The sequence below is a fragment of the Amycolatopsis sp. 195334CR genome, assembly GCF_017309385.1.
In the GTDB taxonomy this organism is placed as follows: Bacteria; Actinomycetota; Actinomycetes; order Mycobacteriales; family Pseudonocardiaceae; genus Amycolatopsis.
Map to the genome: position 1 here is coordinate 1184047 of NZ_JAFJMJ010000001.1, position 57127 is coordinate 1241173.

At 69.7% G+C, this 57127-nt stretch carries 54 protein-coding genes and 1 pseudogene (2 of these 55 running past the window's edge); 24 read left to right on the forward strand and 31 right to left on the reverse strand.

Features of this window, described 5'->3' with window-relative positions:
• The 3 genes in view from JYK18_RS05795 to JYK18_RS05805 are tightly spaced (at most 41 nt apart) and all read right to left on the reverse strand, a layout consistent with a single transcriptional unit that may run on beyond the window.
• Window positions 1-1467: the 5' portion of a hydantoinase/oxoprolinase family protein gene (locus JYK18_RS05795; protein WP_206801118.1), read on the reverse strand. The gene continues 567 nt to the left of window position 1, outside the view; 1467 of the gene's 2034 nt are visible here — the first part of the coding sequence; its start codon is at window positions 1465-1467; its stop codon lies off the left edge, out of view.
• The gene (locus JYK18_RS05800) at window positions 1467-3119 is read right to left on the reverse strand and encodes a thiamine pyrophosphate-binding protein (RefSeq protein ID WP_206801119.1); all 1653 of its coding nucleotides are present in this window, start codon (window positions 3117-3119) and stop codon (window positions 1467-1469) included. The genes JYK18_RS05795 and JYK18_RS05800 overlap by 1 nt, the downstream gene beginning before the upstream one ends.
• 41 nt (window positions 3120-3160) lie before the next feature.
• On the reverse strand, window positions 3161-4318 hold the full coding sequence (locus JYK18_RS05805; protein ID WP_206801120.1) for an FAD-binding oxidoreductase: 1158 nt from the start codon (window positions 4316-4318) through the stop codon (window positions 3161-3163).
• Between the two features lie 109 nt (window positions 4319-4427).
• On the opposite strand from JYK18_RS05805, the gene JYK18_RS05810 reads away from it, so the two are divergent.
• The 6 genes from JYK18_RS05810 (at window position 4428) to pqqB (ending at window position 8995) form a co-directional block, all read left to right on the forward strand.
• Window positions 4428-5792 (forward strand): wax ester/triacylglycerol synthase family O-acyltransferase, encoded by a 1365-nt coding sequence (locus JYK18_RS05810; protein WP_206801121.1) that lies wholly within the window; start codon window positions 4428-4430, stop codon window positions 5790-5792.
• A gap of 170 nt (window positions 5793-5962) precedes the next feature.
• The gene (gene pqqA, locus JYK18_RS05815) at window positions 5963-6058 is read left to right on the forward strand and encodes a pyrroloquinoline quinone precursor peptide PqqA (RefSeq protein ID WP_113694224.1); all 96 of its coding nucleotides are present in this window, start codon (window positions 5963-5965) and stop codon (window positions 6056-6058) included.
• A 63-nt stretch (window positions 6059-6121) separates the two neighbouring features.
• Window positions 6122-6814, forward strand: a complete 693-nt coding sequence (pqqC, locus tag JYK18_RS05820; protein WP_206801122.1) for a pyrroloquinoline-quinone synthase PqqC — start codon at window positions 6122-6124, stop codon at window positions 6812-6814.
• Complete coding sequence (gene pqqD, locus JYK18_RS05825) at window positions 6811-7062, forward strand: pyrroloquinoline quinone biosynthesis peptide chaperone PqqD (protein WP_206801123.1); 252 nt, start codon at window positions 6811-6813, stop codon at window positions 7060-7062. Before pqqC ends, pqqD begins: the two co-directional genes overlap by 4 nt.
• A complete protein-coding gene (gene pqqE / locus JYK18_RS05830; RefSeq protein ID WP_206801124.1) occupies window positions 7053-8144 on the forward strand; it encodes a pyrroloquinoline quinone biosynthesis protein PqqE in 1092 nt (363 codons plus the stop codon). Before pqqD ends, pqqE begins: the two co-directional genes overlap by 10 nt.
• Window positions 8141-8995 carry a pyrroloquinoline quinone biosynthesis protein PqqB gene (gene pqqB, locus JYK18_RS05835; RefSeq protein WP_206801125.1) on the forward strand — a complete coding sequence of 285 codons (855 nt, stop codon included), beginning with the start codon at window positions 8141-8143 and terminating at the stop codon, window positions 8993-8995. Before pqqE ends, pqqB begins: the two co-directional genes overlap by 4 nt.
• Here pqqB and JYK18_RS05840 read toward each other — a convergent pair.
• Complete coding sequence (locus JYK18_RS05840) at window positions 8992-9966, reverse strand: aldo/keto reductase (RefSeq protein WP_206801126.1); 975 nt, start codon at window positions 9964-9966, stop codon at window positions 8992-8994. The genes pqqB and JYK18_RS05840 overlap by 4 nt on opposite strands.
• Window positions 9967-10060: 94 nt before the next feature.
• On the opposite strand from JYK18_RS05840, the gene JYK18_RS05845 reads away from it, so the two are divergent.
• Together JYK18_RS05845 and JYK18_RS05850 are read left to right on the forward strand one after the other, a co-directional pair.
• Window positions 10061-10579 carry a helix-turn-helix domain-containing protein gene (locus tag JYK18_RS05845; protein ID WP_206801127.1) on the forward strand — a complete coding sequence of 173 codons (519 nt, stop codon included), beginning with the start codon at window positions 10061-10063 and terminating at the stop codon, window positions 10577-10579.
• On the forward strand, window positions 10576-11835 hold the full coding sequence (locus tag JYK18_RS05850; protein WP_206801128.1) for an MFS transporter: 1260 nt from the start codon (window positions 10576-10578) through the stop codon (window positions 11833-11835). Before JYK18_RS05845 ends, JYK18_RS05850 begins: the two co-directional genes overlap by 4 nt.
• Window positions 11836-12375: 540 nt before the next feature.
• Here JYK18_RS05850 and JYK18_RS05855 read toward each other — a convergent pair.
• Entirely contained in the window at window positions 12376-13785 is a 1410-nt protein-coding gene (locus JYK18_RS05855; protein WP_206801129.1) for an amidase, read from the reverse strand.
• Between the two features lie 8 nt (window positions 13786-13793).
• Window positions 13794-14774 (reverse strand): D-2-hydroxyacid dehydrogenase, encoded by a 981-nt coding sequence (locus tag JYK18_RS05860; RefSeq protein WP_206801130.1) that lies wholly within the window; start codon window positions 14772-14774, stop codon window positions 13794-13796.
• A gap of 100 nt (window positions 14775-14874) precedes the next feature.
• Here JYK18_RS05860 and JYK18_RS05865 point away from each other — a divergent pair, with 100 nt between their 5' ends.
• The 4 genes from JYK18_RS05865 to JYK18_RS05880 all read left to right on the forward strand — a co-directional run bounded on the left by JYK18_RS05865 (window position 14875) and on the right by JYK18_RS05880 (window position 18616).
• On the forward strand, window positions 14875-15615 hold the full coding sequence (locus JYK18_RS05865; RefSeq protein WP_206801131.1) for an Asp/Glu/hydantoin racemase: 741 nt from the start codon (window positions 14875-14877) through the stop codon (window positions 15613-15615).
• Window positions 15616-15660: 45 nt separating this feature from the next.
• On the forward strand, window positions 15661-16392 hold the full coding sequence (locus tag JYK18_RS05870) for a maleate cis-trans isomerase (protein WP_206801132.1): 732 nt from the start codon (window positions 15661-15663) through the stop codon (window positions 16390-16392).
• Window position 16393: 1 nt separating this feature from the next.
• On the forward strand, window positions 16394-17062 hold the full coding sequence (locus JYK18_RS05875; protein WP_206801133.1) for a GntR family transcriptional regulator: 669 nt from the start codon (window positions 16394-16396) through the stop codon (window positions 17060-17062).
• A 69-nt stretch (window positions 17063-17131) separates the two neighbouring features.
• On the forward strand, window positions 17132-18616 hold the full coding sequence (locus JYK18_RS05880) for a nitrilase-related carbon-nitrogen hydrolase (RefSeq protein WP_206801134.1): 1485 nt from the start codon (window positions 17132-17134) through the stop codon (window positions 18614-18616).
• Window positions 18617-18703: 87 nt separating this feature from the next.
• On the opposite strand, the gene JYK18_RS05885 is transcribed toward JYK18_RS05880, so the two are convergent.
• Together JYK18_RS05885 and JYK18_RS05890 are read right to left on the reverse strand one after the other, a co-directional pair.
• Window positions 18704-19762: a tartrate dehydrogenase gene (locus tag JYK18_RS05885; RefSeq protein ID WP_206801135.1), complete on the reverse strand. Its 1059-nt coding sequence runs from the start codon at window positions 19760-19762 to the stop codon at window positions 18704-18706.
• Entirely contained in the window at window positions 19759-21222 is a 1464-nt protein-coding gene (locus tag JYK18_RS05890; protein ID WP_206801136.1) for an NAD-dependent succinate-semialdehyde dehydrogenase, read from the reverse strand. The genes JYK18_RS05885 and JYK18_RS05890 overlap by 4 nt, the downstream gene beginning before the upstream one ends.
• A gap of 102 nt (window positions 21223-21324) precedes the next feature.
• On the opposite strand from JYK18_RS05890, the gene JYK18_RS05895 reads away from it, so the two are divergent.
• From JYK18_RS05895 to JYK18_RS05915, 5 genes are all read left to right on the forward strand, one after another.
• Entirely contained in the window at window positions 21325-22581 is a 1257-nt protein-coding gene (locus tag JYK18_RS05895; protein ID WP_206801137.1) for an aspartate aminotransferase family protein, read from the forward strand.
• A gap of 13 nt (window positions 22582-22594) precedes the next feature.
• A complete protein-coding gene (locus tag JYK18_RS05900; RefSeq protein WP_206801138.1) occupies window positions 22595-23098 on the forward strand; it encodes a DUF3830 family protein in 504 nt (167 codons plus the stop codon).
• A gap of 558 nt (window positions 23099-23656) precedes the next feature.
• Complete coding sequence (locus JYK18_RS05905) at window positions 23657-25057, forward strand: FAD-binding oxidoreductase (RefSeq protein ID WP_206801139.1); 1401 nt, start codon at window positions 23657-23659, stop codon at window positions 25055-25057.
• 2 nt (window positions 25058-25059) lie between these two features.
• A complete protein-coding gene (locus tag JYK18_RS05910; protein WP_206804039.1) occupies window positions 25060-26613 on the forward strand; it encodes an acetolactate synthase large subunit in 1554 nt (517 codons plus the stop codon).
• 104 nt (window positions 26614-26717) lie between these two features.
• Window positions 26718-27449 carry a PP2C family serine/threonine-protein phosphatase gene (locus JYK18_RS05915; protein WP_242578972.1) on the forward strand — a complete coding sequence of 244 codons (732 nt, stop codon included), beginning with the start codon at window positions 26718-26720 and terminating at the stop codon, window positions 27447-27449.
• 82 nt (window positions 27450-27531) lie between these two features.
• On the opposite strand, the gene JYK18_RS05920 is transcribed toward JYK18_RS05915, so the two are convergent.
• The 5 genes from JYK18_RS05920 to JYK18_RS05940 all read right to left on the reverse strand — a co-directional run bounded on the left by JYK18_RS05920 (window position 27532) and on the right by JYK18_RS05940 (window position 34041).
• Window positions 27532-28419: a helix-turn-helix transcriptional regulator gene (locus JYK18_RS05920; protein ID WP_206801140.1), complete on the reverse strand. Its 888-nt coding sequence runs from the start codon at window positions 28417-28419 to the stop codon at window positions 27532-27534.
• 62 nt (window positions 28420-28481) lie between these two features.
• Window positions 28482-29282, reverse strand: coding sequence for an SDR family oxidoreductase (locus JYK18_RS05925; protein WP_206801141.1), 801 nt, complete (start codon window positions 29280-29282; stop codon window positions 28482-28484).
• Window positions 29283-29405: 123 nt separating this feature from the next.
• Window positions 29406-30536, reverse strand: coding sequence for an alpha/beta hydrolase (locus tag JYK18_RS05930; RefSeq protein WP_206801142.1), 1131 nt, complete (start codon window positions 30534-30536; stop codon window positions 29406-29408).
• Window positions 30537-30653: 117 nt separating this feature from the next.
• On the reverse strand, window positions 30654-32822 hold the full coding sequence (locus tag JYK18_RS05935) for a 3-hydroxyacyl-CoA dehydrogenase NAD-binding domain-containing protein (protein WP_206801143.1): 2169 nt from the start codon (window positions 32820-32822) through the stop codon (window positions 30654-30656).
• A 7-nt stretch (window positions 32823-32829) separates the two neighbouring features.
• Entirely contained in the window at window positions 32830-34041 is a 1212-nt protein-coding gene (locus JYK18_RS05940; protein WP_206801144.1) for an acetyl-CoA C-acetyltransferase, read from the reverse strand.
• A gap of 125 nt (window positions 34042-34166) precedes the next feature.
• On the opposite strand from JYK18_RS05940, the gene JYK18_RS05945 reads away from it, so the two are divergent.
• The 3 genes from JYK18_RS05945 to JYK18_RS05955 all read left to right on the forward strand — a co-directional run bounded on the left by JYK18_RS05945 (window position 34167) and on the right by JYK18_RS05955 (window position 38031).
• The gene (locus JYK18_RS05945) at window positions 34167-35363 is read left to right on the forward strand and encodes a TetR/AcrR family transcriptional regulator (RefSeq protein WP_206801145.1); all 1197 of its coding nucleotides are present in this window, start codon (window positions 34167-34169) and stop codon (window positions 35361-35363) included.
• Between the two features lie 130 nt (window positions 35364-35493).
• Complete coding sequence (locus JYK18_RS05950; protein ID WP_206804041.1) at window positions 35494-36789, forward strand: acyl-CoA dehydrogenase family protein; 1296 nt, start codon at window positions 35494-35496, stop codon at window positions 36787-36789.
• Window positions 36790-36816: 27 nt separating this feature from the next.
• Complete coding sequence (locus JYK18_RS05955; protein ID WP_206801146.1) at window positions 36817-38031, forward strand: acyl-CoA dehydrogenase family protein; 1215 nt, start codon at window positions 36817-36819, stop codon at window positions 38029-38031.
• Between the two features lie 16 nt (window positions 38032-38047).
• On the opposite strand, the gene JYK18_RS05960 is transcribed toward JYK18_RS05955, so the two are convergent.
• Window positions 38048-38608 (reverse strand): hypothetical protein, encoded by a 561-nt coding sequence (locus JYK18_RS05960; protein WP_206801147.1) that lies wholly within the window; start codon window positions 38606-38608, stop codon window positions 38048-38050.
• Between the two features lie 181 nt (window positions 38609-38789).
• Here JYK18_RS05960 and JYK18_RS05965 point away from each other — a divergent pair, with 181 nt between their 5' ends.
• A complete protein-coding gene (locus JYK18_RS05965; protein WP_206801148.1) occupies window positions 38790-39125 on the forward strand; it encodes a hypothetical protein in 336 nt (111 codons plus the stop codon).
• Between the two features lie 15 nt (window positions 39126-39140).
• Window positions 39141-39806 carry a YdcF family protein gene (locus tag JYK18_RS05970; protein ID WP_206801149.1) on the forward strand — a complete coding sequence of 222 codons (666 nt, stop codon included), beginning with the start codon at window positions 39141-39143 and terminating at the stop codon, window positions 39804-39806.
• Here JYK18_RS05970 and JYK18_RS05975 read toward each other — a convergent pair whose 3' ends face one another.
• The 15 genes and pseudogenes from JYK18_RS05975 to JYK18_RS06040 all read right to left on the reverse strand — a co-directional run bounded on the left by JYK18_RS05975 (window position 39807) and on the right by JYK18_RS06040 (window position 54206).
• Window positions 39807-40097 (reverse strand): type II toxin-antitoxin system RelE/ParE family toxin, encoded by a 291-nt coding sequence (locus JYK18_RS05975; protein ID WP_206801150.1) that lies wholly within the window; start codon window positions 40095-40097, stop codon window positions 39807-39809. It lies immediately after the preceding gene.
• Window positions 40098-40364, reverse strand: coding sequence for a type II toxin-antitoxin system prevent-host-death family antitoxin (locus tag JYK18_RS05980; protein WP_206801151.1), 267 nt, complete (start codon window positions 40362-40364; stop codon window positions 40098-40100). It lies immediately after the preceding gene.
• 38 nt (window positions 40365-40402) lie between these two features.
• Window positions 40403-41455, reverse strand: coding sequence for an alpha/beta fold hydrolase (locus JYK18_RS05985; protein ID WP_206801152.1), 1053 nt, complete (start codon window positions 41453-41455; stop codon window positions 40403-40405).
• Window positions 41456-41490: 35 nt separating this feature from the next.
• Window positions 41491-42345 carry an SDR family oxidoreductase gene (locus JYK18_RS05990; RefSeq protein ID WP_206801153.1) on the reverse strand — a complete coding sequence of 285 codons (855 nt, stop codon included), beginning with the start codon at window positions 42343-42345 and terminating at the stop codon, window positions 41491-41493.
• Between the two features lie 49 nt (window positions 42346-42394).
• A complete protein-coding gene (locus tag JYK18_RS05995; RefSeq protein ID WP_307795793.1) occupies window positions 42395-42931 on the reverse strand; it encodes a GNAT family N-acetyltransferase in 537 nt (178 codons plus the stop codon).
• Window positions 42932-42952: 21 nt separating this feature from the next.
• Complete coding sequence (locus JYK18_RS06000) at window positions 42953-43357, reverse strand: hypothetical protein (protein ID WP_206801154.1); 405 nt, start codon at window positions 43355-43357, stop codon at window positions 42953-42955.
• Window positions 43358-43443: 86 nt separating this feature from the next.
• Window positions 43444-45072, reverse strand: a complete 1629-nt coding sequence (locus JYK18_RS06005) for an alpha/beta hydrolase (RefSeq protein WP_206801155.1) — start codon at window positions 45070-45072, stop codon at window positions 43444-43446.
• Window positions 45072-45371, reverse strand: coding sequence for a hypothetical protein (locus tag JYK18_RS06010; RefSeq protein WP_206801156.1), 300 nt, complete (start codon window positions 45369-45371; stop codon window positions 45072-45074). Before JYK18_RS06010 ends, JYK18_RS06005 begins: the two co-directional genes overlap by 1 nt.
• 193 nt (window positions 45372-45564) lie before the next feature.
• Window positions 45565-46719 (reverse strand): acyl-CoA dehydrogenase family protein, encoded by a 1155-nt coding sequence (locus JYK18_RS06015; protein ID WP_206801157.1) that lies wholly within the window; start codon window positions 46717-46719, stop codon window positions 45565-45567.
• Entirely contained in the window at window positions 46716-48698 is a 1983-nt protein-coding gene (locus JYK18_RS06020) for a biotin carboxylase N-terminal domain-containing protein (RefSeq protein WP_206801158.1), read from the reverse strand. Before JYK18_RS06020 ends, JYK18_RS06015 begins: the two co-directional genes overlap by 4 nt.
• Window positions 48699-48703: 5 nt before the next feature.
• The gene (locus JYK18_RS06025) at window positions 48704-50317 is read right to left on the reverse strand and encodes a carboxyl transferase domain-containing protein (RefSeq protein WP_206801159.1); all 1614 of its coding nucleotides are present in this window, start codon (window positions 50315-50317) and stop codon (window positions 48704-48706) included.
• Window positions 50318-50487: 170 nt separating this feature from the next.
• Window positions 50488-51213, reverse strand: coding sequence for a hypothetical protein (locus JYK18_RS06030; protein ID WP_242578975.1), 726 nt, complete (start codon window positions 51211-51213; stop codon window positions 50488-50490).
• 18 nt (window positions 51214-51231) lie between these two features.
• Window positions 51232-51678 (reverse strand): cellulose binding domain-containing protein, encoded by a 447-nt coding sequence (locus JYK18_RS46500; RefSeq protein WP_307795998.1) that lies wholly within the window; start codon window positions 51676-51678, stop codon window positions 51232-51234.
• Window positions 51679-51786: 108 nt separating this feature from the next.
• Window positions 51787-53121: pseudogene (locus tag JYK18_RS06035) on the reverse strand (endo-1,4-beta-xylanase); the annotation flags it as partial.
• 281 nt (window positions 53122-53402) lie between these two features.
• Window positions 53403-54206, reverse strand: a complete 804-nt coding sequence (locus JYK18_RS06040; RefSeq protein ID WP_206801161.1) for an SGNH/GDSL hydrolase family protein — start codon at window positions 54204-54206, stop codon at window positions 53403-53405.
• Between the two features lie 164 nt (window positions 54207-54370).
• On the opposite strand from JYK18_RS06040, the gene JYK18_RS06045 reads away from it, so the two are divergent.
• Window positions 54371-54958: a TetR/AcrR family transcriptional regulator gene (locus JYK18_RS06045; protein WP_206801162.1), complete on the forward strand. Its 588-nt coding sequence runs from the start codon at window positions 54371-54373 to the stop codon at window positions 54956-54958.
• Window positions 54959-55014: 56 nt separating this feature from the next.
• The gene (locus JYK18_RS06050) at window positions 55015-55503 is read left to right on the forward strand and encodes a hypothetical protein (RefSeq protein WP_206801163.1); all 489 of its coding nucleotides are present in this window, start codon (window positions 55015-55017) and stop codon (window positions 55501-55503) included.
• A gap of 68 nt (window positions 55504-55571) precedes the next feature.
• Here JYK18_RS06050 and JYK18_RS06055 read toward each other — a convergent pair whose 3' ends face one another.
• Both JYK18_RS06055 and JYK18_RS06060 read right to left on the reverse strand, forming a co-directional pair.
• Window positions 55572-56657, reverse strand: a complete 1086-nt coding sequence (locus tag JYK18_RS06055; RefSeq protein ID WP_206801164.1) for a homoserine O-acetyltransferase — start codon at window positions 56655-56657, stop codon at window positions 55572-55574.
• Window positions 56654-57127: the final stretch of a bifunctional o-acetylhomoserine/o-acetylserine sulfhydrylase gene (locus tag JYK18_RS06060; RefSeq protein WP_206801165.1), read on the reverse strand. It continues 825 nt past the right edge of the window; the window shows 474 of its 1299 coding nt (coding positions 826-1299); its start codon lies off the right edge, out of view — the gene reads right to left on this strand; the stop codon is at window positions 56654-56656. The genes JYK18_RS06055 and JYK18_RS06060 overlap by 4 nt, the downstream gene beginning before the upstream one ends.

The following is a 57127-nucleotide window of genomic DNA, read 5'->3' on the forward strand; positions in this document are numbered from 1 at the left end:
CGCGGTGAGGAAACCGACCGCGCTCATCACGCCCGCGGCCGGTGGTGCGACCACCTGCCGGGCACCCAGCGCCCGCGCCACACCGACGCCGTGCACCGGACCGGCGCCGCCGAAGGTGAACATCGGCAGCCGCGCGGGATCCTTGCCGCGTTCCACCGCGTGCACCCGTGCCGCGTTGGCCATGTCCTCGTTGACGTGCGCGTGGATGCCGTACGCCGCTTCGGCCAGCCCGACGCCCAGCGGTTCGGCGATCCGGCGCTGGATCACCTCGCGCGCGGCATCGAGGTCCAGCGTCATTTCCCCGCCGAGGAAGTAACCGGGGTCGAGATAACCGAGCACCAGGTCCGCGTCAGTGACCGTGGGATCGGTGCCACCGCGGCCGTAACACACGGGCCCCGGCTCGGAGCCCGCCGAATCCGGGCCCACGGTGAGCAGGCCGAGCGCGTCGATGCGGGCGATCGAACCACCACCGACGCCGATCTCGATCATGTCGGTCACCGGCACCTTCACCGGCAGTCCCGAACCGGGCAGCAGCCGGTACACCCTGTCCACTTCGAACTCGTGCGTGACCAGCGGCGCGCCGTCGGAGATCATGCACAACTTCGCCGTGGTACCGCCCATGTCGAAGGCCAGCAGATCGGTCTCCCCCGCCGCCGCGCCGAACGCCGAGGCGGCCAGCGCCCCACCGGCCGGGCCGGATTCGAGGATGCGGATGGGATACCGGGCGGCGGTGTCCACTGTGGCTATTCCACCGTTGGACAGCATGATGTGCGGTGCCGGTCCGATGCCCGCCCGGTGCACCCGCTGCTCCAGGTCACGCAGGTAGCGTTCGGTCAGGTCCTGCACGTACACGTTCGCCGCGGTGGTCGAGGCCCGTTCGAACTCGCGGATCTCCGGCACCACCTCCGACGACAACGCCACGCGCAGCCCCGGCGCCACCTCGGCCAGCACGGACCGCACGCGGCGTTCGTGCTCGGGATTGGTGAAGGAGTGCAGGAAGCAGACGGCCACCGCCTCGATGCCGCGCTCGGCCAGCTCGGTGCCGAGCCGGGCGACGTACTCCTCGTCGAGCGGGGTCTGCACGCTGCCGTCAGCCAGGATGCGCTCCGGCACATCGAATCGGAGGTGCCGAGGCACCAGCGGTTCCGGCAGTTCGATCTGGAGGTCGTACAGCTCGTAGCGGTGTTCGCGGCGCATCTCCAGCACGTCGCGGAACCCGGCGGTGGCCAGCAGGGCCAGCTTCGAGCCCTTGCGCTCGATCAGCGCGTTGGTGACCAGCGTGGTGCCGTGCACCAGTTTGTCCACTTGGGACGGATCGGGGATGGCGCCGCGCAGCAGTTCGCCGACCGCGCGAGCGGGTTCGTCGTGGGTGGTCAGCGCCTTGCCGATGGCCACCACCCCGGAATCGTCGAGCACGCACAGATCGGTGAACGTGCCACCGATGTCGACGCCAACGCGCAGCGTCATCACCGCTCCTTCCGGTACCAGCGGGGCGAGGTGTTCAGCGGCGGGCGCATGGCGGCCTCGACCACCAGCACGTTCGGCTCATCGGCCTGGATGAACGCGCCCAGCTTCCGCCGGAAGGCGCGGCCGAAACCCTTGACCCGTTCGGACCGCACGCCGAACGACTTGGCCATCGCGACGAAGTCGGGGCCGACCAGGTCGACCCCGCGGTGCGGCAGGCCGCTGTGCTCCTGGTCGAACCGGAGCATGCCGTACCCGCCGTCCTCCACCACGACCACGGTGACCGGCAGGTTCTCCTGCACGGCGGTGGCCAGATCCCCGACGCCGTAGAGGAATCCGCCGTCGCCGGTGACGCAGACCGCGCGCCCGGCACCGGCCGCGGCGCTGCCGAGCGAGGCGGGGAAGCCGAAGCCGAGCGTGCCCCAGCCCATCGGGTAGGCGAGCGTGCGCGGCGCCGGGATGCGGTGGAAGCCGCCGATCCAGTAGCCGGCGATGCACATGTCCGCCACCAGGATCGCGTCCTCGGGCAGCACTTCCTCCAGCGTGCCCAGGAAGTCGGCGGCCTGCGGCTCGTCCTCGCGGATGCGGCGGCGCACGGCCGCGCTCATCCGGCGCAGGCGGGCGGTGAGCTTCTCCAGCCCCTCCTTGTGCGGGAGTTCGCCGAGCAGCGCGGTGACCACGGTGCGGGCGTCACCGACCAGGTTCAGGTCCGGCGGGTAGTTCTTCGCCGCGTCCGCCGCGTCGACGTTCACCGTGACCAGCGTCGGCGGCTGCGGCATCAGCCAGTTCTGCGTCATCAGCCCGTCGAAGTCGGTGCCGACGCCGAGCACCAGGTCGGCCTCGTCCCAGAGCGCGCCGACCTCCGGCGTGTGCACCGAGTTCGGGGCCAGGCAAGGGTGTTCGGGCGGGAGCAGGCCGCGCGCGGCGAAGGTGGTGAGCACCGGGGCGGCCAGCTTCTCGGCCAGTTCGCCGATGACCGCGCCCGCCCCGGCCCGCAGCGCACCGCCACCGGCCCAGATCAGCGGGCGCTCGGCGCGCTCGAACAACTCCCGCGCGCGCCCGAGGTCGAGCGGTTCGGGTACCGGCGTGTGCTCGGCCGGGTCGCGGGCGCGCTTGGCCGTGGCGGACAGGAAGTCGGTGGGAATGCCCAGGTAGACCGGGCCGCTCTGCGGTCGCAGCGCCAGCCGCGCCGCCGTGTGCGCGGCCCCGGCGATCTCCTCCGGCCCGTTGACGGTGTACTGCCCCTTGGTCAGCGGCGCGAACAACGCGGCCTGGTCGCTGGTCTCGTGCAGCACCCCGCGCACCGTGCCGGGCCGCCGGAGCGCGGACGAGATGTCGGTGGCGATGACCAGCACCGGGGAGCCGGAGGCCTGCGCCTCGCCGACCGCGGCGAGCGTGTTCGCCGCCCCCGGTCCGGTGGTCACGATCGCGACGCCGAGCTTGCCGGTCGCCCGGGCGTACCCGTCGGCGGCGTACGCGGCGGTCTGCTCGTGGCGGACGCCGAGCAGCTGGATCCCGGTGTCCGCGAGGGCTTCCCAGATCGGCAGGTTGTGCACCCCCGGCAAGCCGAAGGCCACCTCCACGCCGAGTTCACCCAGTGCGTCGGCGAGCTGGTCGGCCCCGGACTTCGGCTTGGCATGGCTGACTACCGGCACCGGCACAGCCTACGAGATCGTTCAACGATTGAACACCCCGGTCAGACGATGTTGTGCTCCGCCTTGGTGGTGGTGCCGTTCGCGAACCGGCGCACGTCCAACTCGGAGACGTCGATCTCCGGCTCCCGGCCCAGGTAGAGGTCCCGCATCACCGCGCCCACCGCCGGTCCCATCTGGAAGCCGTGCCCGGAAAACCCGGTGGCGTAGAGGAACCGCGCCACCCCGGCCGCCTCGCCGACCACCTGGTTCCGGTCCGGCGTCATCTCGTACAACCCCGCCCACGCCGTGCGGATGCCCGCGTCGAGCACCGACGGCGCCCGCCGCGCGGCGGCCTCGGCCAGTGCGGGCAGCCACTCCCCCGGCTCGTACCGCGAGTCGAACCCCACGTCGCCCGGCCCGCCCGGTAGGGAGATCGCCAGTCCGTCGCCCTCGGGGTGGAAGTAGAAGGCCGACGGCATTTCCACGGTCAGCGGTACCGATTCGCGCCGTCCCGGGATAGGGCCGGTGAACACCACCTGCCGCCGTTCCGGGGTGACCGGCAGCGGACACCCGGCCAGTTCCCCGATCCGCGCCGACCAGGCCCCGGCCGCGCACAGCACCACCTCGGTCCGGACCACTCCGACGGAGGTCCGGACCGCGCGGATCTGCTCACCGTCGCGGTCGATGCCCGTCACTTCGACGCCGGTGCACAGGGTCGCGCCCAGGCCCCGGGCCGCCCGCGCGTACCCCTGCACGACCGCGTCCGGGGTGGCGCGCCCGTCGTCGGGCGACCAGACCGCGGCGTGCACCCCATCGATCGAGATCAGCGGGTTGTGCTGCCGGGCTTCGACTGGTTCGACCACCCGGCTCGGCACACCGAGCGAGTTCTGCAGTGCCACCCCGTGCTCGAACCGCGGCAAGTCGGCCGGGTCGGTGATCAGGTACAGGTAACCGTCGCGGCGGAAGTCGATCTCCTGCCCGAACCGCGCCGGGAACCGCTCGAACTCGGCGAGCCCGCGCAGCCCCAGTTCGATGTTGACCCGGCTGGTGAACGACGAGCGCACCCCGCCCGCCGCCTTCGCCGTCGAACCGGCGCCCAGCGCGCCCCGCTCCAGCAACAGCACGTCCACCCCGGCCTCGGCCAGGTGGAACGCGCAGCTCACGCCGATCACGCCACCACCGACGATGACCACGCCGGCCTGATCGGGCAGGTTCGCCATGACCACAGGGTAATTGGCGCTTCAAGGGCTTTCCTCAGTCCGAACCGTGCGTAGACTCAGCCCTCCGGTGGAACCCAGGATCACCGCTGCTCGACGAAGGGGGCCGGAAATGCCGTTGATGCCCGTTACCGACTCGATGTTCCTGATGGTGGAGTCCCGCGAGCATCCGATGCACGTCGGCGGCCTCCAACTGTTCCGCAAGCCCGCGGACGCCGGCCCGGACTACCTCACCGAAATCCGCCGCAGGCTGCTCGACCGGTCCGAGGTCCGCCGTGCCTTCCGCCGCCGCCCCGCCCGCCCGGTGAACACCATGGGCTACGCCGCCTGGGCCGAGGACGTCGAACTCGAACTGGACTACCACTTCCGGCATTCCGCGCTGCCCCAGCCGGGCCGCATCCGCGAGCTGCTCGAGCTGACCGGCCGCTGGCACAGCACGCTGCTCGACCGGCACCGTCCACTGTGGGAGGCCCACCTGGTGGAGGGCCTGCAGGACGACCGGTTCGCGATGTACAGCAAGGTGCACCATGCATTGATGGACGGCGTGTCCGCACTTCGCACGATGCAGGCGACGCTGAGCGACAGCCCGGACGAGCGCGATTCGCCGCCGCCGTGGAGCGGGCCGAAGGTCAAGGGCGGGCGCACCCGCCGCGACCCGGTCTCGCTGGTCACCGGCGCGCGGAAGTCGCTCGGCCAGCTGGCGAAGCTGCCGCAGGCCGCGGTGAAGGTGGCCGGGGAGGCCTTCCGCGAGCACAGCCTGACCCTGCCCACCCAGGCCCCGAAGACCATGCTCAACGTGCCGATCGGCGGTGCCAGGCGGTTCGCCGCGCAGTCCTGGTCGCTCGACCGCGTGCGCCGGGTGGCCACCGCGGCCGGGGTCTCGCGCAACGACGTGGTGCTGGCGATGTGCTCCGGCGCCCTGCGCGACTACCTGATCGAGCAGCGGGCGCTGCCGGACACCGCGATGGTCGCGATGGTGCCGGTGTCCATGCGCAAGCGCGGCGAAACCGGCGAGGCCGGGGGCAACGCGGTCGGCGCGCTGCTGTGCAACCTGGCCACCGACCGCGGCGACCCGGCCGAGCGGCTCAAGCTGATCCACCAGTCCATGCGGGACGGCAAGCGGATCTTCTCCGACCTCACCCCGTTGCAGGCGCTGATCCTGTCCGGCATCAACGTGGCCCCGCTGGGCGCGTCCAGCATCCCCGGCTTCGTCAACAACACGCGCCCGCCGTTCAACCTGGTCATCTCGAACGTGCCGGGGCCGCGCCGGACGATGTACTGGAACGGTGCGCAGCTCGACGGGGTCTACCCGGCCTCGGTGCTGCTCGACGGGCAGGCCCTGAACATCACCCTGACCAGCAACGGCGACAACCTGGACTTCGGCATCACCGGCTGCCGCCGCAGCGTGCCGCACCTGCAGCGCATCCTGACCCACCTGGACACCGCGCTGGCCGAACTGGAGAGCGCCGTCGCCTGAGTCATCCGATCATTCTGTTCTCACCCTGGGTGACACCAGCGGGGCTTTACTACTCCATCAGCGGGACGATGGCTTGGGGCAAGTCAGAAATTAGCCGACTTCCCTAGATTTCGGTCGGGCGGCGCTTCTAGGGTCGTCTTGCCCGGTCGTCAGTGATCCGAGGAGTCAGCATGATCGAAACCGCTACCGAGGTCTGGACCACTCCGGACTTCGTCGAGTACGAGACCCCGATGGAAGTCACGGCCTACGCGGCCCGGATGGAATAACACGGGCGGGCGGGGGCCCGCGCGGTCCCCGCTCCTCGTCCCCGACGACCAGGAGGGTCCGCCATGAGCGCGCCGCTGGGCCACGACGAGTTCGCCGCCGCCCTGCGTGGACTGTCCCACCGCTACTGGGGCACGCACCCGTTCCACCACCGGATGCACGCCGGTGAACTGTCCGAACGCGAACTGCGGGTCTGGGCCGCGAACCGCTGGTACTACCAGCGCATGATCCCGCAGAAGGACGCCGCGATCATCAGCAACTGCCCGTTGCCCGAGGTGCGGCGGCAGTGGCTCCCCCGGCTCGTCTACCACGACGGAGCCGCGCCGGGTGAGGGCGGGATCGAGCGCTGGCTGCGGTTGTGCGAGGCGGTCGGCCTCAGCCGCGAGGAGGTCCTCGACGAGCGGCACGTCGCGCCGGGGGTCCGGTTCGCGGTGGACGCCTATGTCACCTTCGCCAGGACAAGGCCGTGGGTCGAAGCCGTCGCCTCGGGGCTCACCGAGATGTTCTCCGGTCATCTGATGAAACGCCGCGTGGCCGACATGCTGGCGAACTACGACTGGATCAACCGCACCGACCTGGCCTACTTCACCAACCGCATCGACGCCGTCTCCGGGGAGGGACAGGCCACTGTGGACCTCGTGCTGCGGCACTGCGTGACACGGGAGCAGCAGGACGCCGCGATCGCCGCGCTCTCCTTCAAGTGCGACGTGCTGTGGTCCCTTTTGGACGCCATCGAGCGCGCGGCGGCGAAGGAATGATCCCCCGGCTGCGCCGCGGTGTCCGGCTGACCTACGACAAGGTCCGCGAAACGCACGTGCTGTTGTACCCGGAAGGTGTGCTGGTGCCGAACAAAACCGCCGCCGCCGTGCTCGAGCTGTGCGACGGCGAGACCAGCGTCGCCGACATCACCGCGGCGCTGGGCAAGCAGTACCGCGGGGTGCGGGAGGCGGACGTCAACGGCGTGCTGTCCCGGCTGGCGGAACGGCGGGTCGTCGAATGGACGTGAAACCCGCCGAGCCACCGCTGGGCATGCTGGCCGAGCTGACCCACCGCTGCCCGTTGCACTGCTCGTACTGCTCGAACCCGATCGAGCTGATCACCAGGGACGGTGAACTCGGCACCGACCAGTGGCTTTCCGTGCTGTCGCAGGCGCGCGAACTCGGTGTGCTGCAGGTGCACATGTCCGGCGGCGAGCCGCTGGCCAGGCCGGATCTGCCGGAACTGGTCTCGCACGCCAGTGACCTCGGCTGCTACGTGAACCTGGTGACCAGCGGCCTCGGCCTCACGGCCAAGCGGCTCGACGACCTGGCCGACCGCGGGCTCGCGCACATCCAGCTGTCCGTGCAGGGCGCGGACGCCGAGCGCGCGGACCGGCTGGCCGGCACCAGGGCGCACGAGCACAAGATCGCCGCGGCCGCGCTGATCAACGAATCCGGGCTGCCGCTGAGCGTGAACGTGGTGCTGCACAAGCAGAACCACGACCAGCTCGCCGGAATCATCGCGCTCGCCGAGCGCATGGGCGCCGACCGGCTCGAACTGGCGAACACGCAGTACTACGGCTGGGCGCTGAAGAACCGCACGGCGTTGATGCCGACCAGGGCGCAGCTGGCCGCCGCCGAGCCGATCGTGCGTGCCGCCACCGAACGCCTGCGCGGCACGATGGAGATCATCTACGTGGTCGCCGACTACTACGAGCCCTATCCGAAGCCGTGCATGTACGGCTGGGGTGCGCGGCAGCTGACCGTGGCCCCGAACGGTGACGTGCTGCCGTGCCCGGCGGCGACCGCGATCAGCACGCTCGACCTGGACAACGTGACCCGGAAGTCCCTGCACGACATCTGGTACGGCTCGACCTCGTTCAACGCCTACCGCGGTGAGGACTGGATGAGCGAGACCTGCCGTTCCTGCGACCGGCGCGGCACCGACCACGGCGGCTGCCGCTGCCAGGCGTTCCTGCTGACCGGGGACGCGGCGGCCACCGATCCGGTCTGCTCGCGTTCGCCGGATCGTGAGATCGTCGACCTCATCCTGAGCGCGCCACCACCCGCGGTGGAACCGGAGCTGGTCCTGCGGCGGGTGGCGCGATGAAGGTACTGCTGCTCGGGACGGCCGCCGGAGGTGGTTTCCCGCAATGGAACTGCGCCTGCGCACTGTGCACTTCGGACGCTCCACACCGGACTCAGGACTGCGTGGCGGTCAGCGCGGACGGCCGCGGCTGGTACCTGCTCAACGCCTCACCGGACATCCGCGCGCAGATCCTGGCGTCTCCGGTGCTGCGCGCCGGTCCGGGTCCGCGCGAAACGCCGTTGCGCGGCGCGCTGGTCACCGATGCCGAACTGGACCACACGCTCGGCCTGGTCATGTTGCGGGAGGCGCCCGCTTTTGGTGTGTGGGGACCGGATGCCGCCCTGCACGCGATGCGGGACGCACTGCCGGTCGGCCAGTACGGGGACTGGACCTTCACCGCGGTGGAGCCGGAGATCGGCGGTCTTCGCGTGCGCGTCCTGCCGGTCAGCGACAAGAAGCCGAAGTACGCCCGCGACTCCACTTCGGACGGTCCTTGGGTGGTCGCCTACCGGATCGAGGACCCGGCGACCGGCGGCGTGTTCGTCTACGCGCCCTGCCTGGCGACCTGGCCGTCCGGCTTCGACGAGTTCACCGAGGGCGCGGATTACGTGTTGCTGGACGGCACCTTCTACAGCGCCGACGAGATGTCCGGGGCGACGCGCGCCATCGGTTCCCAAGCACAGCGCGCCATGGGGCACGTCCCGATCTCCGGCGCGGACGGCAGCCTCGCCCGGCTGCGCCCGGGGCCGCGGTGGGCCTACACCCACCTCAACAACACGAACCCGGTGCTCGACCCGGATTCCGCCGAGCACAAGGAGGTGCTGGCCGCCGGCGCCGAAGTCCCCCTGGATGGCACCATGTTGGACCTCTAGGCGACACCCTCCGGATTTGCACCCCCGACCTGGATGGCGTCGGCGGTGCGGCGTTCGATCTCGGCCAGGTCCTCGGCGGTCAGGTCGACGTCGGCGGCGGCCAGGCTCTCGGAGATGTTCTTCGGCTTCCGCGCGCCGACGATCGCCACGTGCACGCCGGGTTGTGCGAGCACCCAGGCGATCGCCAGCTGGCTGACCGAAAGGTCCTTGGTGGCGGCGAACTCCTTGAGCCGGTCCACCACTTCCAGGTTGCGCCGCAGGCTTTCGCCGCGGAACGCGGACGACTGCGAGCGCCAGTCGTCGCTGTCGAAGGTGCTGTCGGGCGTGAGCGCTCCGGTGAGCAGGCCGCTGCCCAGCGCGCTGTAGGCGAGCACGCCGATGTTGTGCTCCCGCGCGTAGGGCATCGGGTCCTGCTCGATCGCCCGGCGAAACAGGTGGTACGGCGGCTGGAGCGTCTCCACCGGCCGCGTGGCGTCGAAGGCGGCCAGTTGGCGGGTGTCGTAATTGGACACTCCGGCGTGGCGGATCTTCCCCTCGTCCACGAGTTCCTGCAGTGCGCTCGCGGTCTCCTCGGCGGGGGTGTCCTTATCTGGCCAGTGCACCTGGTAGAGGTCGATGTGGTCGAGACCGAGGTGGCGCAGGCTCTCCTCGACCCCGCTGCGCAGCGACTTGCGCCCGGCGTCGCGCGAGCGCTCCTCGCCGGGGTAGATGCCACCCTTGGTGGCGATCACCAGGCTGTCGCGGTCACGCTTCAGCTCGTCGCGCAACGCCTTGCCCAGCAACGCCTCCGACTTGCCGAAGCCGTAACCCTGTGCGGTGTCGAAGAAGTTGACGCCCAGCTCGCGCGCGTGCCGGATGGCCTCGGCCGCGGTGTCCTCGTCGAAGGCGCCCCAGTCCCCACCGAGCTGCCAGGTCCCGAAGGCGATCCGGGAGACCTCCAGCCCGCTCCTGCCCAAAGTCGTCGTACGCATGCGACCAGCGAAACACAGGGGCGCGCGGGGCGCAGGACGCAACCCCCAAAGAACTGTTTGACAGCTCTTTGGGGGTTGCCCGATACTCGGGTCCATGCCGGAGAAGACCTCGCTGGTCGAGTTGCGCGTGCTCGCCCACCCGTTGCGGCTGCGCATCCTGTCGCTGCTCACCGGGGCCGCGATGAGCGCCGCCGAAGCCGCCCGTGAGCTGCGGGAAACGCAGGCGAACGTGAGCTACCACCTGCGGCGGCTGCACGAGGCCGGGCTGCTCGACGTCGTCGAGGAGGTCCGCATCCACGGCGGGCTGGCGAAGCGCTACCGGCACATCCCGCGGGACACCCCGCGCTGGGACCACGACGATCACGAGGGCGAGCAGTTGTTCGCTTCCGCGCTGGCCGGCGAACTGCGCCGTCGCACCACGCACCGCCTGCCGACCGGGCGTTCGGCCGTCACCGACGCCGAAGTCTGGCTCGACCCGGCCGACTGGGAGCGGGCGGTGCAACTGGCGAACGACCTCGGCGACCTGCTGCACAGCGCCGCCCTGCCGCCGCGCGCGGATGACGCTCGGCGGGTGAGCGCCACCATCGCGTTGTTCGAGATGGAGCGGTCATGAGCCTGCGGGAACCGTTGCAGCATCGCAGTTTCCGCTGGTTGCTAGCGGGGCGCACGGGGGCCGAACTGGCCAACGCGATCGCGCCGGTGGCGCTGGCGTTCGCGGTGCTCGACCTGACCGGTTCGGTGGTCGACCTCGGCCTGGTGGTCGGGGTGCGGTCGCTGGCGAACGTGATCCTGTTGCTGTTCGGCGGGGTGCTGGCGGACCGGTTGCCGCGCGCGTTGATCCTGCAGGGCACGGGCTTGGCCGCGGCGGTCACCCAGGGCCTGATCGCGGCGAGCGTGATCGGGGGCTTCGCGTCGATCCCGTTGTTGCTGGGGTTGAGCGCTTTGAACGGCGCGGTGAGCGCGATGTCGTTGCCCGCGGCGGCTTCGCTCACTCCGCAGACGGTGCCGGTCGCGTTGCTCACCCCGGCGAACGCACTGGCGCGCATGGGCGCGAACACCGGGCGCATCCTGGGCGCGGCTCTGGGCGGGATGCTCGCCGCCGGGATCGGCGCGGGCTGGGCGATCGCGGTGGACGCGGGGATCTTCCTGCTCTCGGCCGCGGGCTACCGGGGCGTGCGGATCGCGGCGCGGGTGCGTTCCTCGCCGTCGCACCCGCTGAAGGACCTGGTCGAGGGGTGGCGGGAGTTCACCGCGCGGTCGTGGGTGTGGATCGTGGTGGCGCAGTTCACCGTGGTGAACGCGGTGATCATGGGGAGCCACGCGGTGATCGGGCCGAAGGTGGCCGACGACACGGTGGGCCGGGCGGCGTGGGGCTTCATCCTGGCGGCGGAGACGCTGGGGGCTTTTGTCGGCGGGGTGCTGGCCGCGCGGTGGCAGCCGCGGCGGGCCCTGTTTATTGGGGTGGGGATGATCGCGGTGGAAGCGGTGCCTCTGGTGACGCTGGCTTCGGCGCCCTCGTTGATCCCGCTGCTGGCGACGATGTTCCTGGCGGGGGTTGCCATTGAGCAGTTCGTGGTGGCCTGGGATGTGTCGCTGCAGGAGAACATCCCCGAAGGCAAACTGGCGCGGGTTTACTCGTACGACATGCTGGGCTCCTTCATCGCCATGCCCATCGGTGAAATCGCGGCGGGCCCACTCGCCGACCGCTTCGGCGCGGAGGCGACATTGCATGCCGGAGCACTGCTCGTTCTCGTGAGCACCGCTCTCGCTTTGTGCAGCCGCCAGATTCGCTCTCTCACCCGCCGCTCTTTAAAGCCGGGCGATGTCACCGGCCCCCTCCCACCTACGGACCACACGCACACCCCTTGACCTGGCGCCCACCCGATGGACGAGGCACCCGCCCCCTTTGCCCGGGCACCGAGTCGGCGGTCGAGGCACGCGCCCCCCTCGATCGAGACGCCGAACCCCTTGGACGAAGCACTCGCCCCTTTGTTCAAGACACCGCGCCAGCGGACGAGGCACCCCACCCTCGATCGCGACTGCCGGACCGGTGGCCGCCCCCTTCGACCGCGGCAGCCGGGTCGGTGGTCGCCGCGACTCCCCCTCTCCCCTCGGACTGGGTGATCATTTCGAGAGCAGTGCTCTCGTTTGTGATCAAGGGTCTCGTTTCAGAGCGGTCGGCACACCGGGCAGCCGCCCGGCGAAGACAGGTCCGGCGAGAGCAGGTCCGGAGAGGACGGGCCCAGCGTCACGAATGCAACTTAAGAAGCACCGCGTCTCGAAAGCCACGTTCGTGACACCCCTGGAGAGCACGAAGCGAGAGCGGTGCTCACCAAAGCGAGCATCGCTCTCGCAACCCGAGCAACCCCGCAACCCGCAACCCTGCAACCCCCAGCAGCCCGCCCTAGCTCACCGCAGCGGAGCGGCGGCTCGATCCGTAGCCCAGGGCTTGACCTCTTCCACCAGCTTCGCCACCGCCAGCACCAAGTCATCCGAGTGCCGCGGCCCCACGATCTGCAACCCCACCGGCAACCCCGCGGCCGTGAACCCGATCGGCACGCTGATAGCCGGCTGCTGAGTCAAGTTGAACGGATAAGTGAACCGCGTCCACTCCGGCCAAGTCCGGTAAGCGCTCCCCGGCGGCACATCGTGCCCAGCCTCGAAGGGCGAGATCGGCATCATCGGCGTGATCAGCACATCGTGCCGCAGGTGGAACTCACCCATGTGAATCCCCAACGCCGCCCGTACCGCGCTCGCCTCCAGGTAGTCGCTCGCCGAGAAGGTGTGCCCGTGCTCCCAGACCCGCCGCAGCCCCTGGTCGATCAGCTCCTCCGAACCCGCCGGGAACGTGTCGAGCCACTTCGCCGCCCCCGTCGACCACAGCACATCGAAGGCATCCAACGGATCCGCGAACCCCGGGTCCGTCTCCTCGACCCGCAACCCCGCCTCGTTCAGCGCCGCCACCACCGACAGCGTGATCCGCGCGATCTCCGGATCCACGTCCACGTAACCCAGATTCGCCGAGTACGCCGCATTCACCCCGCGCACGTCCCGCCGCACGGCCTCCCGGTACGAACTCGCCGGCGGCGCCAGAGCCGAAGGATCACGGTGATCCGGCAGCGCGAGCACATCCAGCAACAACGCCACGTCGTCCACCGAACGCGCCATCGGACCCGCGTGCCCCAACGGCCCGAACGGACTCGCCGGGAACAACGGGATCCGCCCGTGCGTCGGCTTGAACCCGACGATTCCGCAGAACGAAGCCGGAATCCGCACCGACCCGCCACCATCGGTACCGACCGACAGCTCCCCCATGCCCGCCGCCACGGCCGCCGCGCTGCCACCGCTGGACCCACCCGCGGTCAGCGCGGGGTTCCACGGGTTGCGCGTGATGCCGTTCAACGTGTTGTCCGTGACGGCCTTCCAGCCCAGCTCCGGCGTGGTCGTCTTGCCGAGCAGCACCAGCCCGTGCTCACGCAGCCGCGCGGTGACCGGGCTGTCCACCTCCCACGGACCGGCCGGGTCGATGCACCGCGAACCCCGCTGCGTCGGCCAGCCCTGGCTGAGGAACATGTCCTTGATCGACGTCGGCACCCCGTCCAGCCAGCCGATCGGATGGCCCTCGCGCCACCGCTGCTCGGCCAGCTTCGCCTGCTCCAGCGCGGAGTCGGCGTCGACGAGGCAGTAGGCGTTGAGCTCGCCGTCCCGCTCGGCGATCGCGTCGAGTGAAGCTTGCGTCGCCTCCACCGGCGACAGCTCCCCGGACCCGTAGGCCGCGACGAGCTCACTGGCCGTCAGCAGGGTCCCCGACTCGTTCATGGTCCTCCTCAGTTGCTGCCTGACGGCACGTAGCCCAATCCCTTGTCCACGACATTACGAAGCGGCTGCCCGGTGCGCCACCGCTCGAAGTTCGCGGCGAACACCTCGACCAGCGTGTTCCGCCAGCCGATGAAGTCCCCGGACATGTGCGGTGAGATCAGCACGTTCTCCATGGTCCACAGTGGACTGTCCGAGGGCAGCGGCTCGGTGTCGAACACGTCGAGCGCGGCACCGGCCGGGCGGCCGTCGCGCAGCGCGGCGACCAGGTCGCCGGTCACCACCAGCTCGCCCCGGCCGACGTTGACGAACCGCGAACCTGGCTTCATCGCGGCGAAGGCGCGCGCGTCGAACATGCCCTTGGTCTGCTCGGTCAGCGGCGCCACCGCGATCACGTAGTCGTAGTCGCCGAGGTGCGTGGTCAGCTCGGCCGACGCGTGCACCACGCCGAAGTCGGGATCGGACTCGCGCGCCGTGCGCCCGGCACCGGCGACGGACAGCCCGGCGGCGCGCAGCAGGCGCGCGATCGACCGGCCGATCGGCCCGGTGCCGACCACCAGCGCCCGGCGGCCAGCGACCCGCTCGGTCTCGCGGTGCAGCCAGGTCCGCTCCTGCTGCAACCGCCGCGAGCGCGCGAAGTCCTTGGCGAAGGCGAGCACCACGCCCAGCACGTACTCGGCGATGGCGTCGTCGAAGACACCGCGCGAGTTTGTCAGCACCACGTCGCTGTCGCGCAGCCCGGGGAACAGCACCGGGTCGACGCCCGCGCTCGCGATGTGCAGCCAGCGCAACCGATCCGCGGCCGCCCACGCACCGGGGACGGCGGTGGACAGGAAGTCGTAGACGAACAGGATGTCAGCGCCGTGTAACGCCTTCTTTAAACCCGCCTCGTCGGTGTAACGCACCGACGCCACCTGCTCGATGCTGTCCATGTCCGGGGGGTGCTGGTCGCCGCACAGCACCGCCAACACCGGGGATTCCGTGCCGATCACCGTTGACACGGTATGAGCCGGTCGTATGATTGTCAACAATCCGAGGAGCCACCCCGGAGGCTCTCTGCATTCCTGAAGACGTCACCGCGGAGGCTAGGCCTTGGATTTCCAGTTGCCTGTGTTCGATGGCCCGCTCGCCCAGCGGGGCATCGGCGTGATCGCGCCGTTCGACCTCGCGCTCGAGCGCGAGTTGTGGCGCTGGGTGCCGATGGAGGTCTCCCTCCACCTGGCGCGCACCCCGTACGAGCCGGTCCCGGTGAGCATGGAGATGGCGCAACTCGTCAGTGACAGCAAGCACCTCGCGGCCGCCACCCGTGACGTGCTTCACGTGGAACCAGAGGTTGTCGCGTACCTCTGCACGTCGGGCAGCTTCGTCAACGGCATCGACTACGAGCGCTCGTTGTGCAAGGCGATCTGCGACGCCGGGGCGCCGGACGCGGTGACCACCTCGGGCGCGCTCGCCGAGGTGCTGCACCGCCTCGACCTGCACAAAGTCTCGGTGCTGACGCCGTACGACCAGGACCTGACCGGGAAGCTGCACGACTTCCTGGCCGAACTGGACGTGAAAACGGTGTCCAGTGACCACCTCGGACTCGGTGGCGGCATCTGGAAGGTGAGCTACCGGACCATCGCCGAGCGCATCCTCGCCGCCGACCACTCCGAGGCCGAAGCGGTGTTCGTCAGCTGCACCAACCTGCCGACCTTCGACCTGATCGAGCCGCTGGAGGCGGCGCTCGGCAAGCCGGTGCTGACCGCGAACCAGCTGACCATGTGGGCCTGCCTGATGCGGATGGGCCTGCCGCTCGTCGGTCCCGGGAAGTGGTTGCGTGACGTTTCGTAGCGTGGTTCGTTAGGATTGTTGACAATCTGCAGGAGGTGCTCAGGCTTGACCACGATCGGCTTCATCTACCCCGACCACGCGGCCGAGGACGACTACCCGCTCGCCGAGCGCCTCCTCGGGCCGGAGTTCCGGCTCCCGGTCGAGCACATCTACGGCACGGACCTGCACGCCGTGCCCGAGTTGCTCGACCTCGGCAGCCCCGAACGCCTCAAGGAAGGCGCCGGTCTGCTGGCGAAGCACGAACCGGACGCGGTGATCTGGGCGTGCACCAGCGGCAGCTTCGTCTACGGCTGGGAAGGCGCGCGCAAGCAGGCCGACCAGCTCGCCGAGGCCGCCGGAGTGCCGTCGACCAGCACCTCCTTCGCGTTCGTCGAGGCGGCCAGGGCGCTCGAGGTGCGGAAGGTGGCCGTCGCGGCCAGCTACCCCGACGACGTGGCGCGGCTGTTCGTCGAATTCCTGGCCGCGGGCGGGGTCGAGGTGCTCGCGATGTCCAGTGCGGACATCGACACCGCGGCCGAGGTCGGCGAGCTGAGCCCGGAGGTGGTGATCGAGCTGGCGGTCTCGCACGACCACCCGGAGGCCGACGCCGTGCTCGTGCCCGACACCGCGATGCGCACGCTCGGCGTGCTCGGCGCCATCGAAAACCGGCTCGGAAAGCCGGTTCTGACCGCGAACCAGGTGACCATCTGGGAGGGTCTCCGGCAGGCCGGCGTCTCGGTGGCGTCCGGCGAGCTGGGAGAACTGTTCACGAGAACGGTCCGGGAAAAGGGAAACTGACATGCCGCTGGCCGACATCGAACCGGTGAGCCGGGAGTCCACCGCGGGCATCATCGCGCGGCAGCTCCGCGACGCGATCATGACCGGCGCGCTGCCACCGGGCACGCAGCTGGGCGAGACGGAGCTGGCGTCGCGGTTCCAGGTCTCGCGGGGACCGCTGCGCGAGGCAATGCAGCGGCTGGTGTCCGAGGGGCTGCTGCGCAGCGAGCGGCACCGCGGGCTCTTCGTGATCGATCTCGAGCCGGACGACGTGTACGACATCTACGTCGCGCGGGCCGCGATCGAACGGGCGGCGGCGCTGCGGATCATGCGCGGTGACCGGGAGAAGGCCGCCGCCGCGCTGGACGAGATCGTGCGCGCGATGGCCGCGGCCGCCGACGAGGACGACCCGACCGCCCTGTCCGACGCCGATCTGCGCTTCCACGAGGTGCTGGTCGCCGAGTCCGGCAGCCGCAGGCTGATGCGGATGACGCAGACGCTGCTGATCGAGACGCGCATGTGCCTGTCCATGCTGCAGCAGACCTACCAGCGGGTCGAGGAACGGGTCGACGAGCACAACCAGCTGATCGACGCCATCCGCGCGGGTGACGAGGAGTCGGTGCTGAAGCAGCTGGAGGCGCACATGGAGGACGCCATCCAGCGGTTGCTGCCGGGGACCTCATTGCACTGACGAAAGTAAGGGGCGGGTGGCGACGGTCGGCCACTGCGCCGGCCCCACCCCGGTTTCTAACGTCGTCACGTGACCAAATCGAAGCTGCTCTGGTGGTCCGGCGTCGTCCTGCTGGCGCTGTCCGTGCACACCAACTGGGCCAGTCCCCTCGCCGCGTGGTTGTTCGCCGTTCCGCTGCTGTTGTTCACCGCGCCGCGCGGGCTGCCCAAGGTGCTCGGCGCGCTCGCGATCGGCACGACCGTCTGGCTCGCGGCGACCAGCCTGCTCTTCGTCCCGGCGGCGCTGCTCGCGTTCGGCGCGCTCACGGTGTTGCAGTGGCTCGCCTTCGTCGCGCACAAGCTGCTTTCCCCGCGCCTGCCCGGTTTTCTCGGCACGCTGGTCTTCCCGGCCACGCTCGCGGGCGCCGAGTACCTGTTCGCGCTGGTCATCCGCTTCGGTGACTACGGCGCGCTCGGCTCGACCCAGCACGCCAACCTCCCGCTGCTGCAACTCGCGTCGGTCACCGGCGTGTACGGGATCACCTTCCTCATGGGCTGGTTCGCTTCGACGGCCGTGTGGGCGTGGGAAACCCGCAACGCGCGCAGGTTCGTGGTGTACGGACTGGTGCTGGCGGCGGTGTTCGCCGCCGGGGCCGCGCGGCTCACCTTCTTCGCACCCACCGAGAAGTCCGTGCGCGTCGCCGCGGTGAGCCCGAGCCACACCGCCGACGAACGCTCCGGCGACGCGCTTTCCACAATGGACATCGAGTACTGGCGGGCGGCCGAGGTGGCGACCGCCGAGCCCGGTGCCATCCGCGCGGCCTTCGCGCCGGTCACCGACGACCTGCTCGAACAAACCCGCACCCAGGCGCGGGCGGGCGCGAAGATCGTGCTCTGGCCGGAAACCCACGCGCGGGTGCTGGAACGCGACCACCGCGAACTGCTCGACAGCGCGGCTGTGATCGCGCGGGAGACCGGTGCCTACGTCAACCTGGCCTACGCGATGTACACCGGCGAGGCGCCGAACATCCGCAACCTCAGCACCATGATCACCCCGGCCGGGGAGATCGCCTGGACCTACGACAAGAGCCGGCCGACCCCGATGGAGCCGATGACGCCCGGTCCCGGTGAGGTGCCCACTGTGGACACTCCGTACGGCAGGATCGCCGGCGTCATCTGCTACGACGCCGACTTCCCGCACCTCATGCGCCAGGCCGCGGACAAGGGCGCGGACCTGCTGCTGGTCCCGGCGAATGACTGGGCCGGGTTCTCCGAGCTGCACGCGGAGAAGGCCGTCTTCCGCGACATCGAGTACGGCTACTCGATGCTGCGCAACTCCTCACACGGCCTCTCCACGGCGACCGACGCGCAGGGCCGGGTGCTCGCGAGCACGGACTGGTTCCGCACGGACCAGCAAACCCTCGTCGCGAACCTGCCGCTGCAGCCGCGCACCAGCACGGTCTACAGCACCGTCGGGGACGTCTTCGCCTGGCTGTGCCTGGCGGGTGCGGCGGCCCTCGCCCTCACCGCCCTGCGCCGCTCCCCGGCAACCGAGGCAGCTCACGCCACACGATGAAGGTGGCTTTCCTGCGCAGCGCCAGGCGCAGTGAATGTGTGGCTTTCACAGCGGAATCCGCCGTGAAAGCCACATTCACTGCATCGCTCAGGTGAGGGCGTCCGCGATGGCGGTGCCCAGGTCGGTGGTGGTGGCGGTGCCGCCGAGGTCCGGCGTGGCCACCGAACCGTCGGCGAGCACCTTCTCCACCGCGGCGTTGATCGCCCGCGCCGCCCCGCCCTCGCCGAGGTGGTCGAGCATCATCGCGCCAGCGAGGACCTGGGCCACCGGGTTCGCGATGCCCTGCCCGGCGATGTCCGGCGCGCTGCCGTGCACCGCCTCGAACATCGACGGGTGCTCCCCCGGCGGGTTGATGTTGCCCGACGGGGCCATGCCCAGCCCGCCGGTCACCGCCGCCGCGAGGTCGCTGAGGATGTCGCCGAACAGGTTCGACGCCACCACCACGTCCAGCCGGTCCGGGTGCTGCACCATCCGCGCCGCCAGTGCGTCCACATGGCACTGTTCACTGTGGACGTCCGGGTACTCGGCGGCGATCTCGGCGAAGATCTCGTCCCAGTACGGCATCGAGTGGATCAGCCCGTTCGACTTGGTCGCCGAGCACACCCGGCCGGTCCGGGTCTTCGCCAGTTCGAAGGCGTACCGGATGATCCGCTCCACGCCGACCCTGGTGAACACCGACTCCTGCAGCACGAACTCACCCGGCTGCCCGGTGTTGTGCCGCCCGCCGAGCTGGGAGTACTCACCCTCGGAGTTCTCCCGGACGATCACCATCTCCAGCTCGTCGGCCGAGCGCCCGGCCAGCGCCGAGGTGGTGCCGGGCAGCAACCGCACCGGCCGCAGGTTCACGTACTGCGCGAACGCCCGCCGCAGCGGGATCAGCAGGCCCCACAGCGAAACGTGGTCCGGCACCCCGGGAAAGCCCACCGCACCGAGGAAGATGCCGTCGTACGCGGAAAGCTGCTCGACCCCGTCCTCCGGCATCATCCGCCCGGTCTCGGTGAAGCGCTCGCAGCTCCAGTCGAACTCGGTCCAGTGCAGGGTGAACCCGTGCTGCCCGGCGGCCCGGTCGAGCACCTTGCGGGCCTCGACGGTGACGTCGACGCCGATCCCGTCGCCGGGAATGCTCGCGATCTTGTACTCGGTCACAGGCTCACCGCGATGTACTTGGTCTCCAGGAACTCGTCGATGCCGAACTTGCCGCCCTCGCGGCCCAGCCCGGAGGCCTTGATGCCGCCGAAGGGCGCGGCCGGGTTGGACACCAGGCCCTGGTTGAGCCCGACCATGCCGGACTCCAACTGCTCCGAAACCCGCAGCGCGCGCTTGATGTCGCTGGTGTAGAGGTAGCTGACCAGGCCGTACTCGGTGTCGTTGGCCGCGGCGAGCACCTCCTCTTCGGTGTCGAAGAGGTAGATCGGCGCCACCGGGCCGAAGATCTCCTCGGTCGCCATGTCCGCGTCCAGCGGCACCTCGGTCAGCACGGTCGCCTGGTAGAAGTTGCCCGGACCGTCCACAGTGGCCCCACCGGTGAGCACCTTGGCGCCGCGCTCGACGGCGTCGCGGACCAGGCCACCGACCTTGTCCACCGCGGCCTGGTCGATCAGCGGGCCGACCACCACGCCGTCCTCGGTGCCGCGGCCCATCGGCAGCGCGGCCATCTTCTCGGTCAGCCTGCGGCCGAACTCGGCGGCCACGCCCTTCTGCACGTAGATCCGGTTGGCCGCGGTGCACGCCTCCCCGATGTTGCGCATCTTCGCCATCATCGCGCCTTCGAGCGCGGCGTCCAGGTCGGCGTCGTCGAAGACGATGAACGGCGCGTTGCCGCCCAGCTCCATCGAGGTCCGCAGCACCTTGTCGGCGCACTGCTCCAGCAACTTCCGGCCGACCGCGGTGGACCCGGTGAAGGACAGCTTGCGCGCCCGGCCGTCGCGGATCAGCGGCTCCATCACGCCACCGGAGTCGCTGGTGGTCAGCACGTTGAGCACGCCTTCGGGCAGCCCGGCCTCGGCCAGGATCTCGGCCAGCGCCAGCATCGACAGCGGGGTCTGCGCGGCCGGCTTGATCACCATGGTGCAGCCGGCCGCGATCGCCGGGCCGATCTTGCGCGTGCCCATCGCCATCGGGAAGTTCCACGGGGTGATCAGCAACGACACCCCGACCGGCTGCTTGGCCACCAGGAACCGGCCGGATCCGTTGGGCGCCACCGAGTAGTCCCCGCCGATCCGGACCGCCTCCTCGGCGAACCACCGGAAGAACTCGGCCGCGTAGGCGATCTCGCCACGTGATTCGGCCAGCGGCTTGCCCATCTCCAACGTCATCAGCAGCGCGAGTTCGTCGGTGCGGTCCACCAGCGCCTGGTACGCGCGCCGCAGGATCTCGCCCCGCTCGCGCGGTGCCGTCTTCGCCCACTCGGCCTGCGCGGCCGCCGCCGCGTCGAGCGCCGCCATGCCGTCCGCCGGCGAGGCGTCGGCCACCTCGCACAGCGCCTCACCGGTGGACGGATCGAGCACCGGGAAGGTCCGGCCACCTTCCGCGGCGGTCCACTTCCCGCCGATGAAAAGTTCCTTCGCGACCGTGTCGACGACCCCGGCCTCGCTGATCTCGCCCATCACTACCGCTCCTGTCCGCATTCATTGCGCCCGGTCCGAGGGCCATGCTATGCATATTGTCAACAATCGACAAGAGACCCCGTCCGAAGGAGCACCGCTGCCATGGCCCAGCTCTCCCCCCTGCTCAAGCAGGCCACCCCGGTCGTCGTTGACCACGGCGAGGGCACCTATCTGTTCGACAGCGAAGGCAGGCGGCACCTGGACTTCACCGCCGGCATCGGCGTCACCAGCACCGGTCACTGCCACCCCAAGGTGGTCGCCGCCGCCCAGGAACAGATCGGCAAGCTGATCCACGGGCAGTACACCACCGTGATGCACAAGCCGCTGCTCGAACTGACCGAGCGCCTCGGCGGCGTACTGCCGTCCGGACTGGACTCCCTGTTCTTCGCCAACTCCGGCAGCGAGGCGGTCGAGGCGGCGCTGCGGCTGACCCGGCAGGCGACCGCGCGGCCGAACGTGATCGTGTTCCAGGGCGGGTTCCACGGCCGGACCGTCGCCGCCGCGTCGATGACCACCTCGGGCACCCGGTTCAGCGCGGGCTTCTCGCCGCTGATGTCCGGCGTGCACGTGGCCCCGTTCCCCTACGCCTACCACTACGGCTGGGACGAGAAGACCGCGACGAAGTTCGCGCTGCGCGAGCTGGACTACCTGTTCGCCACGGTCACCGCGCCGAACGAGGTCGCCGCGTTCTTCGTCGAGCCGGTCCTCGGTGAGGGCGGGTACGTGCCCGCGAACACCGAGTTCCTGGCCGGGCTGCGCGAGCGCGCCGACAAGCACGGCATCCTGCTGGTGCTCGACGAGGTGCAGACCGGCTTCGGCCGCACCGGCAAGTTCTGGGGCCACGACCACTTCGACGTGCGCCCGGACGTCGTGCTGATCGCGAAGGGCCTGGCCAGCGGCTTCCCGCTGTCGGGCATCGCCGCGTCGCAGGAACTGATGTCGAAGGCGTGGCCGGGTTCGCAGGGCGGGACCTACGGCGGCAACGCGGTTTCGTGCGCGGCCGCCTGCGCCACGCTCGACGTGATCAAGGAAGAGGGGCTCGTCGCCAACGCCGCCGAGCGCGGCACGCAGCTGCTCGACGGCGCTCGCTTGATCGGGGACAAGAACGCCGCGATCGGGGACGTGCGTGGGCTCGGGCTGCTGGTCGGCTCGGAGTTCACCACCGCGGACGGCGAGCCGGACACGGTCACCGCGCAGGCCGCGCAGAAGGCCGCCGCCGAGCGCGGACTGCTGCTGCTCACCTGCGGTGCCTACATGAACGTGGTCCGGATGATCCCGCCGCTGGTGGTCACCGCCGAGCAGATCGACGAGGCGCTGGGCATCTGGGCCGAGGTCGTCGACACCGTCACCAAGAACTGAGGGAGAGCCTTCGTTGGCCCGCTACATCACCATCACGCTGGACAAGCGCGGCGTGTCCTGCCGCGCCCGGCTGCTCGACGCCGAGGCACCGCGCACCTGCGAGGCCGTGTGGAACGCGCTGCCGCAGAGCGGTTCGGCCTACCACGCGAAGTACGCGCGCAACGAGGTCTACACGCTCGTGCCGCCGTTCGCCCAGCCCAAGCCGGGCCGGGAGAACCCGACCGTCACGCCGATCCCGGGTGACGTCGTGTACTTCGGCTTCGAGGCATGGGAGATCGGCAATCCCGCGTACGGCTACGACGAGGGCAGCGAAGCCCACAGCGACCAGGGCGCCACGGACCTCGCCATCTTCTACGGCCGCAACAACCTGCTGATCAACGGCGACGCCGGCTGGGTGCCCGGCAACGTGTTCGCCACGATCGAGGAGGGGCTGGCGGAGATGGCGGCGGCGTCGCAGGACCTGTGGCTCCGCGGCGTCGAGGGCGAGACGCTTTCCTTCGCCCGCGCGGAAAACTGAACCTGCCGGGTGGGCGCGAGCCGGGCTTGTGCCCACCCGATCAGGTGATCTCCTCGCTTTTACTTTGCGCGATAATTCGATCACCCGTCCGGGCCGCTTCACTCCACCAATGCCGCATTCAGGCGGCCATCACGCACAGTGAGCACAACTACCCCGGGTAGCGTCGCCCCGTTCGGCGACCCCGCCACGAAACCCGAAGGACTTACGTGTTTAGCCTGAGGGGTTGCTTGCCGAGCGGAAGCAACAGACCCGGTGACCGAGCGGCTTTTTGACATCGCGCCAATCCGGCTGCGAATCTCGGAATCGCTTTCGAAAGCAATTCACATTCGATGCGACCTTTTCCGAGGAGTTCCCACCCATGCAGATTTTCGCCGCCCACGCCCACCACGCCGACGACCTCATCACCAGCGCGCTGGCCTGCCTCGCGCACCTCGTCGGCTGGCTCGTCTGAGGCCAGCGAGAGAACGTGAAAGGTCTTCATAGCGGGATTCGTCCGGCCCGTACTACCCTGCGGTAACCAGGTCTCGGCGCAGAGGTGAGAGGACGGTCGACACCGCCATGAACGACAGCGGTTCCGGGGGTTTCGCACAGCGCCTCGCCGACATCGTCGGCCAGGCCAACCTGCTCACCGGCGACGCCGTGGGCGAGGACTACGCCCACGACGAGTGCCTCACCGTGGAGCCGGCGAAACCCGCCTACGTGGTCAAACCGGCGACCGCCGAAGAAACCGCGGAACTGCTCAAGGCCGCGGGCGAGCACCGGGTTCCGGTGACCGCCCGCGGCTCGGGCAGCGGCCTGTCCGGCGCGGCCAGGCCGCGGCCCGACGGCCTGCTCATCTCCTTCGAGCGGATGAACCAGGTGCTCGAAATCGACGCCGACAACCACGTCGCGGTGGTGCAACCCGGCGTCACGCTGGCCGAACTCGACGAGAAGACCGCCGCGGCCGGCCTGTCCTACACCGTCTACCCCGGTGAGCTGAGCGCGAGCGTCGGCGGCAACGTCGGCACCAACGCGGGCGGCATGCGCGCGGTGAAGTACGGCGTCACCCGGCACAACGTGCTGGGCCTGCAGGCCGCGCTGCCCAGCGGTGAGCTGATCCGCACCGGCGGCAAGACCACCAAGACCTCCACCGGCTACGACCTCACCCAGCTGATCATCGGCTCCGAGGGCACGCTCGCGCTGGCCACCGAGGTGACCGTCCGGCTGCACCCGCGCCTGGGCCACGGCGCCACCGCGCTCGCCCCGTTCGCCGATCTCGACCAGGTGATGCGCGCGGTGCCGAAGATCATCGCCAGCGGGCTCGACCCGCACATCCTGGAGTACATCGACAACCTGACCATGGCCGCGATCGTCTACAAGGAACAGTTGTCGCTCGGCGTGCCGGACGAGGTCAGGGACTCCTCGCAGGCGTACCTGGTGGTGTCGCTGGAAAACCGCGACAACGACCGGCTGCACGCCGACATGGAGCAGCTCGGCGAACTGCTGGCCGAACTGGGTGCCGCCGACGTCTACGTGCTGGAGGGACCGGCCGCCCGCAAGCTGATCGAGGCGCGGGAGAAGGCGTTCTGGACGGCGAAGTCGGTCGGCGCGGACGACGTGATCGACGTGGTCATCCCGCGCGCGGAGATGCCCGCCTTCCTGGCCAAGGTGCGGGAGCTGGCCACCGCCGCCGAGTCCGGCGCGGTCGGCTGCGGGCACGCCGGGGACGGCAACGTCCACTTGGGAATCTTCCAGAAGGACCCGGCGAAGCGGCGCGCGCTGCTGCATGAGATCTTCGCGGCGGGCATGGCCGCCGGCGGGTCGATCTCCGGCGAGCACGGCATCGGCCACGCCAAGAAGGAGCACTTCCTCGAACTGGAGGACCCGGCGAAGATCGAGCTGATGCGGCGGATCAAGCTGTCCTTCGACCCCCTGGGCATCCTCAACCCGGGCGTTCTCTTCGACCAGGAGTCACAGTGAGCATGAACGGCGCGCAGTCCCTCATCCGCACCCTCGTCGAGGCGGGGGTGGAAGTGTGCTTCGCCAATCCCGGCACCTCGGAGATGCACTTCGTGGCCGCGCTGGACTCGGTGCCGGAGATGCGCGGCGTGCTCGCGTTGTTCGAGGGCGCGGTGACCGGTGCCGCGGACGGCTACGCCCGCATCGCCGGCCGCCCGGCGGCGACCCTGCTGCACCTGGGCCCAGGCCTGGCCAACGGCATGGCGAACCTGCACAACGCGAAGCGCGCGCACACGCCGGTGGTCAACATCATCGGTGACCACGCGATCGACCACAAGAAGTACGACGCCCCGCTGGAATCCGACATCGAGGCGCTCACCGGCACGCTGAACGGCTGGTCGCGGCGTTCGGACCACACCGCCGACGTCGGCGCGGACGCGGCCGCCGCGGTCGCCGCCGCGCAGGACGCGCCGGGCCGGATCGCCAACCTGATCCTGCCCGCCGACGTTTCCTGGGGCGAGGGCGGGAAAACCTGCCCGCCGGTACCCGCGCGCGTGCCGAAGGAAGTGGACGAGACCACCGTCAAGCAGATCGCCGAAGTGCTGCGCACCGGGGAATCCGCGGCGCTGCTGATCGGTGGCGCGGCCTGCCGGGAGACCGGACTGCGGGCGGCGAGCCGGATCGCCGCGGCGACCGGGGCCAAGCCGTTCGCCGAGGTCTTCCCCGCCCGGATCGAACGCGGTGCCGGGCTGCCGACCATCGAGCGGCTCGGGTACCTGGCCGAGCACGTCGAGTACCAGTTGCAGGGCGTCAAGCACCTGATCGTGGCCGGGACCAAGGCGCCGGTCTCGTTCTTCGCCTACCCGGGCAAGGCCAGCGACCTGGTGCCCGAGGGCGCGCAGGTGCACACCCTGGCCGGGCTGGACGCGGACGTGGTCGGCGCCTTGCAGGACCTCGCCGACCTGGTCGCCGCGGACACCGAACCCGTGCTGCAGGAGGCACACCGGCCCGCGTTGCCGAGCGGTCCGCTGACCCCGCAGAACTGGGTCGAGGTGATCGGGGCCCTGCTGCCGGACAACGCGATCATCGCCGACGAGGCCAACACCTCCGGTGTGCTGCTGCCGGGCGCGACCGCCGGTGCGCCCCGGCACGACGTGCTGACGCTGACCGGTGGCGCGATCGGCCAGGGCATCCCGGTGGCCACCGGCGCGGCGATCGCGGCGCCCGACCGCCCGGTGATCAACCTGCAGTCCGACGGCAGCGCGTTGTACACGATCTCGGCGCTGTGGACGCAGGCGCGGGAGAAGTCCAACGTCACCACGGTGTTGTTGAACAACCGGGCCTACGCGATCCTGCGGATGGAGCTGCAGCGGGTCGGCGCGGACGGTTCCGGGCCGAAGGCGGCCGAGTTGCTCGACCTGTCGGGGCCGGACATGGACTTCGCGAAGATCGCCGAAGGCATGGGCGTCCCGGCTCGCCGGGCGACGACGGCCGAGGAGCTGGCGGACGCGTTCGCGTGGGCGCTGGCCGAGCCGGGTCCGCACCTGATCGACACGATCGTGCCCCCGCTGGTCTGATTTTCTCAGGGTCTTCTCATAAAGATCTTCGGTAACTGACGGTTTCGCCCGGTTCACTGGAGGTGTACCGGGCGGGACCCGGTCGTACCGTGAGGAGGCCGGCCATGATGACCACGCTCCAGTTGCCCGTCGGACACCGTCCGATGTCGGACTCGGTCAGCAAGCGCGGGCCGCGCTCCATCAACGCTGACGCGGTCGCCACCCACACCGACGCCGTCTCGGGCCGCACGGCTTTCGTGGTGGCCGACGGGGTGGGTGACCACCTGCTGGCCGCCCGCGCCGCCCGGTTGTCGGCCCGCGTCGCCGCGGAGGTTTCGTCCCGGGAGGGCGCCTTCGCCGGTTTGCTTGCGGCGCAACGGGAACTGCGGTCGCAGTTCGAGCAGGCGCAGGCGGACTGCGTGCTGATCGTGGCGGTGCTGCCGCCGCTGGACTCCCCGGTGGAGGCGCAGGCGGACATCGCCTGGGTCGGGGACTGCCGGCTGTACCGCTGGAACGGGCGGGTGTTGTCGCAGCTGACGGTGGACCACACGCTGGCGGAGTTCTGGCGTTCGCAGGACCTGGTGCCCTCGGCGCGCATGGAACACGTGGTGACCGACTCGGTCCGCACCGCGCGCGACTCGGACGTCGGGCGCGCCTACACCCCGGTGCGCGGCGGTCGCCTCCTGCTCTGCACCGACGGGGTGCACAAGACGCTGAACATGGTGGCGGTGAAGGAACTCCTGTCCGGTGCGGAAGACCCGCACTCGGCCGCCGGCAAACTGGTCGGCGCCGCCCACACCCTGGGCAGCGGGGACAACGCCACCGCCGTGGTGGTCGACCTACAACCCCTCCCGTAACCGTCGCCCATTTCCCAAAAAAGGGGCGCCCTCACCACCTCACCTGGCGGGACCGCTGACGCCGCCCACGCCGTGGTGTCTCTCAGCCGAGTGCTTGACTCCCGGTCGTCGGCTTCTCCTGGCTGGCCGCCCACGAGGCCAGCAGGGCCAGGCCGTCCGCAGCCGCCGTGCCGGTGGGTGCGGTGTAGACGTTCAGCAGCAGCCCGGGCTCGGCGGACATCTCCATTGACTCGACATCCAGGTCGAGCCGGCCCACTACCGGGTGGTGCAAGCGCTTGCGCCCCGACCGGTGCAGCCGCACGTCCTGAGAGGCCCACCGCTGCCGAAAAAGTTCACTGCGCGTCGACAGTTCACCGACCAGGGCGATCAGCTCCTCGTCGTGCGGGTTGCGCCCGGCTTCCATGCGCAGCTTCGCGGCCACATCGCGGGCGACCCGGTCGTAGTCGACGAAGAACGCTGTTGCCGCCTCGGGTTCCAGGTACACAAACCGCGCGGTGTTCAGCGGTCGTCGCGCGTCGGCCAGCATCGGTGAGTACAGCGCACGGGCGAGGTGGTTCGTGGCCAGCACGTCATAACGGCCATTGCAAAGCCAAGCCGGCGCACCGGTGATGGCGTCGAGCACCTGTTGAAGCGCCGGACGCACCCTCACGGCGGATCGCCGGGGACCGCTGGGCGCCTTGGATCGCCGCGCCAGGCGGAACAGGTGATCGCGCTCGGCCTCGTCGAGTTGCAGGGCGGAGGCCAACGCGTCGAGCACCCCGTCGGAGGCGCCGGCGAGGCTGCCGCGCTCCAAACGCACGTAGTAGTCGACCGACACCCCCGCCAGCAAAGCCACCTCTTCGCGACGCAGCCCTTTCACCCGGCGGTTGGCGCCACCATGTGCGGGCAGTCCGGCCCGCTCGGGCGCGATCCGCGCGCGACGCGAGCGCAGGAATTCCTTGATCTCGGTGCGCAGATCGATCGTGGTCACCCCTCCACCGTAGGCCCCGTCCGCGGGCGAAGGGAGGTTCTGCTGGTACCCCCAAGGAATACCTAGGTACCCGTTGCGGTCGTGGCGATGCCGCCGTCGACCGGGACGATGGCGCCCGTGAGGTAGGAGCCGGCCCGGCTGGCGAGGAACACGGCGACACCCGCCATGTCGTCGTCGCGGCCGAGCCGACGCAACGGCGCCTTCGCCGCGATCTGGTCGCCGATGGCATCGAGCGTGGACGCCATCATCTGCGAGGGGAACGGCCCTGGGGCCACCGCGTTCACCGTGACGTGCTGTGGGCCCAATTCCCTGGCCAGCACCCTGGTGAGTTGGTGGAGTGCCGCTTTGCTGGCGGCGTACGAGTAATTCGGCGCCTCGGCGACGTGAAGGGCGGCGATGCTGCCGATGTTGATGATCCGCGCGGGTTCATCGGCGGTGCCCGCTCGGCGCAATGCCGGAAGCAACGCCTGCACCAGCCAAAACGGTGACTTGAGGTTGAGGTCCAGCACCGCGTCCCACCCCTCATCCGGAAACGTCTCCAGCGGCTCGCGCCACATCGCTCCCGCATTGTTGACGAGGATGTCCAGACGCCCCGAGTCGCCCTTGACCAGATCGGCCAGGCGCTGACACTCGTCATGCCTGGACAGGTCAGCGGGAATCGCTTGAACGTCACCGAATTTGGACAGCAACCGCTGTGCCTCCTCGCACGCATCCGCCTTCCGCGAGCTGATGATGACGCGGGCACCCGCCTGCAGCAGGCCCCGCGCGATCATCAAGCCAATTCCCCTGGTGCCGCCGGTGACAAGTGCGTACTTCCCCCTCAAATCGAAAAGTTCCGAGTGAGTGAGCTGGTTCTCCGCCATGGGTCTTCCGTCTCCTTCTGTCGTGGAAACAGCGTGACCGTCAGCTTGAGCTCAGGGGAGCCCCTGGTGATACAGGTACTGCCAGGGCCTCCCGGCCGAGGACTCGAATACCGGAGCGGAGCCTCACGCACACCCAGAAGCCGGATCGCAGAACTTGACCTCCGGATACCGAGCCGAGGGCCCATCCATCAACCCCGCCGAACCCCCGCGGAAATGCTCATCCAAAAACGCCCGCACATACCGGCGCGTAAGCACCGAAGCCCGATCCCCCGGCACCTCGGCCCCGAAGTCCAACCCCAGCTGCCACCCCAGCAACCCCACATCCGTGAACGAAGCGTGCGTCATCCCCCTGACCACCAGCCACCGCTTCCACCCGGCCAACCGCGACCAGGCATCCGCCCACGTCCCAGCCTGCTCACTCGCCCCCGGCGTGTACTGCTCTTCCCGCCCCAGGAACAAGAACGGCCGGGAAAGCGGCCCGGCCAACGACACGTCCTGCCGTCCGTCGAGGTTCACCCCCGCCTTGATCCGGGGATCCGCCATCATCGAGGGAATACCGGCCGCCCCACCTGCCGAATGACCCGCCATCCCAATCCGCGCAGGATCCACGAATCGACCCCACCGCGACAACACCGAGTCGATCACAAAAGAAACATCAGCCGCCCGGCCGTCGTGCAGCTTCTTCCAGAACAAATGCGCCGTGTCCGGCGGACGCGTGATCTCACAGGCCACGCACTCCGCCACACGCCCGTCCGGGAAAGTAGTGGCCACGCTCTCATAGGTATGATCAAGCACCGCCACCACATAACCGTGACTCGCCAAATCCTCGGCCAACCCGCTCAACGTGGCCCGCGGTTTCGTGAAGCCCGGCGACAACACCACAAGCGGCCACCGGCCGACCGGCGGCGCGTCCACCACGGCGTGCGTCCGCGTGCGGCTCAGCACGTCGTACGGCAGAGACGAAATCCCCCCTTCCTTCAACAACAACTCCGACTCCAGCGGCGTCATGTACTGCTTGCGCTGCCCCACCGGTCGCGAACTCGGGTAGTACAGCGAAACCATCAGCTCACGCGGCCCCGCCTCCGGCACCCACGTGTCCGGCCGCGACGAATCCACCAGGTGCCACGTCGACGACCCCACCGGCAGCACCCCGGTCGGCGGCAACAACCGCGGCGAGGCCTCGGCAGCCACCGCCGGCGTCGCCGAAGCAGCCACCACCAGCGCCACCAACCCCCACACGAACGAACGTCTCATCCCGAAGCTCCCCTTCCGCTATTTAACTAGCTACCTAGCACTATAGACCCAGAGAACCCCCGCAACGCAAAAAGTGGCCCCGCCGGCGAACCGGCGGGGCCACTCCCGAACTCAGCCTTACTCGAAGATCTCGCCCTTCTCGGCCTTCGCCACCAGCGACTCCGGCGGCAGGAAGTGGTCGCCGTAGCGCTCGGCCAGCTCACGCGCCCGCGCCACGAAACCGGCCAGGCCACCCTCGTACTGGTTGATGTACTGGATGACGCCACCGGTCCACGCCGGGAAGCCGATGCCGAAGATGGACCCGATGTTCGCGTCCTGCACCGAGGTCAGCACGCCCTCGTCGAAGCACTTCACCGTCTCCAGCGCCTCGGCGAAGAGCATGCGCTCCTTGAGGTCCTCGAACGGCACCTCGCCGGAACCCGACTTGAACGCGTCGGCCAGCCCCGGCCACAGCCCGGTCCGCTTACCCTCTTCGTCGTACTCGTAGAAGCCCGCACCGGAGGACCGGCCCTTGCGGTCGAACTCCTCCACCATGCGGTCGATGACCGCCTCGGAGGCGTGTCCCTTCCACGTGCCGCCCTCGGCCTCGACCGCGGCCTTCGTCTCCAGCCGGATCTTGCGCGGCAGGGTCAGCGTCAGCTCGTCCATCAGCTGCAGCGGCGGCGCCGGGTACCCGGCCTGCGCACCCGCCTGCTCGATCGACGCGGGCGCGACGCCCTCACCCAGCGCGGCGACGGCCTCGTTGATGAACGTGCCGATCACCCGCGAGGTGAAGAAGCCGCGGCTGTCGTTGACCACGATCGGGGTCTTGCGGATCTGCAGCGTGTAGTCGAACACCTTGGCCAGCGTGGCCGGCGAGGTCTTCTCCCCGCAGATGATCTCGACCAGCGGCATCTTGTCCACCGGCGAGAAGAAGTGGATGCCGATGAAGTCCTCGGTCCGCTGCACGCCCTCGGCGAGCGAGGTGATCGGCAGGGTCGAGGTGTTGGAGCCCAGCACCGCGTCCGCGTTGACGATGCTCTCGATCTCGCCGAACACCTTGTGCTTCAGCTCGACGCTCTCGAACACGGCCTCGATCACGAAGTCGACCCCGGCGAAGTCGGCCGGGTCCGCGGTCGGCTTGATGCGCGCCAGCAGCTCGTCCGACTTCTCCTGCGTGGTCTTGCCGCGCGAGAGCGCCTTCTGCTCCAGCTTGACCGCGTAGCCCTTGCCCTTCTCGGCCGCTTCCTGCGAAACGTCCTTGAGCACCACGTCGATCCCGGCCTTCGCCGAGACGTACGCGATGGCCGCGCCCATCATCCCGGCGCCGAGCACGCCGACCTTCTTCGCGGTGTACTTCTCGAACCCCTCCGGCCGCGAACCGCCGGAGTTGATGTGCTGCAGGTCGAAGAAGAACGCCTTGGTCATGTTCTTCGCCACCTGACCGGTGGCCAGGTGCACGAAGTACCGGGTCTCGACCAGCTGCGCGGTGTCGAAGTCGACCTGCGCGCCCTCGATCGCGGCGGACAGGATGGCCCGCGGCGCCGGCATGTTCGCGCCCTTGATCTGCTTGCGCAGGTTGGCCGGGAACGCGGGCAGGTTCGCCGCGAACTTCGGGTTCGACGGCGTGCCGCCGGGGATCTTGTGGCCCTTGACGTCCCACGGCTGCACGGCCTCGGGATTGGCCTTGATCCACTCCTTGGCCTTCGGCAGCAGCTCGTCCACGCTGCCCACCAGCTCGTCCACCAGGCCCAGCTCCAGCGCCTTGGCCGGCTTGTGCCGCTGGCCCTGCAGCAGCACGTTCAGCAGCGCGCTCTGGATGCCGAGCAGGCGCACGGTCCGCACCACGCCGCCGCCACCGGGCAGCAGGCCGAGGGTGACCTCGGGCAGGCCGATCTGACTGCCCTTCACGTCGGCCGCGATGCGGTGGTGCGTGGACAGCGCCAGCTCCAGGCCACCGCCGAGGGCGGCCCCGTTGATCGCGGCCACGACCGGGCGGCCGAGCTGCTCGAGCCGGCGCATCTGGCCCTTCATCGCGCCGCTGCTCTCGGTGATCTCGACCGCGTTCTCCGGCTCCGCCTGGATCAGGTCGTTCAGGTCACCACCGGCGAAGAAGGTCTTCTTCGCCGAGGTGAGCACCACGCCGGTGATGTTGTCCTTCTCCGCTTCGAGGCGGTCGACGACAACCCCGAGCGACTCGCGGAAGTCGGCGTTCATCGTGTTCGCCGACTGCTTCGGGTCGTCCAGCGTGAGCACGACGATGCCGTCGGCGTCCTGCTCCCAGCGGATGGTCTTCGCTTCGGTCATCTCTTCCTCACACCCGCTCGATGATGGTCGCGACGCCCATGCCGCCGCCGATGCACAGGGTGACCAGCGCACGACGGGCCTGACGGCGCTCCAGCTCGTCCACCACGGTGCCGACCAGCATCGCGCCGGTGGCGCCCAGCGGGTGGCCCATCGCGATGGCGCCGCCGTTGACGTTGACCTTCTCCTCCGGCAGGTTCAGGTCCTTGATCCACTTGAGCACCACCGAGGCGAAGGCCTCGTTCAGCTCGAACAGGTCGATGTCGTCGACCGTGAGCCCGGCGGTGGCCAGCACCTTCTTGGTGGCCGGGGTGGGGCCGGTCAGCATGATCGTCGGCTCGGAGCCGACCGCGGCGGTGGCGACGATGCGCGCCCGCGGGGTCAGGCCGTACTGCTTGCCGATCTCCTCGCCGCCGACCAGCACGATCGCGGCGCCGTCGACGATGCCCGACGAGTTGCCGCCGGTGTGCACGTGGTCGATCTTCTCCACCGAGTGGTACTTCTGCAGCGCCACCGCGTCGAAGCCGCCCATGTCACCGATGGTGGTGAAGGCGGGCTTGAGCTTGGCCAAGCCCTCGATCGAGGTGCCGGGGCGGCGGTGCTCGTCGTGGTCGAGGATGGTCACGCCGTTGATGTCCTTGACCGGCACGACCGACTTCGAGAAGTACCCGCCGGACCAGGCCGCTTCGGCCTTCTCCTGCGAGCGGACGGCGAACGCGTCCACGTCTTCGCGCGAGAAGCCCTCGATGGTCGCGATCAGGTCGGCGCCGATGCCCTGCGGCACGATGTAGTTGTCGTACGCGGTGGACGGGTCCATGAACAGCGCCCCGCCGTCCGAGCCCATCGGTACCCGCGACATCGACTCCACACCGCCGCCGATCACCAGGCGGTCCCAGCCGGAGCGCACCTTCTGCGCGGCGATGTTGGTGGCCTCCAGGCCGGAGGCGCAGAAGCGGTTCAGCTGCACGCCCGCCACGGTCTCGGGCAGGCCGGCCACCAGCGCCGCGGTGCGGGCGATGTCACCGCCCTGCTCACCGACGGGCGAGACGACGCCGAGCACGATGTCGTCGATCACCGCGGGGTCGAGGTTCGGGTGGCGCACCTTCAGCTCGTCGATCAGGCCGACCACCAGGTCGACCGGCTTGGTGCCGTGGAGCGCACCGCCCTTGTTCTTGCCGCGAGGCGTGCGGAGCGCCTCGTAGATGTACGCCTCACTGCTCACAACTGGGTCCTCCCGGTACTGCGTGTACTGGTCAGTAGTGCTAATACTGACTAACTTATCCCCGACAAACCCCAGGGTGTCAATGGGTTGCGAGCCAATCGACACTCGCTAGAGAATGTTCACCTATGGAACCTACGCCCGCGCGTGGCAAACGGCCACGCGACCGCAAGAACCAGCTCGCCGGAGTGGCCGCCGAGCTGTTCCGCGCGCGGGGTTACCACGGGGTGGGCATCAACGACATCGCCGCCGCGGCCGGGGTCACCGGGCCCGCGCTGTACCGGCACTTCGCGGACAAGCAGGCGATCCTCGCGCACGTGGTGCTCTCCGGCATCGACGACATGGAGGCCGCGACCGCGCAGGCGGTCTCGGACAGCTCGGTGCCGGGTCCCGAGCAGATCGAGGCGTTGCTCACCTGCCTGGCCGGGCAGGCCGTGGAACGCCGGGAGATCGCCGCGCTCTGGCGTTGGGAGGGCAGGCACCTGCCCCGCGACGACCGGCGCGAGATCCGGCAGCGCTCGGGCGAGGTGCTCGCGTCGTGGGCGAAGTCACTCCAGCTGGTCCGCCCGGACCTGACGCCGGAGGACGCGGAACTGCTGTGCTGGGCGGGACTCAGCGTGTTCGGCAGCGTGTCCGTGCACCACACGAGCGTGGCGAAGCGCCGGTTCGCGCAACTGCTGGTCGAGCTGGCACGGCGCGTGCTGCACACCGAACTGCCCCCGGCACCGGAGACCGCGCCCGCGCCCGTCCCGCCGGGGATCGGGCAGCCGTCCCGCCGTGAGCAACTGCTCTCCGCCGCGACGGAGCTGTTCTCCCAGCGGGGTTTCCACGCGGTGAGCATGGAGGAGATCGGCGCCGCGGCCGGGATCACCGGGCCCAGCGTGTACCGGCACTTCGCCGGCAAGTCGGCACTGGTGGTGGCGATCTGCCGCCGGGCGGCGGACCGGCTGGCCCTCGGCGCCGAGCACGCCTTGCGCGGCAGCGCCCCGCCGGACGAACGCGAGGCGCTCCGCCGGCTCGCCGAGTCGTACGTGCGGACGCTGACCGGTTCGGCGGAGCTGAGCGTCGCCTTCTCCGGCGACCCGCTGAACCTGCCCGAGCAGGACCAGGCCGAACTGCTCCGGGTGCAGCGCGACTACGTGGCGCAGTGGGTGCAGCTGCTCTCGGCGGTCCACCCCTCGTTGAACGCGCGCGAAGCCAAGATCACCGTGCACGCCGCGCTCACCATCGCGAACGACCTCGCCCGCACGCGGCGGGTCAACGCCAGGCCGAATCTGCCCGCGGAGCTGCACATGATGATGATTTCGGTGCTCGACCTGGGCTGAACCTCGTTCCGGGGTGCCAATTCCGACCCCGTCACTGGCGTTCGCCACCGCCCCGGGTTAACCTACTCACGAGTAGGTAAGCGATGACGGGAGGGCGGCCATGGGCACGCCGGGGAAGAAGCGCGACGCCATGGGCCTTGGCCTCGCCGCGCTGACCAAGCTCGCGGGGGTCAAGGCGATCGACCGGGCCGGGCTGCGCAAGCCGATCGAGTCGCTGGTCTCGTCGGCGACCCGCGGCGGGTTCAAGGCCGCCGGTGCCGCCGGGCGCTCGTTCAAGGCGATCCAGCGGCGTGACGCACCCGAGCGGCTGTCGGCGGCGCCGGACAGCGGGCAGTTCGACCTCACCCCGTCCGAAGAGCAGCAGATGATCGTGGAGACGGTCCGCGAGTTCGCCGCCGAGCAGCTGCGGCCCGCGGCCGCCGAGGCCGACGCGAAGCTGACCACGCCGGACGGCCTGCTCACGCGCGCCGCCGAACTGGGCGTGACGCTGGTGGGCATTCCCGAGGAGCTGGGCGGCGTCGGCACCGAGCGCTCGGTGGTGACCGGGGCGCTGGTCGCCGAGGCGCTCGCGCACGGCGACCTCGGGCTGGCGGTCGCGGTGCTGGCCCCGTCCGCGGTGAGCACGGCGCTGGTTTCCTGGGGTGACGCCGAGCAGCAGGCCACCTATCTTCCGGCGTTCGTCGGGGAGAACGTGCCCGCCGCCGCGTTGGCCCTGCAGGAGCGCGCGCCGCTGTACGACCCGTTCAAGCCGGGCACCAAGGCCCGCCGCACCCCGCACGGGTACAAAGTGGACGGTGTGAAGTCGCTGGTCCCGCGCGCCGCGCAGGCCGAGCTCTTCGTGGTGTCGGCGGATCTCGAAGGCCGCGGGCCCGCGCTGTTCATCGTGGAATCTTCGAACGCGGGCGTGAGTATCGAGGGCGAGCCCGCGATGGGCCTGCGTGGCGCGGCCACCGGGAAGCTGCACCTGGACGGGGTCTCGCTGCCCGCGTCGGCGCTGCTCGGTGGTGGCAAGCCGGAGGTTTTCGCCGAACTGGTGCGGCTTTCGCGGCTCGGCTGGGCCGCGCTCGCGGCGGGTACGGCGAAGGCCGTGCTGGACTACGTGATCCCGTACGTCAACGAGCGGCAGGCGTTCGGCGAACCGGTCAGCCACCGGCAGGGCGTGGCGTTCCAGGTCGCCGACATCGGCATCGAGCTGGAGGGCCTGCGCCTGGTCACCCTGCGCGCGGCGGCGCGCGCCGAGCAGGGCAAGCCGTACGCGCGGGAGGTCGCGCTGGCGCGGAAACTGGCCGCGGACAAGGGCATGAAGATCGGCAGCGCCGGGGTGCAGCTGCTCGGCGGGCACGGCTTCGTCAAGGAGCACCCGGTCGAGCGGTGGTACCGCGACCTGCGGGCGGCCGGTGTTCTCGAAGGCTCGGTCCTTCTCTGATCTGCTTTGGCGGGAAAGGGTTTCACCATGATCAATCTTGAGGTCCCGGCCAAGGCGCGGGCACTGGTCAACCAGGCTTATCAGGCGGCGGCGGAGGTCTTCCGGCCCATCTCGCGGAAGTACGACCGCGCCGAGCACGCCTATCCGTCCGAATTGGACATGTTCGCGGCGCTGCTGGACGGGCTGAACTCCTCGGGCGAGGGCGGCGCGGGCGCGGCGGGCGTGCGGCGTGACGAGAAGGCGGACAAGAAAGCGTCCGGCAACCGCAACGGCGCGAACCTGAACGTCGCGCTGGGCACGATCGAGATGTGCTGGGGTGACGTCGGCCTGCTGCTGTCGATGCCGAGGCAGGGGCTGGGGAACGCGGCCATCGCGTCGGTGGCGAACGAGGAGCAGCTGGGCCGGTTCGCCAAGATCTGGGCGGCGATGGCGATCACCGAACCGGACTGCGGCTCGGACTCGGCGGCGATCAACACCACCGCCCGCCTGGACGGCGACGCCTACGTGCTCAACGGCGAGAAGATCTTCGTGACCTCGGGCGAGCGCGCCGACGCCGTGGTCGTCTGGGCCACTTTGGACAAGTCGAAGGGCCGCGCGGCGATCAAGAGCTTCGTGGTGGAGAAGGGCACGCCGGGGTTCGAGGTGGTGCGGCTGGAGCACAAGCTCGGCATCCGCGCGTCGGACACCGCGGTGCTGCGCTTCGACAACTGCCGCGTGCCGAAGGAAAACCTGCTGGGCACGCCGGAGATCGACACCAAGAAGGGGTTCGCGGGGGTCATGCAGACCTTCGACAACACCCGTCCGCTGGTGGCCGCGATGGCGGTCGGCGTCGCCAGGGCGGCGCTGGAGGAGACGGCCCGGATCCTGGCGGAAGCCGGCGTCACGGTCGACTACGACAAGCCGGCGCACCACCAGCACGCCGCCGCGGCCACGTACCTGGAGCTGGAGTCGGACTACGAGTCGGCTTACCTGCTGACGCTGGAATCGGCGTGGATGGCGGACAACCGGAAGCCGAACTCGTTGCAGGCGTCCATGGCCAAGGCGAAGGCGGGGCGGTCGGTCGTCGACATCACGCTGCGCTGCGTGGAACTGGCGGGGGCGCTGGGCTACACGGAAGAGTCCCTACTGGAAAAGTGGAGCCGCGACGCGAAGATCCTGGACATCTTCGAGGGGACGCAGCAGATCCAGCAACTGATCGTGGCGCGTCGCCTGCTGGGGAAGTCTTCGTCGGAACTGAAGTAACCGCGCGCGGGGCCGCTCACGAGGCAAGCAGGTCGAAGTGGAAGCCGCCGAGGAAGAGCACGAGGCTGACGATTCGGATGACCTGCACCAGCCGCTCGTGGTCGAACAACCACTCGACGACGAGCGGCCCCGCGATGAACACCAGCACGCCGGTGAAGTAGACCGCCGGCAGGAAGAGCACGATCAGCAGGACCTGCAGACCGGGGCGCTCCTGCAGGAGGGGGTTCTGGATCACGCTCACCGCGAGCAGGAGTACCGCGACCACCGACAGCGCGATGACGAAGCCGGCGAACCGGCCGTAACCTGAGCGGCCCTCGACCGGCTCTTCCCCGCTGGTGTTCTTCCGGTGGAACTGCGCCATGAGCCGGCGCGCGCTCGCCCCCGGGCGCTCGGTGACCCGCCGCATCCGCTCCGGGCCGATGATGTCCAGCACCAGCACCAGTCCCGACACGAACATCGCGATCTTGCCGATCCGGCCCCACCAGAGGATCTGCGTGCCCCAGAGCCGCATGTCCTTCAGCGCCGGGTTCTCCGCGTTCCATTGGCGCCAGGCCTCGACGAGGTCCACCGCGGTCACCCATCCACCCCCAGAATGTGTCGCCGTGAAAGCGTACTCAGCCCGGCAAGCCGTACCGACTTGAGTCGAGCCACCCGCTTTGGTGGCGTTTGTCGCGAAACCGGGTGGCGTCAACCCATCGAGGCGGCGTGGTCGCGCACTGTCGGAGGGCAGACCACTCTTGCCGAAAGGATGCTCTCCGATGCGCACTTTTCTCGCGCTCACCAGCGCGTTCGTCCTGTTGTTGACGGCGCCCGGCATGGCTTCCGCCGCTGAAGGCGCGTTCACCTACCGCTACTTCGACGAGAAGGGCGAGCTCCAGGTCGGCGCGTTGGTCGATCCGCCCAGTGGTGAGTGCATCGAAATCCCCGAGATCGCCGACTGGGACACCGACGCCTTCAGCCCGCGCAACCGCACCGACTCCCGAGCCGTGGTGTTCACCGATGACGAGTGCGAGAGCGAGGACTACTTCTCCCTCCGCGCCCACACCGGCCGCGGCTCGGACCGGCTCCTGCTGCGGTCGGTCGTATTCAGTTAGCGCTAACCTGGGGGTGTGACCGTCGACACCGCCACCATTCCCGAAGCCGTCCGCGCCGACGTCGAGGCGTTGTGGGAGTTCCTCCGGATCGACGACGAGATCGAACCGGTGGACGTGGCGATCGGGCTCGGCTGCCACGACCCGGGTGTCGCGGTGTACACGGCCGAGTTGTTCCTGCGCGGGGTGTGCCCACTGATCGTGTTCACCGGGGCCAACGCCCCCACCACGATCGGGCGGTTCCCGCGCGGGGAGGCGGTGCACTTCCGCGAGATCGCCGTCGAGCACGGGGTGGCGGAGCAGTCGATCCTGGTCGAACCCGCCGCCAAGCACACCGCGGACAACATCGACTTCAGCCGCGAACTGCTGCGCGAGCACGGCGTCCAGGTCGGCTCGGTGCTGATCACCTGCCGCCCGTACCACCAGCGCCGCGCCTACGCCACGGCCGCGAAGCGGTGGCCCGACGTGGAGATCCGCTGCTCCGCCGACCAGCGCCCGCTGCCCGCCTACACCGCCGGCATCGGGGACGCGACGCTGGTGATCGACATGCTGGTCGGCGAGGCGCAGCGCCTGACCCGGTACGCCGAACTGGGCCACACCATCACCCAGGAGGTACCCGCCGAGGTGACCACCGCCTACCAGCGGCTGGCGGCGGCCGGGTACACCTCGCGCCTGCTCCCGTGATCACCGCCCGAGCTGCCGCCTGACCGCCTCATAGACGTTGTCGCGCGTGCTGATGACGATGACCAGCACCACCAGCTTGCCGTCGTCGATCGTGTAGTAGATTCGGTAGCCACCAACACGAACCCGCATCACCCCGTCGCAACCGCTCAGCTTGCGGCAGCCGGACGGCCTCGGTTCGGTCGCGAGATCCTCGATCGCGTTTTCCAGGGCCTCCACATCCCGTGGCTGCCCCTTGCTCAGTTTGTCCAGGAACTTCTCGGCGCAGCCGGTGAGTTCGACCTCGTACGACACCTAGCCGGCCTGGCTCCTGGTGGTGCGTCGCCGGAACGGCACCCGCGTCTCGGAGCCGTCGGCGAGCGACGCGAGCACCTTGCTCACCTCTTCGGCGTCGACGAGTTCCTCGAGGTCTTCGAGGAGCTGCGCTTTCTCGGCTGAGACGACAGCCGCGGTGCGGCGCCCGTGCTTGGTCAGGTAGGTGGTCTCTCCCGCATAGCAGGCACGATTGATCAACTCGGGCAGCTCGGGGCGCGCCTCGGTCACACTCATCTCGGTGGACATGTACAAAATGTACATTTTTGCCAGACCCAGGGCAAGCCTCAGAGCTGTTCGGCGTGGAACTCGTCGATGTAGCGCCAGGTGGTGCCGCGTGCCTTCCGGCCGGTCAGCACGCCGAGGTGCCCGCCGGGCGCGGTCTCGAACCGCACGTCCGGGGCGTTGTCCAGCAGGCCGGTGAGCCGCTGGACCGCCGCGCGCGGGGCGATGGTGTCGTTCTCCCCGGCCACGATCAGCGTCGGCACCTTCACCCCGGACAGCGAGATGATCCGCCCGTTCAGGTCCACGCTGCCCTCGGCGAGGTCGTTCGCGCGGAAGAACCGGTGGTACAGCTGCCCGAACGTGCGCCCGGGGTAGGCCGCCATGTTGTCCATGAAGTGGTCGACCGCCTCGATCTGGGCGAGGTAGTCCCGGTCGTCCAGGTTCTTCAGTATCGCCAGCGGCTTGGTGATCTCCTTGTGCAGCCCGGTCGCCCGGAACACCCTGCTGACCAAATAGGACGGTGCGCCGCCGAGCACCCGGTAGAAGGGCGTGAGCAGGTGCCCGCCGGTCAGGTCCACCAGCGGCCGGAACGGGGCCACCAGCGGGATCGCGGTGAAGTCGAACGGCGAAGCCACCGTCACCACCGACTCGACCGGCAGCTCCGGCTGGTCGGCGGTGGTCAGCAGCGAGAAGATGCCGCCGAGGCACCAGGCGACCAGGTGCACGCCCTGCCCGCCGGAGTCCTCGCTCACCCGCCGGATCGCGCGCGGCAGGACCTCCTCGATCCAGTGCTCGATGCCGAGCCGCCGGTCGGAGAAGGCGACCGTGCCGTAGTCGACCAGATAGGTCCGCCGCCCGGCGTCGACCAGGTGCTCGGCGAGGCTGCACCCGCGACGCAGGTCGAAGCACAACGCGGGCGCGGCCAGCGGCGGCACCAGCAGCACCGGCGGTCCGTCCGGCGCCTGGCCGCCCGAGGTCAGCCGGTACACCGACCGGTTGGGGCCGTGGTCGATCAGCACCCTCGGCACCGGGCGCAGGTCGGCGACCCCGCCCTTGAGCACCTTGCCGAGCAGGTTGGAGGTCGCGGCGGCCAGCCGGGCCGGCGGTGCTGCCATCGAAAGATCTCCCCTGCTCAGACGGACTCCCTCATCTAACCATCCGAACCGACCGACGGAGCACTGCTCGCGGCACGGGATTCGTACTCGGCCCTGGCGTCGGCGTGCGCGGTGGCGAGCACCTTGTCCGCGCCGAGCGAGCGGGAGATCCACTCGCCCGCCCGCCGCGGCAGCAGGCGGGTGAACCGGCCGACCACATCGAGGGATTTCGGCACGTAGACGTCGAATTTCGGCCGCCGCAACGCCTCGGCGATGGCCGCCGCGACCTCCTCCGGGGACACCGACTTGATCATGCGTGCTTCCGGCAGGCCGCTGGCCAGTTCGGTCCGGACGATGGCGGGCATCACACAGGACACCTCGACGCCGGTGTCCCGCAGTTCGAGATGCACGGCCTCGGAGAGCCCGACCACGCCGTGCTTGGTGGCGCAGTAGGTGGCCGCGCCGGGGAAGCCCGCCTTGCCTGCCATGGAGGCGACGTTCACGATGTGCCCGGTGCCGCGCGGGCGCATCCGGCGGGCCGCCTCCCTGGTGCCGTGGATGACCGCGTGGAGGTTGATCTCCAGCTGCCGCCGGGTGGAGGCGTCGTCCTCTTCTTCGAGCGGGGCGAGCGGCATGATGCCGGCGTTGTTGATCAGCACGTCGATCGGCCCGAGGCGGCGTTCGACCTCGTCGAGGAACTCGGTGAAGTTCTTCGTGTCGGTGACGTCCAGCGGCAGGGCGAGCGCGTCCAGTTCGCCGGCGGTTTTCTCGGCCCTGACCTGGTCCAGGTCGCCGATGGCGACGCTGGCGCCGAGTCCGTGGAGCAGTTCGGCGGTCTTGGCGCCGATCCCCTGCGCACCGCCGGTGATCACCACGACCTTGCCGTGCAGTGAACGCGCTCGCCTGGCCATCATCGGGCTCCTTCACCGTTGAGAGAGCTTGTTGACGTTCTGCCAATCATCACCCCGGGAGGGGCTCGCGTCCATCCCCCACACGTTGTTCGAAGACCTGGCCGGGCCAGCCGTGGTAGTCGAAGGTGACGGTCTTGCGGAAGCCCTGGCGCTCGTAGTAGCGGACCAGGGTGCCGTCCCCGCCGGCGTAGCAGTCGACGCGCACGAGGTCGATGCCGCGGCTCTCGGCTTCGGCGAGTGCGTAACGGATGAGCTCGGCGCCGACGCTGCGACCGGTGAAGCCGCGGGCGGTGATGAGGAGGCCGAGGTAGATCTCGGGCTCGTCGACGGGCGGAACGTGCTCGGGCGGGCCGGGGTCGAGGATGATGGCGCCGGCGGGGATGGCGTCGATCTCGGCCATCACGAGGTTGCCGGCGGTGGCCATTTTGCGCACGCGCTCGACGCGCTTGGGCACCTGGGACCACGGCTCGGTACCCCATTGCTGCGTGTTGCCCCGCTCATTCATCCAGGCGACGGCGCCGTCGAACATTTCGAGCAGGTCTTCGGTGTCTTGCTCGCCCCCAGGGCGGAACTTCAGTTCACTCACAAGGCAGTGAGCGTACGTGGCCTATGTCGGTCGCCCGGAGGGCCAGACACAGGGTGACGACGCGAGCAGGTAGAGGTGGCCGGCGCTCGCCTCCAGCGTGAGCCGGACGGCGTCCTCGCGGTTCTCCACCCAGAGGAACTCGTGCGGCGGTTCGTTGTCGAGCACGCGGAAACCGTTGGCCTCCCACCACGCCTTCATCGTGTCGTAGTACTCCGGGATCCTGGCCGGTTCGATGCCGAGCACCTCGGTGCTCCGGCTCGCGATCACCCGGCCGGGCGGCCCCTGGTCGTCGGGATCGTCGCACGGATCCGCCTCGAAGCGCTGCCGCTCGTGCAGCTCGGCACCGGGCGGGAACTGCCGCAGGGCCGCCGCGAGGTGCTCGTCGACCCTCCGATTGGCCTCCTGCTGGGTGATCGTCGTGTCCACTCCACCGCTCCCTCCGGGGTCGCCACCACACGAGACGCAGCACGCCAGCACCACCGCGGCGATCAGTGACCGTCCCAGATGAAAGCTCATCCCGTGGTCACTCGCGTGTGGTTGCCCGCGATGATGTGCCCCATGTTCCGCAGGGCCTTGTTGCCCTCGCTCCAGTACTCACTGTGCGAATCGATGCTGAGCGGCCACGGCGACTGCGCGGGGCTGGAGTCGAAAACCCGTCCGCCGAATTCCGCGTCGGCCGGGTCTTCACCGTGGAAGGGCTGGTCGTTGACCGGGTCCTTGTCCGCCACGGTGGCCCACACGTGCTCAGGCGGCAGGTTGAGCTGCGACGCGTGGTCGACGGTCGCTCCCGGCCCGGCCACCGAGACCAGTTCATCGACCGGAAGACCACCCTCGCGTGCGGTGACCGCGGCGGTCACGAACCCGTAGCTGTGCCCGAGCAGGGTGTTGTGCGACGGCTCACCGACGTGCGCGGCGCGCAGTCCTTCCTGGAAGTCGCCGAGCGACTCCTTGGCACCGTGCGCGTACTTCTGCTCGATGGCATCGGGCACGGAATCGGGTGCGTCGTAGCCGAGCCAGGTGATCACCGAGGCCGAGCTGTCCGGCGCCGAGCGGAGCGCGGCGTCCTGCATCTTGTCCGCCCGGTTGAGATCGGCCTCGATCTCGGCCAGGCCGGACCCGGTGCCGGGTACGTAGGTGGCCACGTGCTGGGCCAGGTCGGGATTGCCCTTCGCGACGATGGCCTGGCCGTCCCCGCCGCCGTCGATGCCCAGCAGGTAGTGCCGGGACGACGGGTCGGCGCCCTCGGTCGACCCCAGCTTCTGGTCGACCTTGTCGAGCCCCGCGAGTTTGCCGTCGAGCTCCTCGCGCCGCCGCTCCAACTCGTGGAACTCGTCCATCTCCCGCGGGTCGCTCTCCTGGAGACCGTCCAGCTTCCGCTGCACTTCATCGCGTTCTCGCTGCAGGCCACCACGCTGCTCCGCGAGCACGACCCGGTTGGCCCGGTCGCGGACGTCCGCGGGCAGGCCATCCATCCGTCCGAGCGCGGCGGGCCGGTCGCGCAGCAGGATCGCCTGCCCGGCCGGGGACAGCGACGACCACCACGCCGCTTTCTGTGCCGGAGTGGCGTTCTCCGGGGGTTCGGGCAGGGTCAACCCGAGGTCGGCGGTGCCGGCGGCGGCCGCGGCGGCGACCGTGGCCTCGTCGCCGGTGGCGAACTCGCCGTGCCGGGCACGCCGCAACACCGACGCGAGGTCCTTGTCGATGTCGTCCGCCGTGCGCAGGGCCTGCGCCAGCGCGTCGGCCATCTGCTGCCGGACCCGCCCCCGGTCCTCCGGGTGCACTCCCGGCGGTGCGCCGGTGTCGACGACCTGCCCGGTCTCGTCCACCCCGAAGCCGTACCGGTGACCGAGTTCCTCCGCTGCGGCGATGGCTCGTTGCACCGGGGGAATGGCGTCGGCGGCCTGGAGCAGTGCTTTGGCGACCGCGCTGGAACCGGCGACCAACTCCTTGAGCTGCCGCATCAACGCGCCGTGCGCCGACAGCGCGTTGTCCGCCGAGGGACCTCCCCAGCCGGCCACCGGGTGCAGTTTGGCGAAATCGTCCCCGGAATGGACCAGCACCTGTTCCCGCTGCCGGACCGTGCCGCCGATTTCGTTCAACGCACCGGCATTCCACTGCTTGACCTCGGAAACGGTGGTCATCAGCCGGGGCCGCCGACCGGTAACTCCGCACCGGCGGCGCGATCGCCGTCGGCGTAGGAATCAGCGGCCTCGGCCAAGGCGACGGCGTGCCGCTCCGCACCGGTGCACCACGCCGTGAAGGCGGTGGACCAGGAATCGGCGAACGCGGTGGCCGCGCCAGGTGTCTCCCCGCCCGGTACCGCGGCGGCGATCTCGCGGAAAGGCGAGCCGCAATCACCTCCACCGCAGAGGTCGGCAACCACGTCCTGCCCGGCTTTTCCGGCTGCTCTCAACGCATCCGGCACGGTCTGGAACCCCACGTCAGCCCTCCCCAGGCAGCCAGGTCACCATTCGTAGCGAGCGAAGCACTCAAAGCGTACATCGACACCCTGTCAATGGGTAGTCGAATTGCTACGGAAAGCAACAAGATCGATGGCTGCCCAGGCCACTGAATGGTTCAAGCCGGCACTACCCACGATTACGTGAGTAATGCCGGCTCGTAATCCAATCGGGTCAGCGAAGGCCCAACTCGCGGGCGATGAGCATTCGCTGCACCTCGCTCGTTCCCTCCCCGATTTCCAGGATCTTCGCGTCGCGGTAGAAGCGGCCGACGGGGAATTCGTTCATGAAGCCGTACCCGCCGAAGATCTGGGTGGCGTCCCTCGAGTTGTCCATGGCGGCGTTCGACGACACCAGCTTCGCGATCGCCGCCTCCTTCTTGAACGGCTCGCCCCGCAGCATCTTCGAGGCCGCCGCGTAGTACGCCAGCCGGGCGGTGTGGGCCCGCATCTCCATGTCCGCGATCTTGAACTGGATCGCCTGGTACGTCCCGATCTTGTGCCCGAACGCCTCCCGCTCACCCACGTACCGCACGCATTCGTCCACGCAACCCTGCGCCAGGCCAACGCTCACCGCCGCGATCGCCACCCTGCCCTCGTCCAAAATGGACAGGAACTGCGCGTACCCGCGACCACGCGCCCCGAGCAGGTTCTCCTCCGGCACCCGGCAGTCGTCGAACGACAGCTCGTGCGTGTCCGACGCGTTCCAGCCCACCTTCGAATACTTCGGCGCCACGTTGAAGCCGGGCGTACCCGACGGCACCAGGATGGCCGAGATCTCCTTGCGGCCACCCTCCTTCTCGCCGGTCACCGCGGTCGCCGTGACCACGCTCGTGATGTTCGTGCCCGAGTTCGTGATGAACGACTTGCTGCCGTTGAGCACCCACTCCCCACCGTCCAGCTTCGCGGTGGTCCGCGTCGCGCCGGCGTCCGAGCCGCCGCCGGGCTCGGTCAGGCCGAACGCGCCCAGCGCCTCCCCCGCGCACAACGCGGGCAGCCAGCGCTCCTTCTGCTCCTGCGTCCCGAAGCGGTAGATCGGCATGGCCCCCAGCGAAACCCCGGCCTCCAGGGTGATCGCCACCGAGGAATCGACCCGCGCCAACTCCTCCAAAGCCAGGCACAGCGCGAAGTAGTCCCCGCCCATCCCGCCGAACTCCTCGGCGAACGGCAGCCCGAACAACCCCATCCGGCCCATCTGCGCGACGAGCTCGTACGGGAACTCCTCCCGTTCGTAGAACCCGCCGATCACCGGCGCCACCTCGCTGTGCGCGAAGTCCTCGACGGTCTTGCGCAGCGCCTCGTACTCTTCGTCCAGCCGGAAATCGATCATCGTCCGTCCTCCTGCGGGGTCACCACGGCAAGGGCTTCGTCCAGCGCGACCTGTTGGCCGGCCTGGACGCGCAGTTCCTCGACCACGCCGTCGATCGGCGCGGTGATCGTGTGTTCCATCTTCATCGCCTCGACCACCAGCAGCGGCGTGCCCGCGGTGACCACGTCCCCGCGCGCGACCTTCACCACCAGCACGGTGCCGGGCATCGGGCTGACCACCGGACCGGCCGAAGCCGCCTCACCGTGGGCCAGCTGCATGATCGGGCGTTCGCCGATCAGGACCGCGTGGCCGTCCCTGGCCAGCCACAGCCCGCCGTCGACCGGCGCGGTCTCGTACCGGTGGAACTCCCCGCGGTGGCGCAGTTCGAGCTGCCCGTCCCGCCGGGTCGCCGACACCGCCACGGGTTCGGCGTCGTCCACGGTCACCTTCGCCCGCGAGGGCGCGCCTTCGACGCGCACCAGCGCCTCGGTCTCGCCGGAGCGCAGGCGGAAGGTCACCCCGCCGCCACCGCCGATCCGCCACCCGGTCGGCACCGCCCACGGGTCCACAATGGACCCCGAAGGCCAGAGCGCGAGCAGCCGGTCCATCGCGGCGGCGACGAAGAACTCGGCGGGCACGTCGCCCGGGGTCAATGACGCCAGCCCGCGTTCGACCAGCCCGGTGTCCAGCTTTCCCGCGCGCACGTCGGCGTCGGCCAGCAAAGCCCGCAGGAAGCGCACGTTCGTGCCGACGCCGAGCATCGCGGTGTTCGCCAGCGCCAGGTCCAGTCGGTGCAACGCGGCCGCGCGGTCCGGCCCCCAGGCGATCACCTTCGCCAGCATCGGGTCGTAGCTCGACCCGACCTCGGTGCCCTCGCGCACGCCGGAGTCCACGCGGACGCCTTCGCCCGACGGCTCCACCACGCGCAGCACGGTGCCGCCGGTCGGGATGAAACCGCGCGCCGGATCCTCGGCGTAGACCCTGGCCTCCACCGCGTGCCCGGTCAGCCGGACGTCCTCCTGCCGCACGCCCAGCGGCTCACCGGCGGCCACCCGCACCTGCCACTCGACCAGGTCCAGCCCGGTGACCTGCTCGGTGACCGGGTGCTCCACCTGTAGCCGGGTGTTCATCTCCATGAAGAAGAACTCGTCGGCACTGACAGCCGACACGATGAACTCGACCGTGCCCGCGCCGGAGTAACCGACCGCACGCGCGGCCTCGACCGCCGACGCGCCCATGCGCTCACGGGTGGCCTCGTCCAGCAGCACCGACGGCGCCTCTTCGATGATCTTCTGGTGCCGCCGCTGCAGGCTGCATTCGCGCTCGCCCAGGTGGATCACGTTGCCGTGGCCGTCGGCGAGCACCTGGATCTCGATGTGCCGCGGGGTGGTGACGAACCGCTCCAGCAACAGCGTGTCGTCCCCGAAGGAAGCCTTGGCCTCGCGGCGCGCGGACTCCACCGCACTGTCCAGTTCGGACGGCTCCGAGACCAGGCGCATGCCCTTGCCCCCACCACCGGCGGACGGCTTGAGCAACAGCGGGTACCCGACTTCCGCCGCGGCGGCGGCGAAACCACCCGCCGGAATGTCCAAATCGGATGCACCAGGAACCACCGGCACGCCGGCCGCCGAGACCGTGCGCTTGGCCTGGATCTTGTCGCCCATCGCCTCGATCGCGCCGACCGGCGGACCGATGAACACCAGCCCGGCCTCGGCGCAGGCGGTGGCGAACGCGGCGTTCTCGGCGAGGAAGCCGTAACCCGGGTGCACGGCCTGCGCCCCGGTTTCCCTTGCCGCCGCGATGATCGCCGGGACGGACAGGTAGCTGCGCGTCGCCTCGGCGGGGCCGATCCGCACCGCGACGTCGGCTTCGAGCACGTGCCGCGCGTCCGCGTCGGCATCGCTGTAGACCGCGACCGAGCGAATGCCCATGCGGCGCAGCGTGCCGATCACCCGGACGGCGATCTCCCCGCGGTTGGCGACCAGAACCGTGTCGAACAAGGTGATCACATCCGGAAAACGCCGTAGGAAACATCTTCGAGCGGTGCGTTGGCCGCCGCCGACAGGGCGAGGCCGACCACCGTGCGGGTGTCCGCCGGGTCGATCACGCCGTCGTCCCAGAGCCGCGCGGTGGAGTAGTACGGGCTGCCCTGCTCCTCGTACTGCTCGCGGATCGGGTCCTTGAAGGCCTCTTCGTCCTCAGTGGACCATTCGCCACCGCGGCCCTCGATGGCGTCCCGGCGGACCGTGGACAGCACCGACGCCGCCTGCTCGCCGCCCATCACCGAAATGCGCGCGTTCGGCCACATCCACAGGAACCGCGGGGAATACGCCCGCCCGCACATCGAGTAGTTCCCGGCGCCGAACGAGCCGCCGATGATCACCGTCAGCTTCGGCACCCGCGCGCAGGCCACCGCGGTGACCATCTTCGCGCCGTGCTTGGCGATACCGCCCGCCTCGTACGCGCGGCCGACCATGAAGCCGGTGATGTTCTGCAGGAACAGCAACGGGATCGAACGCTTGTCGCACAGCTCGATGAAGTGCGCGCCCTTCATCGCCGACTCGGCGAACAGCACGCCGTTGTTGGCGATGATGCCGACCGGGTGGCCGTGCACGTGCGCGAACCCGGTGACCAGCGTGGTGCCGTACTCCTTCTTGAACTCCGCGAACCGGCTGCCGTCGACGATCCTGGCGATCACCTCGCGGACGTCGTACGGGGTGCGCGAGTCGGTCGGGACCACGCCGTAGAGTTGCTCCGGGTCGACCTTGGGCGGCTCGACCGGGCGCACGTCCCACGGGCGCGGGGCGCGCGGGCCGAGGGTGGACACGATCGAGCGCACGATGCGCAGCGCGTGCGCGTCGTCGGTGGCCAGGTGGTCGGTGACGCCGGACTGGCGGGCGTGCACGTCGCCGCCGCCCAGCTCCTCGGCGGTGACCACCTCGCCGGTCGCCGCCTTCACCAGCGGCGGGCCGCCGAGGAAGATGGTGCCCTGGTTCCGCACGATCACCGCTTCGTCGCTCATCGCGGGCACGTAGGCGCCGCCCGCGGTGCACGAGCCGAGCACGGCGGCGATCTGCGGGATGCCGCGCGCGGACATGGTGGCCTGGTTGTAGAAGATGCGGCCGAAGTGCTCGCGGTCCGGGAAGACCTCGTCCTGGCGCGGCAGGAAGGCGCCGCCGGAGTCGACCAGGTACAGGCACGGGAGGTTGTTGTGCAGCGCGACCTCTTGCGCGCGCAGGTGCTTCTTCACCGTCATCGGGTAGTAGGTGCCACCCTTGACCGTGGCGTCGTTGGCGACGATCACGCATTCGCGGCCGGACACCCGGCCGACGCCGGTGATGATGCCCGCGGCGGGTGCCTCGTCGTCGTAGAGGCCGGTGGCCGCCAGCGGGGACAGCTCGAGGAACGGGGAGCCGGGGTCGAGCAGCGCGTCCACGCGATCGCGGGGCAGCAGCTTGCCGCGTTCCACATGGCGGATACGAGCCTTCTCCGGGCCACCCAGCCGGGTCTGGCTCAGCCGCTTGCGCAGGTCCTCGGCCAGCTCGGCGTGACCGGTGGCGTATCGGGCGTAGTCCTCGCTCCGCGGCTCGGCGGAACTGCTCAGCACCGGGGTGTCCATGGCTCCTCGCGACAGGGTTAGCGGTCGTTAACACCAAGCTCGATGTTAGCGACCACTAACCTCACTGTCCAGCGCGTGGCCGCTCGCTGAACAGCTTCCAGTAGAAACCGTTCATCCGCGCGGCGGCGGGCGCGTGCCGGGTGATGATCGAACCGACTTCGGCGGGCACGTCACCCGGTAGGTGACCGTCGGCGCAGCGGCGCACGAACTCGTTGCGCTCGGGGACGCCCTCGATCCCGCAGACCGCCCTGACCAGCCAGTTGACCAGTCGCATGGCGGCGTACTCCGCGTCGTCGTCCGGCGTTGCGCCGGACGACGGTGACGATCTCGCCCAACTGCCGTTCGAGCGTGCCCGCCGTGCCCACCGGATCCTCAGCCAGCCAGTCGGTGAGCGCGTGCGGGACGTACTCGCTCACCAGCACGAGGCTCGACGACGCCCGCGCCAGCCCGTCGAAGCGGGCGCGCACCGCGGGCGAGCCACCCAGCTGGGCAACAGCCGCGTCGAGATCGGCGAACTCGTCGGCGAGCGGCGGCCGGCCGGGCAGCACGCGCCAGTGGTGGAGCAGCGGGAACGCGGCGGTCTCGCCCGCGAGCACGGCCTCGGTGACGGTCAGGTTCGCGGACAGCTCGCGCCAGGCGTTGAGGCCGGGGCTGCCGATGCCGTACTGGCACAGCATCGGCAGGTCGAACAGGTTCGCGGTGGAGTGCGGGTGCGCCAGTTCCAGGTCGGTCAGCGGGACGCGCTTGGCGAAGACCGGCTCCCCGTCGAGATCGAGGACGGCCGAACCACCACCCACACCGAAGCCGACGGCCCGCCCCGCGTCCAGCAGCGCGACGAGGTCGTCGTCACCAAGGGACGCGAGGCGGGCCGATACGCGGTCATGTCGGGAAAGCACTCCCGCGAGTATGGTGAATCAGGGCGTGCTGCAGCTGACCGACGGCGCCGCCCACTGGCCGTTGGCCATCACGGTGAAGCCGAACGTGGTGGTCCCGTTCGCCGCCAGGTTGCCGTTGCCGTTCGGCTTCATGGTCATCACGTTGCCGCTGCTGTCCCAGCTCGGCGAGCCGTTCCAGGTGGCCGACACCTTCTGCGGCGCGGTCACCGTGACGGTGGCCGTCCAGCTGCTGATCGCCGACGCGCCCGCGGTGATGGTCACCTGGCCGTTGAACCGGTCACCCCACTGCTGGGTCCGCTGGTAGGTCGCGGTGCAGGAGGCCGGGTTGCCGGGATTGCCCCCGTCCGAGGGCGCGACCGCCTGGCCGGTCGAAGGGGAGATCATGCCGGCGCACAGGTTCCGGCTGGCCAGCCCGGCGGCGATCTGCGGGATCGCGTTGATCGTCGACTGGTAGCCGTCGTGCATCAGGATCACGCCACCCGGCTGCAACTGGGCCGCGGCCTGCACGATCTGGCTGGTGCTCGCGCCGTTCCAGTCCTGCGAGTCGACGTTCCACAGCACCTCGGTCAGCCCCAGCTGCTGCTCGACCGACTTCAGCGTGCTGTTGGTCTCGCCGTACGGCGGGCGGAACAACTTCGGCGTCTCACCGGTCGCCTGCTGCAGCGCCTGCTGCGTCTGCGTCAGCTCGGAGGTCATCTCCTGCGCCGACAACTGGGTCAGGTGCGGGTGCGACCAGCTGTGGTTGCCGACCCACATCCCGGCGTCGCGCTGGCTCTTCGCCAGCGACGGGTTCTGCTGCACCTTGTTGCCGACGTTGAAGAAGGTGGCGCGCAAGTTCGCCGACTTCAGCGCGTTGATCAGCTGCGTGGTGGTGCCGCTGATCGGCCCGTCGTCGAAGGTCAGGCCGACGTACCCGGCCGAGCAGTTCGGGCCACCGGGGTTGCCACCGCCGCTGTTGAGCGCGCTGAGCACGGAATCGTACGCGGGCTTCTTGGTGCCGTTGCTGTAGTACAGCAGCGGGGTGTCGTTCGGCCGCCACGAGTCGGAGTCGCGGATGCCCCACACGGTGATGCCGTTGCAGCGGGCCACCGCGAGGCAGTCCTTCACCACGTTGGCGTAGGTGGTCGGCGAAGCGCCCTGGATGTCCAGCTCGGTGATCTGCACGTCGACCCCCAGCGCGGCGAAGCTGGACAGCGTGGTGCGGTAGTTCGACGGGTACGGCGAGCCGCTGTTGAGGTGGGACTGGAAGCCGACGCAGTCGATCGGCACGCCGCGGTTCTTGAAGTCCTGCACCATCTTGTAGACGGCCTGGGTCTTGGCGTGCGACCAGTCGTCGGTGTTGTAGTCGTTGTAGCAGAGCTTCGCACCGGGATCGGCCGCGCGCGCCGCCTTGAACGCGGCCTCGATCCAGTCGTTGCCGGTGCGCTGGAGGTTCGAGTTGCGGCGGGCGCCGCTGCTGCCGTCCTCGAAGGCCTCGTTCACCACGTCCCAGGCGACCACCTTGCCCTTGAAGTGGGTGGCGACCTGCGTGACGTGGTTGAGCATCGCCTGGCGCAGCGAGGAGCCCTCCATGCCCTGCATCCAGCCGGGCTGCTGCATGTGCCACGCCAGCGCGTGCCCGCGGACCTTCATGCCGCGGCTGAGCGCGTGGTTGACGATCTGGTCGGCCGAACCGTAGGAGAACTGCCCCTGGTTGGGTTCGGTGGCGTCCATCTTCATCTCGTTCTCGGGCGTGACGCTGTTGAACTCGCTGTTGAGGATCCCGGTGTAGGTGGAATCGCCGAGCTTGTGCGCCGCTACCGCGGTCCCGAAGTACCGGCCGCTCTCCGCGGCCGAGGCGCCCAGCGTGGTGCCTGCGCTCGCCACCGGGGGCAGCACCACGGCCAGCGCGCCGAGCAGGCCGGCCATCCCGGCCACCGCCGCGATCCGGGGCCCTCTTCGCCGAGGGGGCCTGCCGGCGTCGATGACAGCAGTTTCGGACATCACTTCCTCCAAGGGTTCCGAAAGTTTCGGTAAAAATCTTGAAGCTTTCGGAATGTTAGCTCAGACACACGTCCGACCAGGAAACGCAAACCCAGATGGAGCAAGGAAGGTCAAGCTCGAAATTTTCGATACCTGGACAACAAAAAGCCGGAGGGGTCAGTCGTGCAGGCGACTGACCCCTCCGGCGATCCGGTGAGCTGGACGACTCAGCCGGCAGCCGAGTTCAACGCGGCCAGGTAACCGAGCTTCTGCCCGTTCGCGGTCGGGTGGTACGACTCCTCGACCGGCCAGGTCAGGCTGTGCAGCCAGCGGTCGGCCGCGCAGATCTCGTGCCCGGTGAACACCCCGCGCACGTCGACGAAGGTGAAGCCGGCGCTCGAAGCCCGCGCGGAGGTGACCGAGGCGAGCGTGTCGGCACCGGAGTTGATCGCGGCCCGCTTGGTGTCGCTGAGGCCGACGTTGCAGGAGCCCGGCACCTTGTAGAAGCGCGGGTAGCCGAGCACGTACACCTTCGCGTTCGGCGCCTTCTGCTTGATCTTGGTGTAGACGCCGTTCAGCAGGCCCGGCAGCGTGCCGTTCACATAGGCCTTGGCCTCGGCAACCCGGTCGACGCAGGCCTGGTCGGAGCCGAGGGTGCAGTCGGTCATCACGTCGACGAACCCGGCGTCGTTGCCGCCGACCGAGACGGTGACGACGTTCGTGCCGGAGGTGACCTTGTCCAACTGGCTCAGCACGTCCGGCGTCCGCGCGCCGGAGCAGGCCAGGAAGTTCAGCGAAGCGCCGTTCGCACTGGCCCACAGCTTCGGATAGGCGTTCGCGCTGCGCTTGCAGGAACCCGAATCGCCGTAGCTGCCGGCGCCGAGCCCGGAGGAGTAGGAGTCGCCGAGCGCCGCGTAGCTGGTCGCGGCCGAGGCGGGAACGGTGAAGCCGAGCAGCGCGAGACCGGCGACGATGGCCACGGTCAGCGCTCTCAAAACGGGCAGGGTCGTTTTCTGGTCGGACGAGACCATCGTCACTCCTTCGTGAGCCCCCAACGTGAAAGAACAAGTACCACGTGGGAAAAACACGGGGAAGCACGCTTTTGTGACGTAACCCGAGTGGCCCAGCCCAAAAGTCGCGCGCCCGGTTTGCCCCGTTGTTAGCGATCGCTAACCTGCTGCTCTACGATGGGCTGATGCCAGCGCACCCGACCCCGCTCGTGCACGGCGAAAAGGCCAGCAGGCGCGAGCAGATCCTGGCCGCCGCCGCCGAGTTGTTCGCCAGGCACGGCTTCCACGGCGTGGGGATCGACGACATCGGCGCCGCCGTGGGCATCTCCGGCCCCGCGCTGTACCGCCACTTCCGCAGCAAGGACGCGATGCTCGGCGAGATGCTGGGCTCGATCAGCCGGTACCTGCTCGAGGGCGGCAAGGAGCTCGCCGAGCAGCGCACCGGGGCGCCCCTGCTCGACGCGCTGGTGAAGTTCCACGTGGACTTCGCGCTCACCCAGCCGGCGCTGATCACCGTCCAGGAGCGGAACCTGGCCAACCTCACCGACACCGACCGCAAACAGGTTCGCGCGCTCCAACGCCAGTACGTGGAACTGTGGGTGGCAGCGATCAGGGCAACCGTGCCCGAGGTCGGTGAAACCCACGCCCGGTCCTCGGCACACGCCGTGTTCGGCCTGATCAACTCGACCCCGCACAACCGCTATCTGGCTGACGAGGAACTGGCCGAGCTGCTCGAACGGCTGGCGCTGGGCGCACTCCGCGCCGCGCGGTGACAGACGCTCACCGGGGAGTGGTCCCCAATGCGGCCGTGCTGGTGTTTGATAGGCACGTGCAGCCCGACAGGAGCGACGACGAGCACCAGCGGCTCGTGGAAAAGGCGCAGCGCGCGCTGGTGGCGATGCGGTTCGGCGAGGACGCGGACGCGCTGGACCAGCTGGCGCCCGCGAGCGCCGGCATGCCCGAGACCCGGGAGCTGATGCTGCTGCTCTTCGGTGAGTGCAGCACGATGGTGGCCACCCTCGGGGACGGCGGTACCGCGCCGGTCAAGGTGCAGGTGTTCGACGAGGCCGGGGAAGAGGTCTCCATCGACCAGGCCGACCCGCCGGTCCGCACGGCCGTGCGGACCCTGCTCGCCGAGGTGCACGGGAACAGCGAAGCCGCGCAGGAGCAACTGGAGATCGCGCTGTCCAGCGCGGCCCCGGAGGAGGTCGACAGCCTGGTGCTGCAGGCACTGCGCTGGACGATCCGGCTGTCCACCGAGTGCCTTGACCGGGACCTCCCGGTCACCGACTGGATCTCCGACGCCCTGTCGGACTGACCACCCCCGTGCAGTGAATGTGGCTTTCACTGCATCAGGCGCAGTGAAAGCCACATTCACTGCACGGGCTAGGTCAGGAGCGGCTTGAGCAGCGCGGCGATCTGGGCGGTTTCGATCAGGAACGAGTCGTGCCCGTACGGGGAGTGGATCACCGCGGCCTCCCCCGCGCCCCGGATGCCCGCCGCCAGTTCCACCGACTGCGCGAGCGGGTAGAGCCGGTCGCTGTCCACCCCGGCGACCACCGTGCGCGCGGTGACCCGCGCGAGCGCCGCGGCGATGCCACCCCGGTCGCGTCCCACATCGTGCGAATTCATCGAGCGGGTCAGCACCACGTAGCTGCCCGCGTCGAAGCGCCGCACCAGCTTCACCGCGTGGTGGTCCAAATAGGACTCCACGGCGAACCGGCCGTCGCCCTGTCCGGTTCGTCCGAAACGTTGCGCCAGTTCGGGTTCGCTGCGGTAGGTCACGTGGGCGATCCGCCGGGCGATGCCGAGGCCGTGGTCGGGGCTCTCCCCGGTGCCGTAGTAGTCACCGCCGTGCCAGTGCGGATCGCCGGTGATCGCGTGCAGCTGCGGCGCGGCCCACGCGATCTGGTCCGCCGACGCGGCCGCCGGGGCGGCAAGCACCAGCAGCGCCGCCACCCGCGACGGGTGCCCCACCGCCCACTCCAGCGCCCGCATGCCGCCCATCGACCCGCCCAGCACCGCCGCCCACCTGACGATGCCCAGCTCGTCGGCCAGGAAGGTCTCGGCCAGCACCTGGTCGCGGATGGTCAGCGCCGGGAAGCGGCTGCCCAGCGCCCGCCCCGACGCGTCCACTGAGGACGGTCCGGTGGAACCCTGGCAGCCGCCCAGCACGTTCGGCGCCACCACGAAGAACTCGTCGGTGTCGAGCGGACGGCCCGGCCCCACCAGCGCGTCCCACCAGCCGGCGCTGGGGTGGCCGTCCTCGGCGGGACCGGCGACGTGGCTGTCCCCGGTGAGCGCGTGTTCGATCAGGACCGCGTTCGACGCGTCGGCGTTCAGCGTGCCCCAGGTCTCGTAGGCCAGCGAGAACCCGGGCAGTTCGGCACCGCCCTCCAGCCGGACCGCGTCGCGACGGGTGACCCAGCGACGACGGCCCGGCGGATCACCCGGGCGCCAGGCACCGGTCACAGAGCCGCCTTGGCCGCCCTGAACCCGGCTTCCAGATCGGCCTTCAGGTCCTCGATGCCCTCCAGCCCGACGGCCAGGCGCACCAGGCCGGGCGTCACCCCGGAAGCGAGCTGCTCCGCCGGCGAGAGCTGGCTGTGCGTGGTGCTCGCCGGGTGCACGATCAGGCTGCGCACGTCCCCGATGTTCACCAGCTGGCTGTGCAGTTCGGTCCCGTCGACGAACTTGCGGCCCGCCTCGACCCCGCCACGCAGGTCGAACGACAGCACCGCGCCCGCACCGCCGGGCAGGTACTTCTGGGCCGCCTGGTGGTGCGGTGACGACGGCAGGCTGGCGTAGTAGACCTTCTCCACCTCGTCCCGCGCCTCCAGCCACTCGGCGAGCGCCTTGGCGTTCGACACGTGCCGCTCGATGCGCAGCGAGAGCGTCTCGATCCCTTGCAGGATCAGGAAGCTGTTCAGCGGCGAGATCGC

Coding starts and splice junctions, on each gene's coding strand:
- JYK18_RS05890 (WP_206801136.1), bottom strand. CDS start 21,222: ATGGGCGAGATCAGCGAGGCCGGGGTCGTCGACACGGTCGCGAAGGAA.
- JYK18_RS05990 (WP_206801153.1), bottom strand. CDS start 42,345: ATGGCCAGGCGAGCGCGTTCACTGCACGGCAAGGTCGTGGTGATCACC.
- JYK18_RS06005 (WP_206801155.1), bottom strand. CDS start 45,072: ATGACCACCGTTTCCGAGGTCAAGCAGTGGAATGCCGGTGCGTTGAAC.
- JYK18_RS05955 (WP_206801146.1), top strand. CDS start 36,817: ATGATCAATCTTGAGGTCCCGGCCAAGGCGCGGGCACTGGTCAACCAG.
- pqqA (WP_113694224.1), top strand. CDS start 5,963: ATGATCGAAACCGCTACCGAGGTCTGGACCACTCCGGACTTCGTCGAG.
- JYK18_RS05950 (WP_206804041.1), top strand. CDS start 35,494: ATGGGCCTTGGCCTCGCCGCGCTGACCAAGCTCGCGGGGGTCAAGGCG.
- JYK18_RS06040 (WP_206801161.1), bottom strand. CDS start 54,206: ATGGTCTCGTCCGACCAGAAAACGACCCTGCCCGTTTTGAGAGCGCTG.
- JYK18_RS06025 (WP_206801159.1), bottom strand. CDS start 50,317: ATGGACACCCCGGTGCTGAGCAGTTCCGCCGAGCCGCGGAGCGAGGAC.
- pqqE (WP_206801124.1), top strand. CDS start 7,053: ATGGACGTGAAACCCGCCGAGCCACCGCTGGGCATGCTGGCCGAGCTG.
- pqqD (WP_206801123.1), top strand. CDS start 6,811: ATGATCCCCCGGCTGCGCCGCGGTGTCCGGCTGACCTACGACAAGGTC.
- JYK18_RS05935 (WP_206801143.1), bottom strand. CDS start 32,822: ATGACCGAAGCGAAGACCATCCGCTGGGAGCAGGACGCCGACGGCATC.
- JYK18_RS05810 (WP_206801121.1), top strand. CDS start 4,428: ATGCCGTTGATGCCCGTTACCGACTCGATGTTCCTGATGGTGGAGTCC.
- JYK18_RS05915 (WP_242578972.1), top strand. CDS start 26,718: ATGATGACCACGCTCCAGTTGCCCGTCGGACACCGTCCGATGTCGGAC.
- JYK18_RS06045 (WP_206801162.1), top strand. CDS start 54,371: ATGCCAGCGCACCCGACCCCGCTCGTGCACGGCGAAAAGGCCAGCAGG.
- JYK18_RS46500 (WP_307795998.1), bottom strand. CDS start 51,678: ATGCACGACGGCTACCAGTCGACGATCAACGCGATCCCGCAGATCGCC.
- JYK18_RS05855 (WP_206801129.1), bottom strand. CDS start 13,785: ATGAACGAGTCGGGGACCCTGCTGACGGCCAGTGAGCTCGTCGCGGCC.
- JYK18_RS05985 (WP_206801152.1), bottom strand. CDS start 41,455: ATGGCAGCACCGCCGGCCCGGCTGGCCGCCGCGACCTCCAACCTGCTC.
- JYK18_RS05845 (WP_206801127.1), top strand. CDS start 10,061: ATGCCGGAGAAGACCTCGCTGGTCGAGTTGCGCGTGCTCGCCCACCCG.
- JYK18_RS05965 (WP_206801148.1), top strand. CDS start 38,790: ATGCGCACTTTTCTCGCGCTCACCAGCGCGTTCGTCCTGTTGTTGACG.
- JYK18_RS05805 (WP_206801120.1), bottom strand. CDS start 4,318: ATGGCGAACCTGCCCGATCAGGCCGGCGTGGTCATCGTCGGTGGTGGC.
- pqqC (WP_206801122.1), top strand. CDS start 6,122: ATGAGCGCGCCGCTGGGCCACGACGAGTTCGCCGCCGCCCTGCGTGGA.
- pqqB (WP_206801125.1), top strand. CDS start 8,141: ATGAAGGTACTGCTGCTCGGGACGGCCGCCGGAGGTGGTTTCCCGCAA.
- JYK18_RS05930 (WP_206801142.1), bottom strand. CDS start 30,536: ATGAGACGTTCGTTCGTGTGGGGGTTGGTGGCGCTGGTGGTGGCTGCT.
- JYK18_RS05925 (WP_206801141.1), bottom strand. CDS start 29,282: ATGGCGGAGAACCAGCTCACTCACTCGGAACTTTTCGATTTGAGGGGG.
- JYK18_RS05840 (WP_206801126.1), bottom strand. CDS start 9,966: ATGCGTACGACGACTTTGGGCAGGAGCGGGCTGGAGGTCTCCCGGATC.
- JYK18_RS05895 (WP_206801137.1), top strand. CDS start 21,325: ATGGCCCAGCTCTCCCCCCTGCTCAAGCAGGCCACCCCGGTCGTCGTT.
- JYK18_RS06015 (WP_206801157.1), bottom strand. CDS start 46,719: ATGATCGATTTCCGGCTGGACGAAGAGTACGAGGCGCTGCGCAAGACC.
- JYK18_RS05945 (WP_206801145.1), top strand. CDS start 34,167: ATGGAACCTACGCCCGCGCGTGGCAAACGGCCACGCGACCGCAAGAAC.
- JYK18_RS05910 (WP_206804039.1), top strand. CDS start 25,060: ATGAACGGCGCGCAGTCCCTCATCCGCACCCTCGTCGAGGCGGGGGTG.
- JYK18_RS05980 (WP_206801151.1), bottom strand. CDS start 40,364: ATGTCCACCGAGATGAGTGTGACCGAGGCGCGCCCCGAGCTGCCCGAG.
- JYK18_RS05850 (WP_206801128.1), top strand. CDS start 10,576: ATGAGCCTGCGGGAACCGTTGCAGCATCGCAGTTTCCGCTGGTTGCTA.
- JYK18_RS05905 (WP_206801139.1), top strand. CDS start 23,657: ATGAACGACAGCGGTTCCGGGGGTTTCGCACAGCGCCTCGCCGACATC.
- JYK18_RS05875 (WP_206801133.1), top strand. CDS start 16,394: ATGCCGCTGGCCGACATCGAACCGGTGAGCCGGGAGTCCACCGCGGGC.